The 41488-nt window shown below is 66.3% G+C and carries 46 protein-coding genes; 33 read left to right on the top strand and 13 right to left on the bottom strand.

Annotated elements, in window-relative coordinates; translation table 11 throughout:
* The coding region (locus tag ACIY1X_RS05020; RefSeq protein ID WP_399678521.1) for a transketolase-like TK C-terminal-containing protein at positions 1–789 on the top strand (789 nt) is incomplete at its 5' end.
* 82 nt (positions 790–871) lie between these two features.
* On the opposite strand, the gene ACIY1X_RS05015 is transcribed toward ACIY1X_RS05020, so the two are convergent.
* A complete protein-coding gene (locus tag ACIY1X_RS05015; protein WP_399678519.1) occupies positions 872–1375 on the bottom strand; it encodes a very short patch repair endonuclease in 504 nt (167 codons plus the stop codon).
* A 67-nt stretch (positions 1376–1442) separates the two neighbouring features.
* On the opposite strand from ACIY1X_RS05015, the gene ACIY1X_RS05010 reads away from it, so the two are divergent.
* The 14 genes from ACIY1X_RS05010 to ACIY1X_RS04945 all read left to right on the top strand — a co-directional run bounded on the left by ACIY1X_RS05010 (position 1443) and on the right by ACIY1X_RS04945 (position 16514).
* Positions 1443–2981 carry a DNA cytosine methyltransferase gene (locus tag ACIY1X_RS05010; protein WP_399678517.1) on the top strand — a complete coding sequence of 513 codons (1539 nt, stop codon included), beginning with the start codon at positions 1443–1445 and terminating at the stop codon, positions 2979–2981.
* A 50-nt stretch (positions 2982–3031) separates the two neighbouring features.
* Positions 3032–4537, top strand: a complete 1506-nt coding sequence (locus ACIY1X_RS05005; RefSeq protein WP_399678515.1) for an ATP-binding protein — start codon at positions 3032–3034, stop codon at positions 4535–4537.
* Between the two features lie 29 nt (positions 4538–4566).
* Positions 4567–7272: a Z1 domain-containing protein gene (locus tag ACIY1X_RS05000; RefSeq protein ID WP_399678513.1), complete on the top strand. Its 2706-nt coding sequence runs from the start codon at positions 4567–4569 to the stop codon at positions 7270–7272.
* Positions 7253–8230: a PD-(D/E)XK motif protein gene (locus ACIY1X_RS04995; protein WP_399678511.1), complete on the top strand. Its 978-nt coding sequence runs from the start codon at positions 7253–7255 to the stop codon at positions 8228–8230. Before ACIY1X_RS05000 ends, ACIY1X_RS04995 begins: the two co-directional genes overlap by 20 nt.
* The gene (locus ACIY1X_RS04990) at positions 8227–10299 is read left to right on the top strand and encodes an AIPR family protein (RefSeq protein ID WP_399678509.1); all 2073 of its coding nucleotides are present in this window, start codon (positions 8227–8229) and stop codon (positions 10297–10299) included. Before ACIY1X_RS04995 ends, ACIY1X_RS04990 begins: the two co-directional genes overlap by 4 nt.
* 68 nt (positions 10300–10367) lie before the next feature.
* Positions 10368–11297 carry an ABC transporter ATP-binding protein gene (locus ACIY1X_RS04985; RefSeq protein ID WP_399678506.1) on the top strand — a complete coding sequence of 310 codons (930 nt, stop codon included), beginning with the start codon at positions 10368–10370 and terminating at the stop codon, positions 11295–11297.
* On the top strand, positions 11294–12061 hold the full coding sequence (locus tag ACIY1X_RS04980; RefSeq protein ID WP_399678504.1) for an ABC transporter permease: 768 nt from the start codon (positions 11294–11296) through the stop codon (positions 12059–12061). The genes ACIY1X_RS04985 and ACIY1X_RS04980 overlap by 4 nt, the downstream gene beginning before the upstream one ends.
* A gap of 26 nt (positions 12062–12087) precedes the next feature.
* The gene (locus tag ACIY1X_RS04975) at positions 12088–12522 is read left to right on the top strand and encodes a hypothetical protein (RefSeq protein WP_399678503.1); all 435 of its coding nucleotides are present in this window, start codon (positions 12088–12090) and stop codon (positions 12520–12522) included.
* A gap of 104 nt (positions 12523–12626) precedes the next feature.
* A complete protein-coding gene (locus tag ACIY1X_RS04970) occupies positions 12627–13340 on the top strand; it encodes a creatininase family protein (RefSeq protein WP_399678500.1) in 714 nt (237 codons plus the stop codon).
* Positions 13341–13356: 16 nt separating this feature from the next.
* Complete coding sequence (locus ACIY1X_RS04965; RefSeq protein ID WP_399678497.1) at positions 13357–14064, top strand: UTRA domain-containing protein; 708 nt, start codon at positions 13357–13359, stop codon at positions 14062–14064.
* Between the two features lie 5 nt (positions 14065–14069).
* Positions 14070–14855, top strand: coding sequence for a hypothetical protein (locus ACIY1X_RS04960; RefSeq protein ID WP_399678494.1), 786 nt, complete (start codon positions 14070–14072; stop codon positions 14853–14855).
* A gap of 63 nt (positions 14856–14918) precedes the next feature.
* On the top strand, positions 14919–15686 hold the full coding sequence (locus tag ACIY1X_RS04955; RefSeq protein ID WP_399678491.1) for an isocitrate lyase/phosphoenolpyruvate mutase family protein: 768 nt from the start codon (positions 14919–14921) through the stop codon (positions 15684–15686).
* A 133-nt stretch (positions 15687–15819) separates the two neighbouring features.
* Positions 15820–16116: an ADP-ribosyl-(dinitrogen reductase) hydrolase gene (locus ACIY1X_RS04950; protein WP_399678488.1), complete on the top strand. Its 297-nt coding sequence runs from the start codon at positions 15820–15822 to the stop codon at positions 16114–16116.
* A gap of 29 nt (positions 16117–16145) precedes the next feature.
* A complete protein-coding gene (locus ACIY1X_RS04945; protein ID WP_399678485.1) occupies positions 16146–16514 on the top strand; it encodes a hypothetical protein in 369 nt (122 codons plus the stop codon).
* Between the two features lie 43 nt (positions 16515–16557).
* On the opposite strand, the gene ACIY1X_RS04940 is transcribed toward ACIY1X_RS04945, so the two are convergent.
* Positions 16558–17040: a VOC family protein gene (locus ACIY1X_RS04940; protein WP_399678483.1), complete on the bottom strand. Its 483-nt coding sequence runs from the start codon at positions 17038–17040 to the stop codon at positions 16558–16560.
* On the opposite strand from ACIY1X_RS04940, the gene ACIY1X_RS04935 reads away from it, so the two are divergent.
* Positions 17024–17737 (top strand): hypothetical protein, encoded by a 714-nt coding sequence (locus tag ACIY1X_RS04935; protein ID WP_399678480.1) that lies wholly within the window; start codon positions 17024–17026, stop codon positions 17735–17737. The two genes, ACIY1X_RS04940 and ACIY1X_RS04935, sit on opposite strands and share 17 nt — an antisense overlap.
* A gap of 140 nt (positions 17738–17877) precedes the next feature.
* Positions 17878–18351 (top strand): Hsp20/alpha crystallin family protein, encoded by a 474-nt coding sequence (locus ACIY1X_RS04930; RefSeq protein ID WP_399678478.1) that lies wholly within the window; start codon positions 17878–17880, stop codon positions 18349–18351.
* Here the strand turns inward: ACIY1X_RS04930 and ACIY1X_RS04925 are convergent.
* Positions 18348–19442 carry a transcriptional regulator gene (locus ACIY1X_RS04925; protein ID WP_399678476.1) on the bottom strand — a complete coding sequence of 365 codons (1095 nt, stop codon included), beginning with the start codon at positions 19440–19442 and terminating at the stop codon, positions 18348–18350. The genes ACIY1X_RS04930 and ACIY1X_RS04925 overlap by 4 nt on opposite strands.
* Here ACIY1X_RS04925 and ACIY1X_RS04920 point away from each other — a divergent pair.
* The 12 genes from ACIY1X_RS04920 (at position 19441) to ACIY1X_RS04865 (ending at position 26900) form a co-directional block, all read left to right on the top strand.
* A complete protein-coding gene (locus ACIY1X_RS04920; RefSeq protein ID WP_399678473.1) occupies positions 19441–20229 on the top strand; it encodes an NnrU family protein in 789 nt (262 codons plus the stop codon). The genes ACIY1X_RS04925 and ACIY1X_RS04920 overlap by 2 nt on opposite strands.
* 67 nt (positions 20230–20296) lie before the next feature.
* Complete coding sequence (locus ACIY1X_RS04915; RefSeq protein WP_399678471.1) at positions 20297–20644, top strand: addiction module antidote protein; 348 nt, start codon at positions 20297–20299, stop codon at positions 20642–20644.
* Positions 20641–20961: a hypothetical protein gene (locus ACIY1X_RS04910; RefSeq protein ID WP_399678470.1), complete on the top strand. Its 321-nt coding sequence runs from the start codon at positions 20641–20643 to the stop codon at positions 20959–20961. The genes ACIY1X_RS04915 and ACIY1X_RS04910 overlap by 4 nt, the downstream gene beginning before the upstream one ends.
* Before the next feature lie 26 nt (positions 20962–20987).
* Entirely contained in the window at positions 20988–22031 is a 1044-nt protein-coding gene (locus tag ACIY1X_RS04905) for an alpha/beta fold hydrolase (RefSeq protein WP_399678467.1), read from the top strand.
* A 181-nt stretch (positions 22032–22212) separates the two neighbouring features.
* The gene (mddA, locus tag ACIY1X_RS04900; RefSeq protein ID WP_399678464.1) at positions 22213–22989 is read left to right on the top strand and encodes a methanethiol S-methyltransferase; all 777 of its coding nucleotides are present in this window, start codon (positions 22213–22215) and stop codon (positions 22987–22989) included.
* A 43-nt stretch (positions 22990–23032) separates the two neighbouring features.
* Positions 23033–23482, top strand: coding sequence for a peptide-methionine (R)-S-oxide reductase MsrB (gene msrB, locus ACIY1X_RS04895; protein ID WP_399678462.1), 450 nt, complete (start codon positions 23033–23035; stop codon positions 23480–23482).
* Positions 23479–23991 carry a peptide-methionine (S)-S-oxide reductase MsrA gene (gene msrA, locus ACIY1X_RS04890; RefSeq protein WP_399678459.1) on the top strand — a complete coding sequence of 171 codons (513 nt, stop codon included), beginning with the start codon at positions 23479–23481 and terminating at the stop codon, positions 23989–23991. Before msrB ends, msrA begins: the two co-directional genes overlap by 4 nt.
* Positions 23992–24001: 10 nt before the next feature.
* Complete coding sequence (locus ACIY1X_RS04885; protein WP_399678457.1) at positions 24002–24379, top strand: hypothetical protein; 378 nt, start codon at positions 24002–24004, stop codon at positions 24377–24379.
* Entirely contained in the window at positions 24376–25281 is a 906-nt protein-coding gene (locus ACIY1X_RS04880) for a DMT family transporter (protein WP_399678456.1), read from the top strand. The genes ACIY1X_RS04885 and ACIY1X_RS04880 overlap by 4 nt, the downstream gene beginning before the upstream one ends.
* Before the next feature lie 66 nt (positions 25282–25347).
* On the top strand, positions 25348–25668 hold the full coding sequence (locus ACIY1X_RS04875; RefSeq protein ID WP_399678455.1) for a DUF2249 domain-containing protein: 321 nt from the start codon (positions 25348–25350) through the stop codon (positions 25666–25668).
* A 90-nt stretch (positions 25669–25758) separates the two neighbouring features.
* The gene (locus tag ACIY1X_RS04870; protein WP_399678452.1) at positions 25759–26403 is read left to right on the top strand and encodes a DUF5671 domain-containing protein; all 645 of its coding nucleotides are present in this window, start codon (positions 25759–25761) and stop codon (positions 26401–26403) included.
* Positions 26400–26900: a hypothetical protein gene (locus tag ACIY1X_RS04865; RefSeq protein ID WP_399678450.1), complete on the top strand. Its 501-nt coding sequence runs from the start codon at positions 26400–26402 to the stop codon at positions 26898–26900. Before ACIY1X_RS04870 ends, ACIY1X_RS04865 begins: the two co-directional genes overlap by 4 nt.
* Here the strand turns inward: ACIY1X_RS04865 and ACIY1X_RS04860 are convergent.
* The 7 genes from ACIY1X_RS04860 to ACIY1X_RS04830 form a co-directional block, all read right to left on the bottom strand.
* The gene (locus tag ACIY1X_RS04860; RefSeq protein ID WP_399678447.1) at positions 26846–29278 is read right to left on the bottom strand and encodes a membrane-bound PQQ-dependent dehydrogenase, glucose/quinate/shikimate family; all 2433 of its coding nucleotides are present in this window, start codon (positions 29276–29278) and stop codon (positions 26846–26848) included. The two genes, ACIY1X_RS04865 and ACIY1X_RS04860, sit on opposite strands and share 55 nt — an antisense overlap.
* Positions 29279–29335: 57 nt before the next feature.
* Positions 29336–29656, bottom strand: a complete 321-nt coding sequence (locus ACIY1X_RS04855; protein ID WP_399678445.1) for a hypothetical protein — start codon at positions 29654–29656, stop codon at positions 29336–29338.
* A 10-nt stretch (positions 29657–29666) separates the two neighbouring features.
* Positions 29667–30440 (bottom strand): LytR/AlgR family response regulator transcription factor, encoded by a 774-nt coding sequence (locus ACIY1X_RS04850; RefSeq protein WP_399678443.1) that lies wholly within the window; start codon positions 30438–30440, stop codon positions 29667–29669.
* Positions 30433–31695, bottom strand: coding sequence for a sensor histidine kinase (locus ACIY1X_RS04845; RefSeq protein WP_399678442.1), 1263 nt, complete (start codon positions 31693–31695; stop codon positions 30433–30435). The genes ACIY1X_RS04850 and ACIY1X_RS04845 overlap by 8 nt, the downstream gene beginning before the upstream one ends.
* Positions 31696–31918: 223 nt before the next feature.
* The gene (locus ACIY1X_RS04840) at positions 31919–33121 is read right to left on the bottom strand and encodes a diguanylate cyclase domain-containing protein (protein ID WP_399678439.1); all 1203 of its coding nucleotides are present in this window, start codon (positions 33119–33121) and stop codon (positions 31919–31921) included.
* Positions 33118–33510, bottom strand: a complete 393-nt coding sequence (locus tag ACIY1X_RS04835; RefSeq protein ID WP_399678438.1) for a hypothetical protein — start codon at positions 33508–33510, stop codon at positions 33118–33120. Before ACIY1X_RS04835 ends, ACIY1X_RS04840 begins: the two co-directional genes overlap by 4 nt.
* 137 nt (positions 33511–33647) lie before the next feature.
* Complete coding sequence (locus tag ACIY1X_RS04830; protein WP_399678437.1) at positions 33648–34637, bottom strand: mechanosensitive ion channel family protein; 990 nt, start codon at positions 34635–34637, stop codon at positions 33648–33650.
* A gap of 110 nt (positions 34638–34747) precedes the next feature.
* On the opposite strand from ACIY1X_RS04830, the gene ACIY1X_RS04825 reads away from it, so the two are divergent.
* Positions 34748–36262, top strand: coding sequence for a PAS domain S-box protein (locus tag ACIY1X_RS04825; protein WP_399678434.1), 1515 nt, complete (start codon positions 34748–34750; stop codon positions 36260–36262).
* A 69-nt stretch (positions 36263–36331) separates the two neighbouring features.
* Here the strand turns inward: ACIY1X_RS04825 and ACIY1X_RS04820 are convergent, their stop codons facing one another.
* Positions 36332–36721, bottom strand: coding sequence for an RcnB family protein (locus ACIY1X_RS04820; RefSeq protein ID WP_399678433.1), 390 nt, complete (start codon positions 36719–36721; stop codon positions 36332–36334).
* Between the two features lie 112 nt (positions 36722–36833).
* Entirely contained in the window at positions 36834–37739 is a 906-nt protein-coding gene (locus ACIY1X_RS04815) for a DNA ligase (RefSeq protein WP_399678431.1), read from the bottom strand.
* Positions 37740–37907: 168 nt separating this feature from the next.
* On the opposite strand from ACIY1X_RS04815, the gene ACIY1X_RS04810 reads away from it, so the two are divergent.
* Positions 37908–38156, top strand: coding sequence for a hypothetical protein (locus ACIY1X_RS04810; protein WP_399678430.1), 249 nt, complete (start codon positions 37908–37910; stop codon positions 38154–38156).
* Position 38157: 1 nt separating this feature from the next.
* On the opposite strand, the gene ACIY1X_RS04805 is transcribed toward ACIY1X_RS04810, so the two are convergent.
* A complete protein-coding gene (locus tag ACIY1X_RS04805) occupies positions 38158–38415 on the bottom strand; it encodes a DUF3297 family protein (RefSeq protein WP_399678428.1) in 258 nt (85 codons plus the stop codon).
* A 101-nt stretch (positions 38416–38516) separates the two neighbouring features.
* Between ACIY1X_RS04805 and treF the strand changes: the two genes are divergently transcribed.
* Both treF and ACIY1X_RS04795 read left to right on the top strand, forming a co-directional pair.
* Positions 38517–40139 carry an alpha,alpha-trehalase TreF gene (treF, locus tag ACIY1X_RS04800; RefSeq protein WP_399678425.1) on the top strand — a complete coding sequence of 541 codons (1623 nt, stop codon included), beginning with the start codon at positions 38517–38519 and terminating at the stop codon, positions 40137–40139.
* Positions 40140–40204: 65 nt separating this feature from the next.
* Positions 40205–41413 (top strand): EAL domain-containing protein, encoded by a 1209-nt coding sequence (locus tag ACIY1X_RS04795; protein WP_399678423.1) that lies wholly within the window; start codon positions 40205–40207, stop codon positions 41411–41413.
* Positions 41414–41488: the final 75 nt, after the last annotated feature.

The following is a 41488-nucleotide window of genomic DNA, read 5'->3' as shown; positions in this document are numbered from 1 at the left end:
GCCGGCCGCACCACGCTCAACGGCGAGGGCCTGCAGCACGAGGACGGCCACAGCCTGGTGCAGGCCGCGCTGATCCCGAACGTGCGCAGCTACGACCCGACCTTCGCCTATGAAGTGGTCACGATCATCCAGCACGGCATGCAGCGCATGCTGGCCGAGCAGCACGACGAGTACTGGTACGTGACGCTGATGAACGAGAACTACGCGCACCCGGAGATGCCGGAAGGCAGCGCGGAAGGGATCCTCAAGGGCATGTACCTGTTCAAGGACGCCGGCAAGCCGAAGAAGGGCGAGCTGCGCGTGCAGCTCATGGGCTCCGGCACCATCCTGCGCGAGGCCATCGCCGCGGCCGAGCTGCTGGAGAAGGACTTCGGCATCAAGGCCGACATCTGGTCCTGCCCGAGCTTCAACGAACTGGCGCGGGATGGGTGGGACGTGGAGCGCCACAACCGGCTGAACCCGGAAGGGGAACCGCGGAAGGCCTACGTGACGTCGCTGCTCGAAGGGCGTCAGGGGCCGGCGATCGCGGCGACCGACTATATCCGGATGTATCCGGAGCAGATTCGGCAGTTCGTGCCGATGCGGTATACGGTGCTGGGGACGGATGGGTATGGGCGCAGCGACACCCGGGAGAACCTGCGGCGGTTCTTCGAGGTGAGCCGGTATTACATCGCGCAGGCGGCGGTGGCGGCGTTGGCGGCGGAGGGGAAGTTGAGTGCCAAGGATGTGGTTAAGGCCAACGGCCTGTACGAGGTCGACGGCTCCAAGCCGAATCCGGTCTGTGTCTGAGGATTGGTCTTTGAGGCGGACGGAGTAAAGGCTCCCGTCCTCAGGGGCGTTCCGGGTCGCGGGAACTGAGACGGCCAAGTTTTCAGATATCTTCCTTTCCAGCGAGCGGGGAGGAGGCGTGACAGCTAGTGCGATCCGAAGGGGGCTGCGAAATCTCCCACCTTGGGGAATCGGCGTTTCGGATGAGGTCGTCCGCTATATGGATGGCATTCTGAGCATCCGCTCGGAGTGCGCACTCCCAGATCGTGATGACTTTCCAGCCATCCTCCACCAGACGAGCCACAGCGGCGGTATCTCTTCGGCGGTTTGCGAGAAGCTTTTTCTGCCAGAACTCGGATCTGGACTTCGGCACTCGGAAGTAGGGGCAGTTCGCATGGGCATGCCAGAAGCAGCCGTTGACGAAGATTGCCGTGCGCCACTTCGGCAGCACGATGTCAGGCTGGCCTGCGAGGCCCCTGACATGAAGGCGGAAGCGGAATCCCCGCGCCCAAAGACCAGACCGGACGACAGTCTCCGGTCGAGTATTCCGGCCGCGAATGCGCGACATCATCCTCGACCTCACCTCAGGTTCAACAATGTCAGCCATGCCGCGAGCCTTTAGGGAAGCAGGTAACTGAATGCGAAACAGGTCTCAAGCCAAGACCATAAAAGTCGTGGACATCTTTGCCGGTCCTGGAGGACTCGGAGAAGGTTTTGCGAGCTTCACACCGGCAGTAGGCGGACACAAGCCATTCCGGATCGTCCTTTCCGCCGAGAAGGAGGAAACTGCTCACCAGACTCTCACATTGCGGGCCTTTTACCGCCGCTTCGCCAGTCCGGAGGATGTGCCGGAAGAGTATTACCGGATTGTCCGGCAGGAGATGTCCCCGGGAGACCTGAGCGGAGAGATTGCCCGCGAATGGGCAGAGGCGGAGCGGGAGGCTTTGCTGCTGGAACTTGGCAAGGAGTCCCATCGTCTCCATCAGGAAATCCAGAGTCGCATCGGACCAGACGAGCCCTGGGTCCTTGTCGGAGGTCCCCCATGTCAAGCCTATTCGCTAGTGGGGCGGGCGCGGAACAAGGGAAAAGACAACTACATTGCGGAAAAGGACAAGCGTCACTTCCTTTATCGCGAGTACCTGGAGATCCTGGCCCGGTTTGCTCCTCCGGTCTTCATCATGGAGAACGTGAGGGGAATTCTTACCGCGAAGCTCAATGGGAGACGCATGTTTCCCGACATTCTTCGTGATCTGCACGATCCGGGGCGTGCATTTGGCGCGGGAGCATGCAATGTCATCTACGACATTTATCCGCTATCTGCCGATGCAATAGGCGGGCCGTACCGGCCGGGAGAGCAAGACGAGGATCTCGCCAGGTTCCTGGTGAAGTCCGAAGACCTTGGCATCCCCCAATCCCGCCACAGGGTCATCTTGCTGGGCATCCGCCGCGGTTCGGGCCTGAGTGAACCGACCCCGCTTGCTGGGTCCCAGCGAATTCCAATTGGCCGTGTCATCAGCGACCTGCCAAAGATCCGGAGCGCATTGTCCCGAGGGGACTCTGACAGCGCCTGGTCTGCTACCGTCCAGCGCCAGAAGGATCGAGTTCTTCGGATACTCGACCGCAGGTGGGATCTAAGTGACGTGGCAGACGCGATCTTGGATACGGAGTTCATCGAGGGCGCCTCCCGGAGGTCTTCAAGGCGACCGGACAGACGCTCGGTGATTGCATACCAGGATTGGTACCACGACCCTCGCCTCGGAGTGACGCTCAATCACGATTCCAGAGGGCACATGCCGTCTGACCTGGGGAGATACCTTTATTGTGCGGCGTACGCCAAGGCGCGGGAAGGCAAGTCGCCCACCACGCGGCTCGAAGACTTTCCAAAGCAACTTGCGGCAAATCACAAGAGCTGGGAGAGCGGCAAGTTCGCGAACCGGTTCAGGGTCCAGGCGCCAGCTTTTCCATCCGCTACCGTTGTCAGCCATATTGCTAAAGACGGGCACTACTTCATCCATCCGGATCCTGCCCAGTGCCGGAGTTTTACAGTTCGGGAAGCGGCCCGGGCACAGACATTTCCGGACAACTACTTCTTCATGGGGGAGAGGACTGCACAATTCGTACAGGTGGGCAATGCAGTCCCGCCTCTGCTTGCGCGGCGCATTGCCGAGACTGTCTGGGGATGCATGTCCGGTATCAAAGCTTCTGCCCGTTGAGAATCTGACTGGGGAACAAAACTGTAGATAGTGGGGAAATAGAAACAGAGATGACGAAGGACCTGCCGGTGAAATCGCTCGGTCTGAGGCGTGCGGATGCCACTCCCCACGCGGCGGCTCTGATCGAAGGACTGAGGGATCTTGGCTACTCACTCGAGACTGCCATTTCGGACATCATCGACAACTCCATTACTGCGGGCGCGACTCGCGTGGAGATCATTACTGAAACGTCGTCAGGAAATCCTCGAATTGCGATCCTGGACAATGGTGAGGGGATGTCCGAGGACGAGCTGATTGCCGCCATGCGGCCGGGTAGCAGGAACCCCTTGGCAGCGCGGGATGAACCGGACCTGGGCCGCTTTGGTCTCGGACTGAAGAGCGCGAGCTTTTCCCAGTGCCGTCGACTTACCGTCGTAACTCGCAAGGGAGGCAAGACTTCAATTGCCGTCTGGGACCTGGACGATGTAGCGGTCCGGAACGAATGGTCGGTGCAGCTGCCAGAAGATGCAGCAGACATTTCCGAAGTCGATCTCCTGGGAACGCAAGGCACGCTCGTACTCTGGGAAAAGCTCGATCGCCTCGGTGGAAATCTTGCGGATAATCCTGTTCGCCGGGCCGAAGTCATCAATCAGCGGATCGCCGAGGCAGAACGGCATCTGCGGCTCGTATTCCACCGATTCATGGAGACGACGAAGCCGCTGGAGATTGCACTGAATGGCAGAACTTTAGCGCCACTCGACCCGTTCGCCAGGACCAATCCTGCAACGATTGCAGATCCGGTAGAACATTTGCCCTTGAAGCACGGATGTGTGGAGATCCAGAGCTACACACTTCCTCATCACAAGCAAATGTCCAATGCGGCTTGGGAAGACTTGGCAGGCCCCGAAGGTCACCTGAAGTCGCAAGGCTTCTACCTCTATCGAGGCAAGCGGCTGATCCTCCATGGAACCTGGTTTGGCCTGTGCCGCCAATCCGAGCTCACCAAGCTTTCGAGGGTGCGGATCGACATCCCGAACAGCATGGATGCTGATTGGAAGGTCGATGTCAAAAAGTCTTCAGCCCAGCTCCCTCCATTGGTTCGCGATCGATTGAAGCGGGTTATCGAACGCATCCAGGGTGGGTCAAAGCGCACCTATCGGAGCCGCGGGCAGAGGCTCGTCAACCAGGAGCGGTTGCCGTTGTGGCAGAGAGTACAGGCCAATGGACAGATCCGATATCGGCCCAACATCGACCATCCGGCATTCGCGACATTTGCCGAGGCGCTGCCTCCAAGTCTGAGGCAGGGCTTTTTCAACTGCATTGCATTGGTCGGGGCCTCGCTGCCAGTAGAGACGCTGCACGCAGACATGGCAGCGATGCCAGAACAGGTGGCGCCGGACAAGATTGACGACGAGGTCTTGGTCCAGGCTGTGCAGTACACGCTCTCAATGCTGCTGGAGTCGGGGAAGGAGATACACGAAATCCGGTCTCTGATGAAGGACGTGGATCCATTTCGATCTGCCTGGACCGAAACTCAAAGCATCATCGAAAGAACTCTCCAGGTACGGGGCGAATAGTGAATCCAATTCTCAACACCATGGAGGGTATGGCCTCCATCCAAATGGGGGCCCAGCAAGGTCCTCACACCGCAGAATCCATTCGCCAAATCCTCATGGAGCTTTCCGGGTTGCCCATGTTCAAGGGGGCCGTAAGCGAAGGCGACATCGAAGAGCTTGCCCGTCTGATCGAGGAAAAATATGGGATCAGCATGGGTCTTGGGGCCATCGTCCAGTCCGAAGACTTCCGCCCGTGGCTGCATGACGCCCGCATTAGTGGCGAGATGTCTGATTTCTACTGGGGTCGCTATCGCAGGCTCTTGCAACAAAAAGGGTTGCCAAACGCTGTGATCGACTCGATGGATGAGGTCACCGATCGAATCCTCGACCGATTAGGCAATCCTCGGGAGGAAAGTTCCTGGAGTCGCCGCGGCATGGTCGTGGGTCATGTCCAGAGCGGCAAGACTGCGAACTACACCGGGTTGATCTGCAAAGCCGCCGATGCAGGATACCGGCTGATCGTCGTGATCGCCGGCATCCACAACAATCTGCGCAATCAGACACAAGCACGCATCGATGAAGGCTTCATCGGGCGGGATACCGGCCGCCTCGCGCACGCGAACAGAGGCCAACGACAGAAGATCATTGGAGTCGGGAAGTTCGATCAGCGCGAATTCCCTGTTTCCCTGACGAATACCTTGCGGGATTTCAACAAGGCTACCGCTACGACGAACACCAGTCAGATCGGGCAATACAACGTGCCTGTCGTGCTGGTTATCAAGAAGAACTCGAACACGTTGAAGAATCTGCTCGAGTGGTTGAAAGAACATTCGGTCCATCAAGGAACGCAGATGGTGAGTCAACCGATGCTGCTGATCGACGATGAGGCAGACAACGCGTCAATCAATACTGCCTATGCACGGGATGAGGTCACCCGCATCAACAGTCAGATACGCGAACTCCTGTCACTCTTCCATAGGAGTTGCTACGTCGGATATACGGCTACGCCATTTGCGAACATCTTCATCGACCCGGACACGGACGACGAGACGCTCAAGCAGGACCTCTTTCCGCGACACTTCATCATCGGCCTTGATGCTCCGTCCAACTACTTCGGTGCGCAGAAGGTCTTCGTCGACGGACAGGATCGGCATATCAGGATCATCGACGACAACGAGGATGTCCTTCCAATAAAGCACAAGATTCATCAAGAGGTCGACGCGTTACCGGACAGCTTGGTGCGCGCAGTCCGAACATTCGTCGTCGCGCGCGCGATTCGCAATGCGCGAGGTCAGCATCGTGAGCATGCCTCGATGCTTATCAACGTATCGCGATTCACCGACGTCCAGGGCCGCGTCAAGGCAAGAGTCGCCGATATCATCGGCAAAATTAAGGATGCAGTCGCGGTTGACGGTGGCAAAACGGAGGGAGCGGCTCTCAGGAATCCGGAAATCGCTGCACTCTACGAGGTCTGGCGGAAAGAGTACCGTGACGCGGAACCGCAAGACTGGAGCCAAGTACAGAGACGCCTCCATGAAGTCCTTGTGGCAGCGCGAGTGGTGGAGGTAAACGCGTCGAAGCGCGCACTTGCACTGGACTATGACCAGGGCGGCGAGTATGGAGTGACGGTGATTGCGATCGGCGGATTTTCGCTGTCGAGAGGTCTGACCTTGGAAGGACTCACCGTCAGCTATTTCCTTCGAAACTCCGTCATGTACGACACTTTGATGCAAATGGGCCGGTGGTTCGGGTATCGGCCCAATTATGAGGACCTGTGCCGAATTTGGATGCCAGCAGACGGTGTCGGCTGGTACGTGCACATCCATGAAGCGATGGAGGATCTACAGGTCCAGCTCAAGCGGATGGAGCTCGTAAAGGCGACCCCCGAGCAGTTTGGTCTTGCCGTGCGCAGCCACCCGGAATCACTGATCGTTACGGCTAGAAACAAGATGGGCACCGGCAGGGAGCTGCCCGTCAGAGTGGGGTTGGCTGGTAGGCTGGTAGAAACTACACGCATTTCGGTAGGCGAGGAGCAGTTGAATGCCAACACGGCAGCTGCTTCCGCACTTGCCTCAAACATCAGTGCCCGGCGGATCCGCCCGGAAGCCGTATCTCGCGGGACGCTTTACCAGGAAGTTCCTGTGGAGTTGGTGCGGGACTTTCTGAGGGCCTATCGAGCTGATTCGGCCGATCCCCTGACAGATCCAAGATTGATGGGTGACTACATCGACGCTCGGGCCGATTCCGAACTGCGTCATTGGGACGTTCTGTTTGCTAGTGCGCAAAAGGAGGAAGCACCCCAAATGTGTCTGGGCGGGAACGTAATGCGCGCCTATACAAGAAGGGTCGGGACGCAGGAATTGAGGGGCGGAGTTCTTGCAATAAGCGGCACAAGTCGACGAGTAGGATCTCCGGGCGACGAGCAGGTAGGCCTGACCAAAGATCAGATTCGATCCGCTATCAAGAAATTCCAAGAAGAGCGCCTGCGGGATAACAAGGAAGTCCCAGGGACTCTCCCACCGAGAATTTTTTGCGAAATCCCTCGGCGCCCGCTGATCATCCTGCGATTTGTGGCCCCCAAAGTCGATGAGGAGGAGCTAAAGGTGAAAGCGCCGGATTTGGTGCTTGCCTGGAGCATTTGTTTCCCTCCCTCTGAAGTCCAGGGCGGAACCGTGGAGTACGTTGTAAACACGGTCAGAATGCGCGAAATGTTCGGTGAGGAAGAATTTGAGGAGGATGCGGCAAGTGAGGAATGAGTCGCCATGGGCTGGCCTTGAGTCCGGCGAAATTGATACGCGCCGCGTGGACGCAGACGCCAGGTGGGACTGGTTCTGGTCAGTAATGCCGGACAGGAACGCTGCGCTCGTTCTCAAGCTTTCAAACCTTCCGAGTCCACTTCCGGATCTACCGAAGTTGCGGAATCTAGAAGTGAGATTTCACACCATTTCGGGCGGTCCGATCCTCTATGTGCGTCTGAAAGACAGCACACAGCAAGAATTGTTCGAAACGTTGTGCCGCGATGTCATTGCCGCGGGGGAGATCGCCGAGTCAGAAGAAGAAGCCCTGAAGCGAGCAATTGGGCGCACATTTCGATGGCACTATTTACTCAAAGGGGGGAGGCCGGGTGCCCTAACCGAAGAGGCCCAGAAGGGACTCGTCGGCGAGATCGAAATTCTCAAGTTGCTCATGGACACGATCGGGCCGAAGCGCGCAATAGAGGCTTGGACTGGTCCAACGGGTGCACCAAAGGACTTTGAACTCGGAAATCATTGCATTGAGGTGAAGGCCCGGCGAGGTGCTGCCCAGCCGTTCATAAGGATTTCCAATGAGTTCCAGCTTGCTGATGTTCCCGGCATGAGCATCTGGCTGAGCATTCTGGCGGTAGACAAGCTCGAGGCCCCGCATGGTCAGACATTGACCGAGCGAGTCGCGGAAGTAACGGAATTTGTGGAGCGTGCGGCGCCAGCGGCACTGGCCAATTGGGATCTCCGGCTCGCCGAAGCCGGCTTCGACATGGCCGATGACTACTCGCCGTGGCGGTGGCATGCATCAACGCCAGACTTCTACGCGGTCACACCGTACTTCCCGAGGCTTGAGATGCCTGTGCCAGTTGGGATCTCCAATGTGAGCTATTCACTGGCAATTGCCGCGTGTGAACCCTTCCAGGCAGAGTGGGAGCGAATCCGTTCCCAGCTCAAGCAAGAGGAAGAATGATGAGTGAGCTTAGGGAGTACTACCAGGACTTGATGGCAGACATCAGGCGCGAGGCCGACGCCAGTGGAATCATGATGGTCGAAGCATTCTTCGATCGCATGGCCGAACGGCTCACCGAAGCTGGTGAACTCGAAGTGGCGCATCGCGCTTACTTCCAGAGCGGCGATGGAGCCCAAAAACTGAGAGTGGACGGATATTCAGGGGATCCACGCGAGACCGAAGGTGTTCTGGGGCTGATTGTCTGTGATTTCGTTGACAGCGATGATGTTGAGACCTTCGGAAAGGGTGATGTGCCACCCATCCTCAATCCCCTGATCCGGTTCTTGAAAAAGGCAAGGACGGCGGACTTCCGGGATTCCTTGAACGAGGTCAATCCTGCATTCCAAGTATCTGACTTGCTGATCGCAACCTGGTCTCAGATCACCAAGATAAAGCTGATCCTCATTTCAAATCGCCAATACATCGGACGAGACGATACGGTCAAACTCGCAGATCCCGGAGATATCCCTATTACCTGGTCGGTTTGGGATTTGGCCAGGTTCGAGAAGTTTGACCGCTCTGGCCAGGCCAGAGAGGACATAGTTATCGACTTTGCAAACGACTTCGGTGCTCCGATGCCCGCCCTTCGTGCTTCGCAGGGTGGCGCCGGGCTGGAAAGCTATCTTTTGGTAGTTCCAGGTGAGCAGCTCGCGTCGATCTATGACCGCTGGGGTGCGCGACTGCTCGAGGCCAATGTTCGTTCATTTCTTCAGGCGCGAGCGAAAACCAACAAGGGAATCCAACGAACCATCAAGGAAGAGCCAGCGCTCTTCTTTCCGTACAACAACGGACTTTCGGCGACAGCCGAGGAAGTTGCCTGCACGCATACCAAGGACGGCCTGGCGATTGCGTTGGTTCGAAATCTGCAGATCGTCAACGGCGCCCAGACCACTGGTTCCATACACGCGGCGCTGAAGAACGCTCGGGACCAGCTTGGATCGGTTTTCGTCCAGATGAAGCTGACAGTGGTCCCGCCTGAGAGGTCTGAAAGCATTGTTCCGAAGATTTCGGAGTACGCGAATACGCAGAACAAGGTCAATGCTGCCGACTTCTTTTCGAATCATCCATTCCACATTCGCATTGAGCAGTTCTCCCGTAAGATAATCTTCGCCGCCCGTGAAGGGGCGCGCCACGACAGCAAATGGTTCTATGAGCGTTCCCGTGGACAGTTCATCAATGCGCGCAGCCGATTGACGCCTGCCCAGCTTAAAAAGTTCGACCTTGAGTTCCCCAAGGCCCAGCTTTTTACCAAGACGGACCTTGCAAAATTCGAGTTTTCGTCTGCGGGCAAGCCGCACATTGTTTCGCGCGGCGCGCAAAAGAATTTCGCCGAGTTCGCCAAGGAGGTTGGCGAGGCTTGGTCAAAGAGCGAGGCGAAATATGACGAGCTCTGGTACAAGAGGCTGATCGCGAAGGCGATTCTCTTTCGCACGCTCGAAACTGAGGTTCCAAAGCAACCTTGGTATGAAGGTGGCTATCGCGCAAACATTGTGACCTATGCGATGGCGAAAGTATTCAATGACGCAGAGCGTGAAAGCGAGGTGCTTGATCTTGATGCGATTTGGCGCCGGCAGAACGTTTCCGAGCCGCTGAAGCGCGCACTGCTGTTGGCTGCTGCCGAAGCGCATCATGTAATCACGCATCCCATTGCTGGCATTAGAAACATGTCAGAATGGGCGAAGCAACAAGCATGTTGGAATGCCTTGGCGACCCGCGAGATCGACTATGGCGAGGAATTCGAGGATTGCTTGGCGCTTAGGGACGCTGCAAAGGCAGCTGAGCGTGATCAGCGGCGGCAGCGGCGTGAAGACGATGGGATTTCTGCCCAGGCGGACGTGGTCGGGCGCGGGCCGGAATTCTGGTCGCACGTACTGGAACTGGGAAGGGCTCAGCAGAAGTTTTCGCCGAAGGACGAGCAAATCCTGAGGGTATGTGCCGCCTTGCCGCGGCAGATCCCGACTGAGCAGCAGAGCAAATACGTGCTCAAGCTGCTTGAAAGGATGGAGGAGGAGGGCCTCGCCCTAGGCTGATCGACCCCCTAAAGGGGCTGGGTTCCAGAATCCCATTGGTGGTCCGGTGTACGTGGCAGGATTACCCCATGCCCCCCGTCCTCACCCTCCGCAACCTAACCAAAACCTACGCCTCCGGCTTCCAAGCCCTCAAGGGCATCGACCTGGACATCCACCGCGGCGAGATCTTCGCCCTGCTCGGCCCCAACGGCGCCGGCAAGACCACCCTGATCAGCATCGTCTGCGGCATCGTCAATGCCAGCTCGGGCACGGTTACGGTGGACGGCCACGACCACGTCCGCGAGGCCCGGTCGGCCCGCTCCCTGATTGGCCTGGTCCCCCAGGAGCTGTCCACCGACGCCTTCGAGTCGGTCTGGGCCACCTGCCGCTTCAGCCGGGGCCTGTTCGGCAAGCCGGCGGATCCGGCCCACCTGGAGAAGGTGCTGCGCCAGCTGTCGCTGTGGGACAAGCGCGACAGCAAGATCCTGGCGCTGTCCGGCGGCATGAAGCGGCGGGTGCTGATCGCCAAGGCGCTGGCCCACGAGCCGCGCATCCTGTTCCTGGACGAGCCCACCGCCGGCGTCGACGTCGAGCTGCGCCACGACATGTGGCGGATGGTGCGCGAGCTGCGCGAGCAGGGGGTGACCATCATCCTGACCACGCACTACATCGAGGAGGCCGAGGAGATGGCCGACCGCATCGGCGTGATCAACCACGGCGAGCTGGTGGTGGTGGAGGACAAGGCCACGCTGATGCGCAAGCTCGGCAAGCGCCAGCTCGCGCTGACCCTGCAGGAGCCGCTCCCGGCCATCCCCGAGTCCCTGGCCGACCTGCCGCTGGAGCTGTCCGAGGACGGCAACACCCTCACCTACACCTTCGACGTGCAGCAGGAAGAGCGCACCGGTATCGCCAGCCTGCTGCGGCGGCTGGCCGAGCAGGGCGTGGACTTCAAGGACCTGCATTCCAGCGAGAGCTCGCTGGAGGACATCTTCGTCAGCCTGGTGAGGCAGCGCGCATGAGCCTCAACGTCCATGCCATCCGCGCCATCTACCGCTTCGAGATGGCCCGCACCTTCCGCACGCTGCTGGAGTCGATCGCCTCGCCGGTGCTGTCGACCTCGCTGTACTTCGTGGTGTTCGGTGCGGCGATCGGCTCGCGCATGGGCGAGATCGACGGCGTCGGCTACGGCGCCTTCATCATCCCCGGCCTGATCATGATGTCGCTGCTCAGCGAGAGCATCTCCAACGCCTCGTTCGGCATCTACATGCCCAAGTGGTCGGGCACCATCTACGAGCTGCTGTCGGCGCCGGTGTCCTTCGTCGAGGTGGTGGTCGGCTATGTCGGCGCCGCCGCGACCAAGTCGCTGCTGCTCGGCCTGCTGATCCTGCTTACCGCGCGCCTGTTCGTCGCCTACGAGATCCAGCACCCGGTGTGGATGCTGGCCTTCCTGGTGCTCACCGCGACCAGCTTCAGCCTGTTCGGCTTCATCATCGGGCTGTGGGCCGACGACTTCCAGAAGCTGCAGATCGTGCCGCTGATGGTGATGACCCCGCTGACCTTCCTCGGCGGCGCGTTCTACTCGATCAAGATGCTGCCGCCGGTGTGGCAGACCATCACCCTGTTCAACCCGGTGGTCTACCTGATCAGCGGCTTCCGCTGGAGCTTCTACGGCACCGCGGACGTGCCGGTGGGGATCAGCATCGCGGCGATCACCGGCTTCCTGGTGGTGTGCCTGGCGGCGGTGTGGTGGATTTTCCGGACGGGGTGGAAGTTGAAGGCATAGGAGGGGACATGGAACGCGCATTCCCGATGCTGCTCGCCATGGTGCTTGCGCTGGCCGCAGGCGCCGTCCACGCGCAGGAGACCGGCTACATCGGCCACGGCATGGCCGATGCCAGTCCCACCGAGGTGTACCTGGAGTACGCCAGGGTCATCCACGCGGCCGATTCGCCCCAGGCGATCTTCCCGTTCTCGCCGCAGCCGGCCGCGGAGGTGCGCGCGGCCCTGGCCGCGATGACGCCGGAGCAGGCCGCGCAGGCGCTCGGGTTCATGCAGGCCATGGTCCCGCTGCAACCCGAGGTGCTCGCGGAAACCGTCGAGGGCGACACCGCCACGCTGGAGGTGTTCGGCGAACTGCCGGGCATGCTCGACGGCGAGCCGTCGCCGCACCACGGGGTCGTTACCCTGGTGCGGCGCGGCGGCGAGTGGAAGATCTCGAACCAGGCGTTCGAGGATCGCGACTGACGGCGAGGGGTGAGGCGCCGACTGGCCGCCGAACCTCGCGCGAAGCCGCCACCTCGGGGCACAATCGGTTATTGTCGGACTTGCAGCCGGAGGTCGGGGGCGCAATGCGATACGGGACGACGGAGACCAGCCAGGAAATCGAGGCTCGCAAGCCGCGATTCGCGGTGGTGCCGGTGGGTTCCTTCGAACAGCACGGTGCGCACCTGCCCGTCACCACGGATACATTGATTGCGGCCGGCATTGCCGACGCCCTCTGCCGCGACCATGGGGGGCTGTTGCTGCCGCCGGTGGCGGTGACCTGCTCCCATGAGCACGTCGGGTTCGCCGGCACCGCGTCCATCTCCGCGACGACCCTGCTTGCGGTGCTTAGCGACATGTTGGTCAGCCTGGAGCACGCGGGAATTGATCTGATGGTCCTGGTGAACGGGCATGGCGGGAATTACGTACTGTCCAACTTCGCCCAGGAGGCCAACGTGGAGCGTCCGCGCGTCTACCTGGCCCCGGTGCGCCAACAATGGCAGGCGGCCATGGATGCCGGCGGAATCGAGTCCGGCATATCCGAGGACATGCACGGCGGCGAGCTGGAAACCTCGCTCATGCTGCACATGTATCCGGAACTGGTGCGCCCGAAGCATTTGCGCAAGGATCATGATGCGCCGGACCGGCCGCTGCTTACGCTGCATGGCATGCGTCACTACACCACGTCGGGCATCGTCGGCTTTCCTTCGCGCGCCACCGCGGAAAAGGGGGCGGCCGTCCTTACCCACCTGGTGGCTTCGATCGCCGGAGAAGTAGAGAAGATCCAGTCTCGCCGCTGACACCCTGGGGGAGGGCATGGCAGTTTCGCCGTTTGCGTGGTGCGAGCTGTACGACGAAATCAAGGCGCTGATCAAGAGCGGAGCCCTCCGCGCCGAGGCGGACATGGCGGTGGAAGCCGTTTCGCCCAACGCCGATCCCGAGGATTTCCGCAAGGCCATCGATCGGCTGGTCGACGAGGGGGTGTTGCTGCGCACGTCCCCGGAACGTGTCGTGGTCGCCCAGGCGCGTGCGCGTTCACGCCGCGGGGCATCATTCCAAGGAGACTACCGGGATCAGGGGCGTAGCCCGACGATCCGGACGATCAAGCTGGAGTTGGTTCCGACGGACGATGCCCCGCCCCTGGTCCATCAGACCTTCGCACCCGGTTCGATGCTGGTCCGACACCACCACGTCCAGTCAGTGGATGGCATCCCCCATGCCATCGCGGAGTCGTACGTGCCCTACGACATCGTCCGGGGTCAGTGGCAGGACATCAGGTCCGGAAACTACGACTTGTTCGAGGTGCTGTCAGCGGCGAAGCATCCGGTCACCCGCAAGCAGGAAACACTGTACGTCGACTCGCCTACCTTCCAGGAGCGGATCGAACTGGGTATCGAGACGATGCCCAGCGTGTCGGTGGTGCGACTGGACTGCATCCTCTACTCGAGGCAAACCCCTGTCGAGGTCTGTCTCCTCTGCGACCGCGCGGACCTTTACGAATTCAATTACGTCGTGGAGCTTTGACCGCCATGTCACTAGAAAAACTGTTCTCCGCCCATATCCCGACAGTGTTGCGGGAGGCGGTCGAGCCCGGGATGGACGATGGCAGCATCCTGAGTCTGGCGCATCGATCCATCGACGAGTTCTGGCTCAAGTACGGCAAGATGTACGCCCGGTCCGGCTCGCATCGGCTTGAACTGCAGCAGCAGATCGACGCCGGTAGGGACACGGCCGCGATCGCGGAATGCGTCGGCAACTTGCACATGGCCTTCCTGGCCGCCGAAGTCGAGCTGCGCATCCAGCCCGGCATGACCATGGACCAGCAGGAAAAGCTTGCCCGCGTGTTCCGTGGGATCGGCAAGGACTTCGCGACGAAAGGCTGGCCTGCCCACGCACGCGCATGCCTGACCCGCGCAGCCCATCTGTTCGCCCAAGTGCGTATGTTCCGAGAAGAGGACGCCACCTGGTACCAGGAAGGTCGGGCGGCCCTGGTCGAGGCCAGAGGCATGCGGCGGTTCGGGCTCTGGGCGAGTTATGTGTTTGCCGGGTTCGGGTACCGCCCTTACCGTCTGCTTTATTGGTGCCTGGGAAGCATTTTCGCGTTCGTTCCCCTTTACGCATGGCTTGAGCCAGGGTGGTCGTGGCGGACATCGATGGTCGTCAGCGGCATGAACTATCTCGCCATGCTGGGGCTCGGCGACATTGGCGCTTCCGCGTTCCGGACCCAATTGCTTGCCATCGTGCAAGGGTCGGTGTCGCTGGTGCTGAATGCCACCTTGTTCGCATTGTTGGTCAGGCGCTGGTTCCGGTCATAGGGGTGGTCTTCGCGCGCGCCCGTGGCGCTAAAGTACGGTCGACCCAGGCAAAAGGCCGCCAAGATGCAAGCACTCGAGCTCGCCCGCCAGTTCCACGCCCTGCACCTTCCGGGCAACCCGCTGGTCCTGTTCAACGCCTGGGACGCGGGCAGCGCCCGCGCGGTCGCCGACGCCGGGGCCAAGGCCATCGCCACCGGAAGCTGGTCGGTGGCCGCGGCGCATGGCTACGAGGATGGCGAGCAGATCCCGCTGGAACTGGCCATGGCCAACCTGCGGCGGATGGTCGCGGCGGTGCCGTTGCCGGTCACGGTGGACCTGGAGAGCGGCTACGGCGGCGCGCCCGGCGTGGTCGCCGACACGGTGGCCGCGGCGATCGAGGCGGGCGCGATCGGCTGCAACCTGGAGGACAGTTTCCCCGCCGACGGCAGCCTGCGGCCGGTGGATGCGCAGGTGGCGCGGCTGGCCGCGGCCCGCAAGGTGGCGGACAAGGCCGGGTTGCCGTTCTTCCTCAACGCGCGCACGGATGTGTTCTTCCAGAAGCCGGCCGATGCGCACGACCAAGCCATGGTGGAAGCCGCCTTGGAACGGGCGCGGGCGTTTGCCGAGGCGGGCGCGAACGGGTTGTTCGTGCCCGGGCTGGTCTCGGAGGACCTGATCGCGAAGTTGTGCGCGGGCTCGCCGTTGCCGGTGAACGTAATGGCGCGCGAAGGTGGGCCCGGACGGGCGCGGCTCGCAGAGCTGGGGGTGGCGCGGATCAGTCATGGGCCGGGACCGTATCGGGGGGCGATGCGGTGGCTGACGGATGCCGCCCTCGAGGCGATGAACCACTAGAAATCAATCTCTTTAGTGGCTCGGCACGTCACGGTTCACGCTGTATATACGCTGTTCGCCTTACCATGCTTGCCCATGGAGCTGCTTGTATATACACTTTCCCGCCCTGTTCAGGATTCCAGGGACGGCGACAGTGGCGATTCAGATCTCCCCCAAGGTCGTGGAAAAGCTCAAGGACAAGCATGGCGTCGATCCCCGGGAGGTCGAGCAGTGCTTCGAGAACAAAACAGGTCTGCTGCTCAAGGACACCCGGGAAGACCACAGGTCGGACCCGCCCACCTTGTGGTTCATTGCTCCGACCAACCGAAACAGGCTCCTGAAGGTCTGCTTCATCCAAAAAGGTCCGGATCAGCACATTCGTACAGCCTACCCACCGAACCAGAATGAATTGAAGATCTATCGAACGCTCGCTTGCCCAACAGACTTTTAAATGAAGATGGAAGTGACACAACGGGGGTGATGATGATGACGAACACGCCAAATCGTGACGCGCGGGATCCTTGGGACTCCGGCGAGCTCGGCCAGAGCCTTGAGCACGCGGAAGTTGCGTCGACTGAAGAAATGCAAGCGGTAGACGAGTCTTTGGGCTTGCAGCTTGTCTCCATCCGACTTCAGCGCAAGCTCATCGCGACCTTGAAGTTCATTGCATCCCACCATGGCATTGGATACCAACCGATGGTACGTGACCTTCTGAACCGATTTGCGGTCTCGGAGATGCAGCAGATCCTGCAAGCGCAACTTGCCGAGTCGCAAAGGCAGGCAGACGCCGCAGGAGGCAATGTCGGCCCGGTTTCTGAATTCCTGGAGCGCGAAAGAAAGCGCGCGTAAGAGCGTTGGAAAGCCCCGGCATCGCCGGGGTTTTTTTTGGTCCTCAAGAACCCCCGCGGGCGGCTTCGATCTTGGCGATGTCGATCTTGCGCATCTCCATCATCGCGTCGAACGCGCGCTTGGCGGCCTTGCGGTCTGGGTCGGTGACGGCTTCGATCAGCACCCGCGGCGTGATCTGCCAGTTCACGCCCCACTTGTCCTTGCACCAGCCGCAGGCGGATTCCTGGCCGCCGTTGCCGACGATGGTGTTCCACAGGCGGTCGGTCTCTTCCTGGTCGTCGGTGGCGATCTGGAACGAGAAGGCTTCGGTCTGGGGGAAGGCGGGGCCGCCGTTGAGGCCGACGCAGGGGATGCCGCAGACGGTGAAGTCCACCATCAGCACGTCGCCCTCCTGGCCGTCGGGGTAGTCGCCGGGGGCGCGGTGGACGCCGCGGACTTCGCTGTCCGGGAAGGTCTCGGCGTAGAAGCGGGCGGCTTCCTCGGCGGTGCCATCGAACCAGAGGCAGATCGTGTTCTTGGGGATCATCGCGGTCTCCAGGAGCGGCAAGTGGTTGTTTTCACGGATTGCTCAGGACTTGCTCAGGACGCTCAGGCCGGCCCGGGGCCACGCTGGCGCCACGTTCAACCACACGGAGGGTAAGGCCATGTCGGGACAGATGGGTGAAGCGCGCGAGCAACGGCGCAACTGGGTGCGGGTGGTGATCTGGGGGCTGGCGGGGTCGCTGTTCCTGCTGCCGCTGGTGGCGATGCAGCTGACCAGCGAGATGAACTGGGATGCCTTCGACTTCCTGGTCTGGGGCACGATGCTGTTGGTCGCCTGCGGCACCTACGAGCTGATCAGCCGGCTGTCGCCGAACCGGCGCTACCGGGCGGCCACCGGGGTGGCCATCGTCGCCGGCTTCCTGACCTTCTGGATCAACGGCGCGGTCGGCATGGTGGGCGACGAGGACAACGTCTACAACCTGCTGTTCCTGGCCGCGATCGCGGTTGGCGCCGTGCTGGCGCTGGTGTCCTGGTTCAGGCCGCGGGGCATGGCGCGGGCGCTGTACGCGGCCGCGGCGATCCATGCCGGCACGGCGCTGTACGCGTTGGCGAGCGGTGCCGACGGCCTCGGCTCGGTGCTGGCGCTGTGCTTCGCCCTGCCGTACGTCTTGGCCGGTGCGCTGTTCAGCCGTTCGGCGCAGCAGGTGGAGGCCGCCGCGGCCGCCAGCGACGTTCCGTGACGCGATTTCGACACCGCTGAAAATTCGCCAAACGGCGGTGTACCGCGGCCGGCAGGGTGCTTGAAAGCCCCGCCGGCTTCCCTATTTCACGCGCCGCAGGCGGGCACGCCCGCCGCGCTTGAGACAGGAGGAACCCAGCCATGAACATGATGACCCGTCTTTCGCCGATCGTATCGCCGGATCCGGTGCGCCAGCTGATGGACCGGTTGTTCGACGGCAACCTGTTCGCCGGCAGCCTGCTGCGCGACGAGCACGACGCATCCTCGGTGGTGACCAGCCAGTGGATGCCCGCGGTCGACATCCGCGAGGAACACGACCGCTTCGTGCTCGACGCCGACATCCCCGGTGTGGATCCGGAGGACATCGAAGTGCAGATGGATCGCGGCATGCTCACCATCAAGGGCGAGCGCCGCAGCGAGGCCGTCGGGGCCACCGAGCGCTATGCCCGCGTGGAACGGGTGCACGGCAGCTTCCATCGCCGCTTCGCGCTCCCCGACAGCGCCGATCCGGAGCGCATCACCGCTGCGGGCAGCCACGGCGTGCTGCGCATCGTGATCCCGAAGAAGGCGGAATCCACGCCGCGTCGCATCCAGGTGGATCGCACCCTCGACTAGTCGCGGGAGCGGACGCCGAGCAGCGGCGCAAACCCGGCCATCGCCGCCACCACGCAGGCGGCGAACAGGGCGCCCTCCAGGGCGCCCGTGGCCACCTGGCTGGCGGTGCCGAAGCCTGCATCGCCGAACAGGGTGCCGAGCTGGTCCAGGCGCAGGCGCGAGTTAGGGAAGGTCTGCGCGAGCAGGTCGAGGCTGCCGGCCATCAGCCGGCCGCCGAGCAACGGCACCACCAGGCCGGCCACCGCGCCGGCGGCCGCCGCGGCGAACACGCTGCGCCGGTGCCAGGGCGAGCGCCCGCCGAGGGCGCCGAACCAGACGCCGAAGCCGACCGCGCCGCCGAGCAGCAGGCCTTCCATCGCCCCGGTGATGTCGCCGGGCGAGCGGCCGAGCAGCAGGTTGAAGGCGTCCAGCCCAAGGAGCTTGACGATGCCGCCGACCAGCAGGCCGCCGAGCGCACCGCCGGCGATGGCCCAGCGGTGGGGGGGGCCCGGGAGCAGGGTGCTCGCGGCGATGCCGGCGCTGACGCCGGCGCCGCCGACGAGCGCGACGACGATGCACAGGCACACGATCACCAGGACCATCGAGACCGCGCCCATGCCGGGCTGCAGCGGTTGGCTGGCGCCGAGGAAGCCGTAGGCCAGGCCGCCGAGGGCGCCGGAGACGCCGGCGCCGGTGGTGCCGGCGGCGGTGAGGAGGAGGGCGTCCCGCCAGGTCCAGGTGGGGGGCGTGGGTGAGGGTGTCGCAGCTTCCGCCGCTCCCACAAGGGGGTCAGGACCCAGCTCGACCGGGGCGATGAAGCGGTAGCCGTGTTTGGGGACGGTTTCGATGAAGCGGGGGTTTGCGACGCTGTCGCCGAGCTGCTTGCGCAGGGTGCGGATGCACTGGGTCAGGGCTTCCTCGGTGACCGGAATGCCGCGCCAGACTTCGTCGAGGAAGCGCTCCTTCGAGACCAGCTTGCCCTGCTCGCGAAGCAGCAGGATGAGCGCGTCGAGGTAGCGCGAATTCAGTTCGACCAGTGTGTCGCCGCGGCGTAGCTGGCGCTGCGCGGGATCGAGCTGGAAGTCTTCGAAGCGGTAGATGCCGTTCCCCATGCGGCAAGCCTACCGTGGCTGCGCGATCGACGGGGTGGGGGTGGCATCATCGGGGGAGGCCCGAAGACCCCGGGGAATCCCGATGAGTGCATTCGCATCCCTGATTGCCGCCGCCATCGCCTGGGTGGCGGTCCATATCGGCATCGCCGGCACCGCCGTGCGCGGCGCGATCGTGTCGAAGATCGGCGAGGGGCCGTTCCGCGGCGTGTTCGTGATTGCTTCGTTCGCGCTGCTGTACTGGCTGGGCACGGCCTACGGCAACGCAGGCCCGGTGCGCCTGCTGTGGATCGCGCCCCGCTGGCTGGTGGTGGCCGGCATGTGGCTGCTGCTGCCCGCCGTTCTGCTGCTGGTGTGCGCGGTGAGCCAGCCGAACCCGACCTCGGTGCGCGGCGAAGGCGCGCTGGACCGCGAGGAGCCGGCAACCGGCATGCTCCGCATCACCCGCCATCCGATGCTGTGGGCGTTCGCGCTGTGGGCGGTGGTGCACATCATCGCGCTGGGCACGCTGTCCGGGCTGGTGTTCGCCGGCGCGATCCTGGTGACCGCGCTGGCCGGCATGCCGAGCCTGGATGCCAAGTACGCGAAGCGCTATCCGGAGCGCTGGCCGCGGTTTGCCGCGGCGACCTCGATCGTGCCGTTCGTGGCGATCGCGCAGGGCCGCAACCGGCTGGTGTGGCGGGAGATCGGCTGGCTCCGGCCATGGCTGGCGATCGTGCTGTGGGGCGTGCTGATCGCGCTGCATCCGCTCGCGTTCGACGTCAATCCCGCGCGCTACTTCCACGGCTGACGTAAGACTGCCCGTAAACCACACTGTGAACCCTGGTTCACACTTCAAGAAATCATTGAGGTCAGGAATGATGGCCCTCAAAACCACCCGCTGGGATTCGGCGCAGCACCTTGAAAACGAAGAGGATCGCGAAGCCTATCTGGAGGCTTGCCTGGAACACGGGAGTGACGATCCCGGCTTCATCGCCCATGCGCTGGGCGTGGTCGCCCGGTCGCGGAACATGAGCGAACTTGCGCGTGAAACGGGCTTGACGCGCGAAGGACTCTACAAGGCACTCTCCGAAGAAGGGAATCCCAGCTTCGGCACCGTTCTCAAGGTGGTTAGTGCACTGGGCTACCGCTTCTCGCTGATCCGGGAACCAAGTGCGCAATACGGGATGAAAAAGGCGAAGCCAAGGAAGCGAGGCGCGCGATGAACAAGACCGCGCACCTCGTCCAGTTCTTCCTGCCCGTCCGCGGCAACGACGGCAAGGCCTTCCCGCGCGAGGAGTTTGCCAGGGTGCGCGCCGAGCTCGCGGACCGCTTCGGCGGCGTGACCGCCTACGTGCGCTCGCCCGCGGTCGGTGCCTGGGAGGACGACGACGGCGATGTCTGCCGCGACGACGTGCTGCTGTTCGAGGTCGTCGCGGACACGCTCGATCGGGACTGGTGGCGGGACTACCGCGACGACCTGTGCGGGCGCTTCGCCCAGGAGGAAGTGCTGGTGCGCGCGTCGAAAGTGGAGTTAATTTAGCGGCGCGACCCCAGCGGGGAGGCGCCATGCAGCAGCGCATCCGCTACATCACCACCGGCGACGGCACCCGGCTGGCCTGGGCCGCGGCGGGGCGCGGCCCGCCGCTGGTGCGCGCGGCGACCTGGCTGACCCACCTGCAATACGACCTGGAAAGCCCGGTGTGGGCGCACTGGATCCGGTTCCTGGCCGGGCACTTCACCTGCGTGCGCTACGACGAGCGTGGGTGCGGCCTCTCCGACTGGCGCGCGCTGGACCTGAGCCCGTCGTGCTGGCTGGGCGACCTGGAAGCGGTGGTCGAGGCGGCGGCCGTCGAACGGCCGATGGTGCTGCTGGGGATCAGCCAGGGTGCGTCGGTGGCGATCCGCTACGCCGTGGCGCATCCCGAACGCGTGTCGCACCTGATCCTCTACGGCGGCTACGCGGTGGGCGGCAACCGCGGCGACGACCCGCGACGCCGTGCGATGTACAAGGCGGTGATGGACGTGGTCGGGCTGGGCTGGGGCCAGGACAATCCCGCGTTCCGGCAACTGTTCACCACGCGCTTCGTGCCGGAGGGCAGCGCGGAACAGTTTGCCTGGTTCAACGAACTGTGCCTGCGCACGACCTCGCCGGAGAACGCGGTGCGCCTGCTCGCCGCGCGCGGCGACGTGGACGTGAGCGACCTGCTGGAAAAGGTGCGGGTGCCGACGCTGGTGCTGCAGTGCGACCGCGACGAGATCGCGCCGCGGGCGCAAGGCCGGTTGCTGGCCAGCCGTATCCCCGGCGCCACCTACATCGAGTTGCATTCGCGCAACCACGTGCTGCTGGAGCACGAGCCGGCCTGGCGCGAATTCCAGGAGGCGGTGCTCGAATTCACCGGCCTGGCGCGGCAGGACTCCGACCTGTCGGCCCAAGGCCTGACCGCGCGCGAGCGGGCAGCCCTGGCGTTGCTGTGTGAAGGGCGCAGCAATGCGCAGATCGCCTGGGCGCTGGGCATCGCCGAGAAGACCGTGCGCAACCACGTCTCCAACCTGTACCGCAAACTCGGCGTCCACAGCCGCGCCGAGGCCATCGTCCGCACCCGCCCGTAGACCCGTAGACCCGTAGACCCGTAGAGCCGTAGAGCCGACCCATGGTCGGCTGACCGTCCCCGACCGGGACAAATGTCCCGTTTCCCGCTCCCTGAACCCGCCCACCCGGGACAAGCTTTCCATGGCGCCCGCGGACGGCCGGCGCCACGCTCGGACCCGACGTCCCCGGGAGCGCTCCGCCATGACCCGCCTGCTCGCCCTGCTGTATGCCGTCGCGGCCTACGCCGTGTTCCTGCTGACCTCCCTCTACGCGATCGCCTTCGTGTCCGGGTTCGACTTCGTGCCCCGGCACGTGGACAAGGGGCCCGGCGCGCCGCTCGCGCAGGCGCTGACGATCGACGTCGCCCTGCTGCTGCTGTTCGCGGTGCAGCACAGCGGCATGGCGCGGCCCGGCTTCAAGCGCTGGTGGACGCGCCTGGTGCCGCGCCATGTGGAGCGCAGCACCTATGTGCTGGCGAGCAGCCTGGTGCTGATCCTGCTGTTCTGGCAGTGGCGGCCCTTGCCGGCGGTCGTGTGGCAGGTGGACGGTCCCGCGCGCGTGGCCCTGTTCGCGCTGGCCGCCTGCGGCTGGTTGCTGGTGCTGGTCGGCACGTTCCTGATCAACCACTTCGAACTGTTCGGCCTGCGCCAGGCCTGGTTCCACATGCGCGGGCTGCCGCCCGACCGCGACGTGCCCTTCGTCGAGCGTGCGTTCTACCGCATCGTACGCCACCCGCTGATGCTGGGATTCGTGGTCGCGTTCTGGGCCGCGCCGACCATGACCCTGGGCCACTTGCTTTTCGCGCTCGCCACCAGCGGCTACATCCTGGTCGCCGTGCGGTTCCTCGAGGAGCGCGACCTGGTGGCGCACTACGGCGAGACCTATCGCGATTACCAGCGCCGCGTGCCCATGATCCTGCCGCTGCCGCGCCGGTCCGCGCGCGATACCGGCGCCGCGCGGCCGATGGCTGCACCTTGACGGCAAGCGGCGCAAAATGGTCGGCCCCGCGCTGGAGCCGACCATGCCCACCTATCGCAAGGATCCCGACGCCATCGCCCGGCTGACGCCGGAGCAGTACCACGTCACCCAGGAAAGCGGCACCGAGCGCCCCGGCACCGGGGAGTACCTGCACGAGAACCGCCCGGGCATCTACGTGGACATCGTCTCCGGGGAGCCGCTGTTCGCGTCCTCGGACAAGTTCGAATCGCATTGCGGCTGGCCGAGCTTCACCAAGCCGATCGTGCCCGCGCACGTGCGCGAGCTCGACGACGACAGCTTCGGCATGCGCCGCACCGAGGTGCGCTCGGCGCATGGCGACAGCCACCTCGGCCATGTGTTCCCCGACGGCCCGCGCGACCGCGGCGGCCTGCGCTACTGCATCAACTCCGCGGCGCTGCGCTTCATTCCGCGCGAGCGGATGGAGGCCGAGGGGTATGCTGAATACCTCGACCAGGTGGAGGACCCGGCATGAGCACGGAGCGCGCGATCCTCGCCGGCGGCTGCTTCTGGGGCGTGCAGGAGCTGCTGCGCAAGATGCCGGGTGTGGTCTCCACCCGCGTGGGCTACAGCGGCGGCGACGTGCCCAATGCGACCTACCGCAACCATGGCAGCCACGCCGAGGCGGTGGAGATCGTGTTCGACCCGGCGAAGACCCGTTATCGCGACCTGCTCGAGTTCTTCTTCCAGATCCACGACCCGACCACCCGCAACCGCCAGGACAACGACGTCGGCACCTCCTACCGCTCGGCGATCTTCTACACCACGCCGGAGCAGCGGCGCGTGGCCGAGGACACCATCGCCGACGTCGAGGCCAGCGGCCTGTGGCCGGGCAAGGTGGTGACCGAAGTGGCGCCGGCGGGCGATTTCTGGGAAGCCGAGCCCGAGCACCAGGACTACCTGCAGAAGTATCCGACCGGGTACACCTGCCATTACGTGCGACCGGGCTGGAAGCTGCCCCGCCGGGCCGCCGCGGGCGGTTAGGATTCCGGCCATGGATTCGGCCTTCACCCTCGACTTCTCCCGCACCGACGACGGCCTGCTGTGCGCCCGTGTGGGCGGCGTGCGCAGCGTCGCCAGCACCATCGCCTACTGGGAAGGGATCCTTGCCGAGGTGACGCGCGAGCGGCCGGCCGGGTTGATCGTGCTGGACGAACTGGTCGGCGAGGAGCTGGCCGCGTCCGAGTGGAAGAAGCTGGTGGTGCACATGGCCGGGCGCGGCCTGGAGGGTGTGCCGATCGCGCACGTGAAGGCATTCGCCTTCGACCAGATCAGCTATTGCGAGCGCTACGCCAACGAGGCCGGCCTGCAGGCCCGGGCCTTCCGCCGCGAGTCGGAAGCGCGGGACTGGCTGCGGGCGCGGCCCGGATGAGTGCGACGCGCTCGTCCGCGCGCTTCGACGCGCTGCTCGTGCTGGCCCTGCTGAGCCTGATCTGGAGCTACAACTGGATCGTGATGAAACAGGTCCTGCAGTGGTCGGGGCCGTTCACCTTTGCCGCGTGGCGTGGCGCGCTGGGCGCGGTGACCCTGTTCCTGCTGCTGTTGTGGCGGCGCGCGCCGCTGAGGCCGCCGCCGCTGGCGCCGCTGCTGTGGATCGGCGCCGCGCAGACCCTCGGGTTCCAGGCGCTGGTGCAGTGGGCGCTGGTGCATGGCGGCGCGGGCAAGACCGCGTTGCTGGCCTACACGATGCCGTTCTGGGTGGTCGGCGTGGCCTGGCTGGTGCTGCGCGAGCGGCCGACGCGGGCGCAGGCGGTCGCGGTGGCGGTGGCGTTCGCCGGCCTGTTGCTGGTGCTGGAGCCGTGGGCGGGGCTGGGGCGCCTGGAAAGTTCGTTGCTGGCGATCGCCGCCGGCCTGTGCTGGGCGGTCGGCACGGTGCTGAGCAAGCGCCTGTTCCAGCAGGGGCGGGCGACGATCCTGTCGCTGAGCGCATGGCAGATGGCGGTGGGCGCGGTGGGGCTGGTGGCGGTGGCCTGGGCCGCGGACGAACCGGCCACGCAGTGGACCGGCGGCTTCATCGCGGCGCTCGCCTACAACGCGGTACTGGCCTCGGGGCTGGCCTGGCTGCTGTGGACCTACATCGTGGACAAGCTGCCGATGACCGTGTCCGGATTGACCAGCCTGGTGATCCCGATCATGGGGGTGCTGTTCGCCTGGGCGGTGCTGGGCGAGGCGCCGTCGCCGGCGGAGTGGACCGGCATCGCGCTGGTCGGCGCGGCGCTGGCCATCGTCGCGCTGGCGGTGAAGCCGGCGGTGGGCGGATCGCGCGGCGACTGACCTGGATCAAGGCGCGCTTGCCGGCGCAGGTGGAGGCTGGCGGCCTCCCCCCATGCGTGCCACGTCATGAACCTCGAGACCTTCCAGCCCGTCGCCGTCCACCCCTTCGATGCCCGGGGCATCGCCCGCCGCTTCCGCCACGCGGCGATCTTCGGCGCGCTGGATGCGCTGCAGCCGGGCGAGGCCATGCGCTTCGTCAACGACCACGATCCGCTGCCGCTGCTCGCCCAACTCCAGGCGCACTACGGCGACCTGCTGGCGATCGCCTACCGGCAGCGAGAGCCGGGCGCGGTGGTCATCGACTTCCTGGTCCAGGCCTCCGCCGAGGCCGGTGGCGTCCCCGCCGACGGCGGTTGCGGCTGCGGCAGCGGCGCCTGCGGGAGCTGATCCAGCGAAGGTTCGCGAGGTTCTTTGGCCGTACCACCCGGCACGTTAGCCAGTATCCTCGCCTTCGCACCCAACCAGGGAGGAGGCAGGATGTCGGCAGCGACCAGGGATCTGGAACTGTTCGTGCGGGAGGCGTTGCTGCGTGGGCAGCCGCGACCCGCGATCGAGACCGCGTTGGTGGAGGCCGGTTGGCCGCCGGAGCAGGTGCGCGACGCGCTGGAGGCGTACGCGCCCGTGGAATTCCCGGTGCCGGTGCCGCGACCGCGGCCCTACCTGTCCGCGCGCGAGGCCTTCCTGTACCTGCTGCTCTTCGCCTCGCTGTACGTGTGGGCCTACCACCTGGGCGACCTGCTGTTCGACCTGCTGAACCGCGCGCTGCCGGATCCGGCCGATCCAGCCTGGCAGCGGATGCGCGCCGACCAGTCGATGCGGATGTCGGTGGCCTCGCTGGTGATCGCGTTCCCGCTGTTCCTGTTCGTGGCGCGGTTGCTGAGCAGGGAACTTGCACGCAATCCGGCCAAGCGCCAGTCGGTGGTGCGGCGCTGGCTGACCTACATGACGCTGTTCCTGGCCGCGGGCGTGCTGGTGGGCGACATGATCGCGCTCGTCTACCACCTGCTCGGCGGCGAGCTGACCCTGCGCTTCGGGCTCAAGGTGCTGGTGGTGGCCGCCATTGCGGGTGGCGTGTTCGGGTTCTACCTGACCGACCTGCGCCGCGAGGAGCGTGAGGCATGAGCACGGCGCCTGCGCCATCGCGCCTGGGCCACTGGCTGGTGGCCGCCGCGATCCTCGCCGTGGTCGTGACCCTGGTGGCGGCGTTCCTGGTGATGCGTTCGCCGTCGGAGGAACGCATGCGCCGGCTCGACCAGCGCCGCGTCGACGAACTGACCACGCTCCAGCAGGCGGTCGAGGCCTACGTCCGCAAGCACGACCGGCTGCCCGCCGACCTCGACGCGGCGGCCGAGGGCTTCGTCGTGTCGCGCAACGATCCGGTGACCGGGCAGCCCTACGAGTACGCGGTGGTGGATGCCAGGACCTACCGGCTCTGCGCGGTGTTCCAGACCACGGCCGAGGGCGACATGGCGACGGCGCGCCTGTTCCAGTGGGCGCACGGCACCGGGCGCCAGTGCTTCGAGCGCGTCGCGCCCGAGGGGCGTGCGGCGACGCCGGCGGCGCCTTATTCGGCGCCGGCCGAACCGGTATCCGGCGCGGTGCCGTCCGGCAGCGCATAGGCGATCAGCTCGTCACCGGCGGGCGTCTCCATGAAGTGGTGGCCGCCGGCCATGATCACCAAATACTCGCGGCCGCCGGCCGCGTAGACCATCGGCGTGGCCTGGCCGCCGGCCGGCAGCACGTCGCTCCACAAGGTCTCGCCGGTGTCGATGTCGATCGCGCGGATCAGGTTGTCGGTGGCCGCGGCGATGAACACCAGGCCGCTGGCGGTGATCACCGCGCCGCCATTGTTCGGCGTGCCGATTTCGATCGGCAGCCCCGAGCTGATCCCGAACGGCCCGTTGCGGCGCGCGGTGCCGAACGGGCGGTCCCATAGCGTGCGCCCGCTGGCCAGCTCGATTGCGCGGATGCCGCCATAGGGCGGCTGCTTGCACAGCAGCTGGGTGAAGTCGAGCCGCCAGCCGGCGTTGACGTCCACCGCGTACGGCGCACCGGCCTGCGGATCGCCCGCGCCCTCGGCCCCGCCCATGTCACCGCGCGCTTCCGAGCGCGGCGCCCAGCCCATCGCGTTCGCCTTCTCGCGCGGGACCAGGGTGACGTAGTTCGGCATGTCGTTGTAGTTGGCAACGATGATCCCGCGGCGCGGATCGATCGCGATGCCGCCCCAGTCGGTGCCGCCGTTGTAGCCGGGGTATTCGACCGAGTGGCCATCGGTGACCGGCGGCGTGTAGAAGCCCTCGTAGCTCGCCTTGGCGAACTGGATCCGGCAGATCATCTGGTCGATCGGGGTCAGGCCCCACATGTCGCGCTCGGTGAGGTCGCGCTTGCGCAGCGTGTGGTAGCCCGAGTGCGGCTGGGTGGCGGAACGCTCGTCGGGCTCCACGCCGCCCTGCGGCGCGGGCTTTTCCTCCACCGGCACCAGCGGCCGCCCGGTGGCGCGGTCGAGCACGTAGATGTCGCCCTGCTTGCTCGGCAGCACGATGGCCGGAACCGGGCCGGCGGCGGTCGGGAAGTCGACCAGCGTGCCCTGCGCCCCGAGGTCGTAGTCCCACACGTCCTTGTGCACGGTCTGGAAATGCCAGCGTGGCTTGCCGGTGGTCACGTCCAGCGCGACCAGCGAGGTGGCGTAGGCGTTCTCCTGTTCACTGCGCGTGGCGCTCAGGTAGTCCACCGCGGAGTTGCCCATCGGCAGGTACACCAGCCCGAGCTGTTCGTCGGCGCTGGCGGTGGTCCACATGTTCGGCGTGCCGCGGGTGAAGGTCTCGCCGTCGGGCGGGGCGCCGTTCCATTCCGGATGGGTCATGTCCCAGGCCCAGCGCAGCTCGCCGGTGACCGCGTCGAAGCCCTGGATCACGCCCGAGGGCGCGTCCAGCATCTGCCCGTCGAGCACCTGGTGGCCGGTGACGATCACCCCGCGCACCACCACCGGGGCGGAGGTGATCGACACCATGCCCGGATACACCGGGCCCATGTGGGTGGTGATCGAGACCGCTCCATGGGTGCCGAAGCCTTCGCAGGGCTCGCCGGTCGCCGCGTCGACCACCACCAGGCGCGCGTCCAGCGTGCCTTCGACGATCCGCGTCGCGCAGCGGCCTTCCGCGTCCGCCGGCGCGGTGTAGTAGGCGACGCCGCGGCAGGCGGCGGTGTAGGGAATGTTCTTGTCCGATACCTTCGGGTCGTAGCGCCACCGTTCCTTGCCGGTGCGCGCGTCGAGCGCGAACAGGATGTTGCGGGCGCTGCACAGGTAGACGGTCTCGTCGACCTTCAGCGGCGTGGTCTCCGCGCCCCAGCGTTCGGTCGGCACGTCGCCGGTCTGGAACACCCAGGCGCGTTCGAGTTGGGAAACGTTGTCGCGGTCGATCTCGGTGAGCGGCGTGTAGCGCTTCGCGTCGTAGCCGCGGCCGTAGGCCACCCAGTCGCCGTCCGCCTGCGGGGTGAGCGAAGACAGGACCGCGGCGGTTTCGCGCGGCGTCGGCAACGGCCCATCGTTGCGGGTCACGCCGTACGGCAGGAAGGCCAATGCGAAGGTGCCGGCAAACACCAGCACCAGCGCCAGTGCCGCCAGCCGCGACGCGCGCTGTCCCGGTCCGTTCGGCAACCGCCACTGCGCCAGCGCGACCAGGATGCCGAGCACCACGAACAGCCCCATCCGCGGCACCCAGCGCCAGTAGTCCAGGCCGCTTTCCCACATGCTCCACAGGAAGGTGCCCAGCAGCACCGCCCAGAACCACCACGCGCCGGCGGCGCGCCCCAGGAGCAGCAGCACGCCGGACACCGTGAGCCCGAGGCCGGCGACCAGGTAATACCAGGAGCCGCCGCTACTCGCGAGGACCACGCCGCCGACCAGCAGCGTCAGTCCGAGCAGCGCGATGACCGCGCCGAGCAGGGCAATGAAGGGATGCGCGCGGAAGCGCGTGAAGAACAGGTCGCGATCCATGGCGAGGTCCGGTCGACGCCCCGGTCCAGGGCGTCCCCCACCATGGACAGGCACGGGTCAGCGTGGCGCGAAGGGACTCACGTCGAGGGTGAATTCAGGCAAGCCGACCAGCGCCCGCGTGTTGCCTTCGGCGACGTCGAACTCGCGCAGCGGATGGCGCTGGCACGCCGACGCGGCGCAGTCCGGCGGCAGCAGGCGGTAATGGCAGCGACCGCTGCTGCTTTCCACGCATTCGAAGCGCGCCTGGCCCGCGTCCGCCCAGGCTTCGCTGTGCAGGACGGTGGCGCCGTCGCGCATGTGGTGGCTGTAGCTGGTGCCGCCCAGTTGGACCCCGAACAGCGACAGCGCGAACGTCAGCAGGGCAAGGAGTTCGTGCACGGCGTGCCTCCTACATGTTCCGGAACAGGGCCATGAACGGCTGGCTGACCGCCAGCGTTTCCGGGCGCGACTTCAGCCGGACGACGCCGCGGCCGCTGTCGTCGCGGGTGATCCCGGCGATGGCCCTGAGGTTGACGATGGTGGAGCGGTGGATCTGCTTGAAGTGCGCCGGGTCGAGCATGCCCAGCAGGTCGCGGATGGAGGTGCGCAGCAGCGCCTCGCCATCGGTGGTGACCACGGTGGTGTACTTGTTGTCGGCGCGGAAATAGGCGACGTCGTCCACCAGCACCAGCCGGGTCTCCTTGCCGGCACTGGCGGTGAGCCAGGTCAGTGGCGGCGCTTCGCTGGCGCGCGGCAGCACCGCGTCGCCGAGCCGCTGCAGCAGCGTCGCCACCGCCTGCGCGTCGCCGCTGCGCGCCTGCAGGCGCTGTACCGTGGCCGCGAGCCGTTCCGGGGCGATCGGCTTGAGCAGGTAGTCGATCGCGCCGTGCTCGAACGCGGCCACGGCGTGCTGGTCGTAGGCGGTGACGAACACGATCTGGGTGCGCGGGCTGGTGTCGCCCGCGCTGGCGGCCACTTCCAGGCCGGTGAGGCCGGGCATGCGGATGTCGAGGAAGGCGACGTCGGGCTGGTGTTCGGCCAGCGCTTCCACCGCGCTGGCGCCGTCCTCGCACGCGGCGAGGACTTCCAGTTCCGGCCACGCCTCGGCGAGGCGGTCGAGCAGCTCCTGGCGCAGCAGGGGCTCGTCCTCGGCGACGATCGCGGTCCAGCGCTGCTCAGCCATGGCGCACCTCGTCGCGGACGGCGTCGGCCGCTGCCGGCACGGTGATCGTCGCGGCGACGCCACTGGGGAAGTTCGCCACCACCGCCAGCGACGCGGCGCCGTCGTACACCAGGCGCAGGCGTTCGCGCACGTTCTTCAGGCCGATGCCGGTGCCACTATGCTTCGTGTTGAAGCCTTCGCCGTCGTCGGCCACGGTGATCGCCACCTGGTCGCCGTCCTGGCGCGCGCGGATCCAGACGGTACCGCCGGCGGTGCGCGGTTCCAGGCCGTGCTTGATCGCGTTCTCGACCAGCGTCTGCAGCATCATCGCGGGCAGCGGCAGGCCGCGCAGCGCGTCGGGCACGTCCACCTGCACCTGCAGGCGCGGGCCCATGCGGATCTTGAGGATTTCGAGGTAGGCGATCGCGCGTTCGAGCTCGGCGCCCAGGGTCGACAGCTCGTCGTGGTCGCGCGGCAGCGAGTGGCGCAGGTACTGGATCAGGTTGCCCAGCATCTGCTCGGCGCGGGCCGGGTCGCTGCGGGTGAGCAGCTGCGCGCTGGCCAGCGTGTTGTACAGGAAGTGCGGCTCGACCTGGGCGTGCAGCAGGCTCAGGCGGGCCACGGTGAGTTCCTTCTCCACCTCGGTCTGGACGACGGCGGCCTGTTCGCGGCGGCGGCGCTCGGCGATGCGGCGGGTGATCGCACGGGAGACCGCCTCGGCGTTCTCCAGGTTGGTGCCGTCGTCCACCCGGAACCAGTCGGTCCAGGACGGGCTTTCCGGCTCGCAGATCAGGGTGACGCTGCCGCTGTCGCCTTGCGGCGTGACCGTGGCCAGGAGCTGGTTGCGCGGCGTCCCGATCCACGCCAGCGGATTCCAGGCCGAATGCTTCTGGTGGCCGTAGGGATCGGTGCGCCCGACCTTGGCCCGCACCTGCAGGCTGTCGCGCGCGCTTTCCACTTCCTCGATGTTCGGCAGTTCGCGGATCGCGGCGTCGAGCAGGTCGAAGGCTTCGCCGGCCTCGAACGGGATTTCGATGCGTCGGCGCTGGCGGTTGCCCAGCGACTCGCGGTCGATCTTGCCGGCGATCAGCCGGACCCGGTCCACGTGCGCGAACACGCTGGTGATGACGAAGCCGGCGGTGACCAGGCAGGCCAGCAGGATCGGCAATTCCCAGTGGCCCACGAACGGGATCGAGGACCACAGCAGGGCCGCGAAGAAGAACACGACCGCCCAGGCGGCGAGCATGCGGATCAGGAAGAAGGCGGTGCGGATCACGGGCGGGTCCGGTGGTCGGTAGCGGTTGCGGCGCAGGATAGCCCCGCACCGCGCCACCGGAAGGGGGCATGCGACGAACCGCCGCTGGCGCCGACGAACCCCCGGTTTCCCGCCGCGGATGCTCCCTTCTCCCCGCCCGCGGGGAGAAGGTGCCCCGAAGGGGCGGATGAGGGGCGCTTTGGCTTTTCCCGAAGGGGCGGATGAGGGGCGCTTTTGGTTTTTCCTACGCCCGCGCCTCCTGCTGCAAGCGTCCCCGCCCCTTCCGCGGCGCATACCCGCTCAACTCTTCCGCCGCGATCCGGTTGCGCCCGGTCTCCTTCGCCACGTAGCACATGCGGTCGGCCGCTTCGAGCACTTCCAGCGCGGTCAAGCCCGCGCCGCTGAAACCGACCTGGCCGACGCTGGCACCGATCCTGTAGCTCTGGCCTTCCCAGCCGAACTCGAACCCTGCCATCGTCGCCAGGATCTTGTTCGCGACCGCGGTGGCGCGCGGCTCGGTGCAGTTCTCCAGCAGCATCGCGAACTCGTCGCCGCCGATCCGCGCCAGCGTGTCGTGCTCGCGCAGCTGGCGGCGCAGGATCACCGCGAGCTGCCGCAGCAGCTCGTCGCCCGCCACGTGGCCACCGGTGTCGTTGACCGCCTTGAAGTGGTCGAGGTCGAAGTAGAGCAGGGCGTGGCGGCAGCCCAGCTCTGCGGCGCTGTGCACGGCGCGCTCCAGGCGGGTGTCGAACACGCGCCGGTTGAGCAGGCCGGTGAGGGCGTCGTGGTTGGCGTGCCAGGACAGCTCGCGGCTCATCCGCGTGGCGGCGGTGACGTTGCGGAAGGTGACGATCGAGCCGATCGGCTCGCGGTCCTGGTCGTGGACCTGGGCCACCGCGCCATCCACCAGGATCACGTGGCCGTCGCGGCGCAGCAGCGACACGATGTCCTCGTTGCCGTTGTTGAAGCCGGCGGTGAGCAGGTCCACCGGATCGCCACGCGCATCCACGCTGCGCACCACCTGGCCCAGCGGCAGGCCGAGCGCGTCGGCCTCGGTCCAGCCGGTCAGGTGCGCGGCGACCGGGTTCAGGCTGGTGATGCGGCCTTGCAGGTCGGTGACGACGATGCCGTCGGCGATCGCCGCGAGCGCGCTTTCGCTGCGGTGCAGGGCGTCGCGACAGGCACGCAGCTCGGCCCGTGCCCGGGCGAGCTCGGTTTCGAGGGCCTCGATGCGATCCTGCCGGGAGGACGCGGAGTCGGCCGGTTGCGGGCGTGTGGGGGACGCCATGGGTCGCAAGTTAGCTTCCCTGCGAGCAAACCATGGTGAGATTCCCCGCAAAACGCCACGCGAATGTGTGACCCGCTTCGCAGGATCGGAGTTTTGCTTCGCTCGTTCAGCGGCGTGACGGCCGTTCGGCGGTGGCGTTGCCGTTCGCGTCGCGCTCAAGGCGACGCGGCATCGTCGCTCGAAGCGGTCGCGACGCCCGGCGGTGGCAGCGCGAAACGCTCGCCCAGGCTGATCTCGATTTGCGGCGCCTCCGCGCGCTGCGGTCTCGCTGGCGGCGTGGGCAGCAGCGTGGCGACGTCCGCCACGTTGGCCACTTCCAGGGCCTTGACCTCCTGCTTGTTCGCGAAGGCCTGCCGGCGCTGCTCGTGCTGCTGCACCAGCGCGGTGATCATCACGTCCATCACCCGCCCGAACGCACTCTTGTCGGCATCGCCACGGGTTTCGACGGTGTCCAGTTCGACCAGCGGCGCACTGCGTTGCTGTGCCTGCGCGAGGCGCGGCGCCAGGACGACGAGGAAGGCCAGGAGGGAGAGGGGGAGCCAGCGCATTGGGACGCATCACCCGGACGGAACCGCCGTCCTCATGCGCAGGCTAGGAAGCAGGTCTTGCAGCGATCGTGAAACCTGCGGCGCGGGCATGAACCGCCGATGACGCGTGGCCTGCGTTCAGGAAGTCGTGCGTCGCGTCAAGACGCGCGCGGCGGCTCCATCGCGGCGGTGTCGGCGTCATTGACATCCTCGGCGCCCGGCGACGCGGTCTGCTCGGTGACCTGGCCGGAGTCCGTGCGCAGTTGCTCCAGCGCGGCGCCGTGGCTCTGCTGCGCGCCCGTTTCCGTCGCCGGTGGTCGCCCCAGGTCGATGCGTTGCCGCGGCAGCGCTTCCGGGTGCGCACGCTCCAGGTACTCGATCATCCGCTCGCGCACCGCGCAGCGCAGGTCGAACAGCTCACCGGAATTGCGCGCGCTGACCAGCAGCCGCACCTGCACCGTGGTCTCCGCGGTCTCGGTGACCTGGGCCACGCACACCCGCCCGTCCCAGCGCTCGTCGGTGCGGCAGATCCGTTCCAGCGCCTCGCGCACGTCGGCCATCGGCGTGCGGTAGTCGAGCCACAGGAATGCGGTGCCCAGCAGTTGCGAGGTGGTCCGGGTCCAGTTCTCGAACGGGTTCTCGATGAACCACTGCAGCGGCACGACCAGGCGGCGCTCGTCCCAGACGCGGACGACGACGTAGGTCGCGTTGATCTCCTCGATCCGGCCCCATTCACCCTGCACGATGACCACGTCGTCCAGCCGGATCGGCTGCGCCAGCGCGATCTGCAGGCCAGCGATCAGGTTGCCGAACACCGGCTTGGCGGCGAGGCCGGCGACCAGCCCGAGCACGCCCGCCGAGGCCAGCAGGGTCGCGCCGATCTCGCGGATGGCCGGGAACGTCATCAGGGCCAGGCCGAGCCCGACCACGATGATCGCGCCCTGGACCACGCCGCTGATCACCTTGGCCTGGGTCTGCACCCGCCGCGCGCGCAGATTGTCGGCCACGTCCACCGGGTGCTCGCGCAGGACCCGGCGCTCCAGCGCCCGCACCGCCCGGACCGCCAGCCACCCCAGGACCAGCAGCACGAGGAGCACGAGCACGTGCCGGGACAGGGCCCCGTCCGCGTTGGCGATCCAGTCGGGCACGGGCTCAGGATGGCCCCGCGCGCGGGCCGATCGCGTGAAGAGGACCTTAAGGTCGGCGGTGGTCCAATGCGACACTCTTCGAAGGGGGCGGGACCGGGAGGTCCGGAGGCATGAAGCAACAGGCGGCGGCGATCGCGTTCGATGACTGGCTGGCAGGCGCGGAGGACGTGACCTACCAGGTGCTGGTCGACTCGATCCCCGACTACGCGATCTTCCTGCTCGACGCCGAGGGCCGGGTGCGTACCTGGACCGCGGCCGCTGAGCGGATCAAGGGATACGCCCCGCGCGAGGTCATTGGCCGCCACTTCTCGCTGTTCTATCCGCAGGAAGCGCTGGACCGGAACTGGCCCGAGCACGAGCTCGAGGTGGCCCGCCGCGAGGGCCGCTACGAGGAGGAGGGCTGGCGCAAGCGCAAGGACGGCACGCTGTTCTGGGCCAACGTCATCATCACCACCATCCGCGACGAACACGGCAACGTCCGCGGCTTCTCCAAGATCACCCGCGACCTGACCGAGCGCCGCCAGGCGGACGAGCTGCTGCGCCGCAGCGAGGAGCGCTTCCGCCTGCTGGTGGAGGGCGTGCGCGACTACGCGATCTTCATGCTCGACACCGAGGGCCGGGTGGTGAGCTGGAACCATGGCGCCGAGCAGATCAAGGGCTACCGCGCCGACGAGATCATCGGCAAGCACTTCTCCGTGTTCTATCCGCCGGAGGTGGTCGCCGAGGGCTGGCCGGAAAAGGAGCTCGGGATCGCGCTGTCGGAAGGGCGCCTGCAGGACGAGGGCTGGCGCGTGCGCAAGAACGGCAGCCGGTTCTGGGCGGCGGTGGCGCTGACCCCGCTGTACGACGAGCAGGGCCGGCACATGGGTTACGCCAAGGTCACCCGCGACCTGACCGACCAGCGCCGGGTGCAGGCGCTCGAGGACGAGGGCCGGCGGATGATGACCTTCCTGGCGATGCTCGGCCACGAGTTGCGCAACCCGCTGGCGCCGATCGCCAACGCGGTGTCGGTGATGCAGCTGGAGGAAATCCATTCGGAGAACATCCGCCGCTGCCGCGACATCATCGCCCGCCAGCTCGCGCAGATGACCCGGCTGGTGAACGACCTGCTCGACGTGGGCAGGATCACCGCCGGCAAGATCCGGCTCGACCTGCAGCCGGTGGACCTGGCGGCGATTGCCGGAGAAGCGGTGGAAATGGCGGAGCCGGAAGCGCTGCGTCGTTCGCACATGTTGCGCTTCGACAGGATTCCGGGCCAGGTGATGGTGCGCGGCGACCGCGCGCGCCTGCTGCAGGTGTTCAGCAGCCTGCTCAACAACGCGGTGAAGTTCACGCCCGAAGGCGGCGCGATCGACTTCACCCTGCGGGTGGAAGGCGACTGGGCCGAGGTCTCGGTGCGCGACAACGGGCCGGGCATTCCCGCTTCGCGCCTGCGCGACATCTTCAACCTGTTCGTGCAGGGCGAGGAGCGCTCGCCGCAGCTCGAGCAGGGGTTGGGACTCGGTCTGAGCCTGGTGCAGCAACTCGTGGTCCTGCACGGCGGCGAGGTCAGCGCGTTCAGCACCGGCGTGCCGGGCAAGGGCTCGGAGTTCCTGGTCCGGCTGCCGTTGGCGAACGAGGACTGACCCCCCGGCAAAAAAATGGCCCCGCCGAAGCGGGGCCCAAAGGTCCCTCGTCCCTGGAGGGGTTCGGGATCAGTAGCCAAGCACCTGCGCGATGAGACCGGTCGCGAGCTGGACCATCAGGTATTCATTGCGGTCCTGGTACGGGCGCACCCAGCCATAACCCGCCGGCGGCGGGGCCAGGCGATAGGCGCGGTAATCGCGGATCACGTAGCGCGGTTGCAGGTACACCACCGGCACGCGCTGTCCGCGGCGCCATTGCTGCTTGTACCAACCCAGGTGACGGCCATTGTCGTGGCGACGGTGGTCGCGGCGGTCATGGCGATAGTCGTGCTGCCACGCCGCGGCCGGGGGACCGTGGTGCTTGTGTCCGTGCTTGTGCTTACCTTGCGGCTGCGCCAGCGCCGTGGCCGGCGCGACCAGCAGCGCGGACACCAGCAGTGCGGGCAACATGCGTTTCATGGCGACCTCCTTCAATGCACCGGGTACGTCCCGATGCTAGGTCGCCGTGCATGAATGGCGCCGCGCGGAAACGCGCGAAACGGGCACTTCCCGTCGCGCTTTCCGCCTGCGTTCAGTGCGCGCCGGGGCTTGCGTTCACGTCCGGTACGGGATCCGGCGGCGGCAGCAGGTGGCGCACGCGCAGGAACCGGGCGAAGCGTGGAATGCCGTTGCGGCCGACGCCGTTGTACCGGTAGGTGACGACGCTGCCCACCGGCGGCGGGTGCGCGCGCTCGGTATCGGAGAAGCCGGTGCCGATGCGGAAGCGCAGGCCGTCCGCGCGCTCGACCAGCAATGCGCCCAGCAAGCCGGTGTACTTGCCCCGGCCGGGCAGGTGCGCGACGACGCGCGCCTCGGCATCCTCGTACGGCTTGTACTTCAGCAGGTCGTCGCTGCGCCCGGCGTGGTAGCGGGCGCCGCGGCGGTGCAGGACCAGGCCTTCGCCGCCGCCGGCCACCACCTGGTCGAACAACACTTCGAGCGCGGCTTCGTCCTCGACCTCGTGTTGCACGACCGGTTGCAGCCAGGCGATGCCGGCCGCGTCCAGCAGCGTGCGGATGTGGCGCGCGCGCTGTTCGAACGGCGCTGGGTTGTCGGGCAGGTCGAACACCATGAAGCGCAGCCGGTGCCAGGCCGCGTCGCCGGCATCGGCCGCGCGCACGGTGGCGCTGGCGTCTTCGAAGCGGCCGCGGCCCGCCCACAGTTCGCCGTCCATCGGCACCGTGGGCCAGCCGGCGGTGAACCACGCGGGCGCGGCGATGGTGTGGCCGCCGCGGGTGACCAGGCGATGTCCGTCCCATCGCCCGCGCACGCCGTCGTACTTCTCGCTGACCAGGTAGTCGGCGACCTCGAGCCCGCCGTGGTAGACGACCGGCAGCATGACCGCGGGCGGCGAATGCGTGGATGGCGCCTGCGCGGGCGATGCCGCCACGCAGGCGATCATGCACAGGAAGGCGAACAGGATGCGCGCGGCGTTCATTCGGTGTTTCCCGGGCAGCGGACAAGACACGAACGTCCGCCGATCCGCCGGTCGCGGGGATCGGCAAGCGCCGCGCCGCGTTGTCGGGAAAGCACGCGGCCGCGCGTTGTCGTCCCGCTAACGCCGCGCGTGCGACGGTGGCGCCAGGTTCGAACGACGGAGACGACCATGGCCAACCAGCGACCGATCCAGCCACGCAGCGATGGCGCGCGCAATGCCGCCGACTACGCCGGCGGCGAGGCCAGTGGCAAGAAACAGGGATTGCGCGAGCCTGGCCGCGATCGCGAAGTGGATGACGCGCTGGCGAACGTCAGCCTGAAGGACCGCGGCACCGTGATGGAGGACCACCTGCGCGACAGGCGCGGCAACGGCGTCGCGCAGGACTACGACGACTCGATCGAAAAGCGGAAGGAGTAGATCAGGACGCGTCCGCCGCGGGCGGTTCGTCGAGGTACGGCTCGACCGTGCCCTTGAGCTTGATCGTCATCGGGTTGCCGCGGCGGTCCAGCGACTTGCCGGCAATCACCCGGATCCAGCCTTCGCTGATGCAGTATTCCTGCACGTTGGTGCGCTCGGTGCCGTTGAAGCGGATGCCGACGCCGCGCTCGAGCAGCTCGGCATCGTGGTAGGGGCTGCGCGGGTCCAGGGACAGGCGGTCGGGGAATTCGGTGCTCATGGCGCAAGGATAAGCCAGCCGGCGCCCGCGCCAAAGCCTGCGCGGCGGCTTTGCACCGCGATCCCGGGCCGTTGACGCCGGCAGCGTTACCCTGCCGGCAGATGTCCAGCCACCGCGCCCCCGCCAGGACCGGCCGTGCCGGGGAGGACAACGACGCCCGGGTCGCATCGGTCGCGCCGGCCGATCCACTGAGCCCGGCCGAGCGCTACGCCGAGCTGTTCGAGGCGGTGCAGCTGGGGCGCGTGTTCGACGACAGCAAGACCTTCGTCGACTGCATCCCGCGCAAGCATCCGGACGAGATTCTCGCGGAGTACCGCGCGCGCCAGGACCAGCCCGGCTTCGACCTGGGTCGGTTCGTGCGCGAGCGCTTCGAGACCGTGCAACCGCCGCCAAGCGAGTACGTGTCCGATCCCGACCAGCCACTGGTCGCGCACATCGACGGGCTGTGGGACGTGCTCACCCGGCATCCGCGCCAGCACCGGCCGTTCTCCTCGCTGCTGCCGCTGCCCTGCGCCTACGTGGTCCCGGGCGGGCGCTTCGGCGAGCTGTACTACTGGGATTCCTACTTCACCATGCAGGGGCTTGCCGCCAGCGGACGCCACGACCTGCTGCGCGACATGGCCGACAACTTCGCCTGGCTGATCGACCACTACGGGCACGTGCCCAACGGCAACCGCAGCTACTACCTGAGCCGCTCGCAGCCGCCGGTGTTCGCGCTGATGGTCGAGCTGTTCGAGCGCCACGGCGTGCGCGAGGCCTTGCCCTACCTGCCGCGGCTTCGGCGCGAGCACGAATTCTGGATGCGCGATTGCGACGGCCTGCGCAACGGCGAGGCCAGCCGCCACTGCGTGCGCATGGACGACGGCGCGCTGCTCAACCGCTACTGGGACGAGCAGGACCGGCCGCGCGAGGAGGAGTACCTGGAGGACATCACCACCGCGCGCGCGCAGTCGGTGCGCCCGCGGGCGGAGGTGTACCGCGAGCTCCGCGCCGCGGCCGCGTCGGGCTGGGACTTCAGTTCGCGCTGGTGCGACGAGGGCGGCGACCTGTCCACGACCCGTACCACCAGCTTCGTGCCGGTGGACCTCAATGCGTTCCTGTACTTCCTGGAGGCGCAGATCTCGGACCTGTCGACGAAGTCCGGCGATGGCGACACCGCGGAGCATTACGGTGCGTTGGCGCGGGCCCGCTGCGAGGCGATGGCGCGCTGGCTGTGGGACGAGGACGCGGGTGCGTTCGTAGACTACGACCTGATGCGCGGCTGCCGGCGCACGGCGCCTTGCGCCGCGGCGGCGGCGCCGCTGTACGTGGGGCTGGCCAGCGAAAGCCAGGCGAAACGCACGGTCGCCTGGCTGCGCGGGGGCCTGCTGCAGCGCGGCGGCCTCGGCACGACCTGCGTCGTGAGCGGCGAACAATGGGACGAGCCCAACGGCTGGGCGCCGCTGCAATGGCTTGCGATCGCGGGTGCGCGCCGCTACGGCCTGGATGAATTCGCCGATGAAATCCGGCGGCGCTGGCTTGCGACCGTCGGCGACCTGTACCGGCGCGAAAGCAAGCTGGTGGAGAAATACGTGGTCGCCGACACCGGCGACGGCGCGGTCGGCGGCGGCGGTGGCGAATATCCGCTGCAGGACGGTTTCGGCTGGACCAATGGCGTCACCCGCAGGCTGTTGCACGATGCGCCGCAGGATCCCGCGCACCACGCCCGCGCCGCTTCCGGCTAGGGCCGACCCATGGCCGGCCGGCTTTGCGTTCTAATGCCGGGAACCCAGCAAAAAGGAGCGCCGCCATGGCCGTCCGACGCGAGTTGTTCGCCGGTGAAGTGCTGTTCCGGCAGGGCGATCCTTCCGATTGTGCGTGGCTGGTGGAGAGCGGCCAGGTCGAACTGGTCTCGGTGCAGGGCCGGCGCACCGCCAGCCACGGCGTGTTCGGCGCCGGCGAGCTGATTGGCGAACTGGGCCTGATCGACGGCACTCCGCGCGCGGCGACCGCCACGGCGCGCGCCGACGCGGCGCTGCTGGCGATCGAGCGCGACCAGTTCCTGGAGCGCCTGCAATCCGGCGATCCGATCCTGCGCACGCTGGTGGACAGCCTGCTGCAGCGGATCCGCGCGCTGGTCGCCAGCCTGCCCACGGACGCACTGCTGCCGGCGGAAGACGTGGCCTGCGACGACCCGATCGAGCGCGCCGGCATCGACAAGATCCGGCTCGAAGCGCAGCTGCGCGAGGCGCTGGACAGTGGCGGGTTGGAAGTGCGCTACCAGCCGATCTACGACATCGCCGCGGGCCGCGTCGCCGGCTACGAGGCGCTGGTGCGCTGGGAACTGCCGGGGCGTGGGGCGGTGTCGCCGGCCGAATTCATCACCCTGGCCGAGGAGACTTCGCTGATCGTGCCGGTCGGCGAATACGTACTGGACCGCGTCATCGGCGTGCTGACCGAGTTGCGCGGCCAGGGCGTGGATCCGTTGCCCAGCGTCGCGGTGAACCTGTCCGCGCGGCAGCTGGTGGAGCCGGGCATGGCCCGCCAGGTGGTGGCGCGTGCCGAGGCCGCGCAGTTGCCACCCGGGGCGCTCAAGCTCGAGGTCACCGAGAGCCGGATGCTCGATTACGCGCCGGTCGCGGCGGTGATGACCCATTGCCGCGAACATGGCGTCCCGTTCGCGCTGGACGACTTCGGCACCGGTTATTCCAACCTGACCCACCTGCACGCGCTCGACTTCGAATACATCAAGGTGGACCAGGCTTTCGCCCGGCACATGTTCGACAGCTCGCGGGCGATGCGCATGGTCGAGGCGATCGTGGCGATGTCGCACGGGCTGGGGGCGAAGGTGATCTGCGAGGGCGTGGAGACCCGCGAGCAGCTTGCGCGGTTGCGCGAGATCGGGGTGGAGTATGCGCAGGGCTATCTGATCGGGAAGGCGGCGCCGACGGAGGCGGTGTTGTCCGGGGAGGCGGCGCGTAGGGGGGAGGCGGGTGCTCGGGAGGTGGTGCCTGCTTGAGAATCGGATGGGTGGAAAAGCGCCCCTCATCCGCCCCTTCGGGGCACCTTCTCCCCGCTTGCGGGGAGAAGGGAG

This window comes from Xenophilus sp. (assembly GCF_044462705.1).
In the GTDB taxonomy this organism is placed as follows: Bacteria; Pseudomonadota; Gammaproteobacteria; order Burkholderiales; family Burkholderiaceae_C; genus Xenophilus; species Xenophilus azovorans.
This window is presented reverse-complemented; position numbering and strand designations above follow the sequence as displayed.

Coding starts and splice junctions, on each gene's coding strand:
- ACIY1X_RS05015 (WP_399678519.1), bottom strand. CDS start 1,375: ATGGCTGACATTGTTGAACCTGAGGTGAGGTCGAGGATGATGTCGCGC.
- ACIY1X_RS05005 (WP_399678515.1), top strand. CDS start 3,032: ATGACGAAGGACCTGCCGGTGAAATCGCTCGGTCTGAGGCGTGCGGAT.
- ACIY1X_RS05000 (WP_399678513.1), top strand. CDS start 4,567: ATGGCCTCCATCCAAATGGGGGCCCAGCAAGGTCCTCACACCGCAGAA.
- ACIY1X_RS04995 (WP_399678511.1), top strand. CDS start 7,253: ATGCGGCAAGTGAGGAATGAGTCGCCATGGGCTGGCCTTGAGTCCGGC.
- ACIY1X_RS04990 (WP_399678509.1), top strand. CDS start 8,227: ATGATGAGTGAGCTTAGGGAGTACTACCAGGACTTGATGGCAGACATC.
- ACIY1X_RS04985 (WP_399678506.1), top strand. CDS start 10,368: ATGCCCCCCGTCCTCACCCTCCGCAACCTAACCAAAACCTACGCCTCC.
- ACIY1X_RS04980 (WP_399678504.1), top strand. CDS start 11,294: ATGAGCCTCAACGTCCATGCCATCCGCGCCATCTACCGCTTCGAGATG.
- ACIY1X_RS04975 (WP_399678503.1), top strand. CDS start 12,088: ATGCTGCTCGCCATGGTGCTTGCGCTGGCCGCAGGCGCCGTCCACGCG.
- ACIY1X_RS04970 (WP_399678500.1), top strand. CDS start 12,627: ATGCGATACGGGACGACGGAGACCAGCCAGGAAATCGAGGCTCGCAAG.
- ACIY1X_RS04965 (WP_399678497.1), top strand. CDS start 13,357: ATGGCAGTTTCGCCGTTTGCGTGGTGCGAGCTGTACGACGAAATCAAG.
- ACIY1X_RS04960 (WP_399678494.1), top strand. CDS start 14,070: ATGTCACTAGAAAAACTGTTCTCCGCCCATATCCCGACAGTGTTGCGG.
- ACIY1X_RS04955 (WP_399678491.1), top strand. CDS start 14,919: ATGCAAGCACTCGAGCTCGCCCGCCAGTTCCACGCCCTGCACCTTCCG.
- ACIY1X_RS04945 (WP_399678485.1), top strand. CDS start 16,146: ATGATGATGACGAACACGCCAAATCGTGACGCGCGGGATCCTTGGGAC.
- ACIY1X_RS04940 (WP_399678483.1), bottom strand. CDS start 17,040: ATGATCCCCAAGAACACGATCTGCCTCTGGTTCGATGGCACCGCCGAG.
- ACIY1X_RS04930 (WP_399678478.1), top strand. CDS start 17,878: ATGAACATGATGACCCGTCTTTCGCCGATCGTATCGCCGGATCCGGTG.
- ACIY1X_RS04920 (WP_399678473.1), top strand. CDS start 19,441: ATGCGGCAAGCCTACCGTGGCTGCGCGATCGACGGGGTGGGGGTGGCA.
- ACIY1X_RS04925 (WP_399678476.1), bottom strand. CDS start 19,442: ATGGGGAACGGCATCTACCGCTTCGAAGACTTCCAGCTCGATCCCGCG.
- ACIY1X_RS04915 (WP_399678471.1), top strand. CDS start 20,297: ATGATGGCCCTCAAAACCACCCGCTGGGATTCGGCGCAGCACCTTGAA.
- ACIY1X_RS04910 (WP_399678470.1), top strand. CDS start 20,641: ATGAACAAGACCGCGCACCTCGTCCAGTTCTTCCTGCCCGTCCGCGGC.
- ACIY1X_RS04905 (WP_399678467.1), top strand. CDS start 20,988: ATGCAGCAGCGCATCCGCTACATCACCACCGGCGACGGCACCCGGCTG.
- mddA (WP_399678464.1), top strand. CDS start 22,213: ATGACCCGCCTGCTCGCCCTGCTGTATGCCGTCGCGGCCTACGCCGTG.
- msrB (WP_399678462.1), top strand. CDS start 23,033: ATGCCCACCTATCGCAAGGATCCCGACGCCATCGCCCGGCTGACGCCG.
- msrA (WP_399678459.1), top strand. CDS start 23,479: ATGAGCACGGAGCGCGCGATCCTCGCCGGCGGCTGCTTCTGGGGCGTG.
- ACIY1X_RS04885 (WP_399678457.1), top strand. CDS start 24,002: ATGGATTCGGCCTTCACCCTCGACTTCTCCCGCACCGACGACGGCCTG.
- ACIY1X_RS04880 (WP_399678456.1), top strand. CDS start 24,376: ATGAGTGCGACGCGCTCGTCCGCGCGCTTCGACGCGCTGCTCGTGCTG.
- ACIY1X_RS04875 (WP_399678455.1), top strand. CDS start 25,348: ATGAACCTCGAGACCTTCCAGCCCGTCGCCGTCCACCCCTTCGATGCC.
- ACIY1X_RS04870 (WP_399678452.1), top strand. CDS start 25,759: ATGTCGGCAGCGACCAGGGATCTGGAACTGTTCGTGCGGGAGGCGTTG.
- ACIY1X_RS04865 (WP_399678450.1), top strand. CDS start 26,400: ATGAGCACGGCGCCTGCGCCATCGCGCCTGGGCCACTGGCTGGTGGCC.
- ACIY1X_RS04860 (WP_399678447.1), bottom strand. CDS start 29,278: ATGGATCGCGACCTGTTCTTCACGCGCTTCCGCGCGCATCCCTTCATT.
- ACIY1X_RS04850 (WP_399678443.1), bottom strand. CDS start 30,440: ATGGCTGAGCAGCGCTGGACCGCGATCGTCGCCGAGGACGAGCCCCTG.
- ACIY1X_RS04835 (WP_399678438.1), bottom strand. CDS start 33,510: ATGCGCTGGCTCCCCCTCTCCCTCCTGGCCTTCCTCGTCGTCCTGGCG.
- ACIY1X_RS04825 (WP_399678434.1), top strand. CDS start 34,748: ATGAAGCAACAGGCGGCGGCGATCGCGTTCGATGACTGGCTGGCAGGC.
- ACIY1X_RS04820 (WP_399678433.1), bottom strand. CDS start 36,721: ATGAAACGCATGTTGCCCGCACTGCTGGTGTCCGCGCTGCTGGTCGCG.
- ACIY1X_RS04815 (WP_399678431.1), bottom strand. CDS start 37,739: ATGAACGCCGCGCGCATCCTGTTCGCCTTCCTGTGCATGATCGCCTGC.
- ACIY1X_RS04810 (WP_399678430.1), top strand. CDS start 37,908: ATGGCCAACCAGCGACCGATCCAGCCACGCAGCGATGGCGCGCGCAAT.
- ACIY1X_RS04805 (WP_399678428.1), bottom strand. CDS start 38,415: ATGAGCACCGAATTCCCCGACCGCCTGTCCCTGGACCCGCGCAGCCCC.
- treF (WP_399678425.1), top strand. CDS start 38,517: ATGTCCAGCCACCGCGCCCCCGCCAGGACCGGCCGTGCCGGGGAGGAC.
- ACIY1X_RS04795 (WP_399678423.1), top strand. CDS start 40,205: ATGGCCGTCCGACGCGAGTTGTTCGCCGGTGAAGTGCTGTTCCGGCAG.